The sequence below is a fragment of the Rhizobium sp. NZLR1b genome, from assembly GCF_019685155.1.
Taxonomy (GTDB): Bacteria; Pseudomonadota; Alphaproteobacteria; order Rhizobiales; family Rhizobiaceae; genus Rhizobium.
Genome location: NZ_JABDWC010000024.1, coordinates 57,672 through 99,528, shown reverse-complemented (window position 1 = coordinate 99,528; position 41,857 = coordinate 57,672). Strand labels below are relative to the sequence as shown.

The 41,857-nt window shown below is 54.7% G+C and carries 34 protein-coding genes and 2 pseudogenes (1 of these 36 running past the window's edge); 20 read left to right on the top strand and 16 right to left on the bottom strand.

Annotated elements, in window-relative coordinates; genetic code table 11:
- Nucleotides 1–388 precede the first annotated feature (388 nt).
- The 3 genes from HJB84_RS26985 to HJB84_RS26975 all read right to left on the bottom strand — a co-directional run bounded on the left by HJB84_RS26985 (nucleotide 389) and on the right by HJB84_RS26975 (nucleotide 4,938).
- Nucleotides 389–1,459 (bottom strand): ABC transporter ATP-binding protein, encoded by a 1,071-nt coding sequence (locus tag HJB84_RS26985; RefSeq protein WP_131702600.1) that lies wholly within the window; start codon nucleotides 1,457–1,459, stop codon nucleotides 389–391.
- 13 nt (nucleotides 1,460–1,472) lie between these two features.
- Nucleotides 1,473–3,308 carry an ABC transporter permease subunit gene (locus tag HJB84_RS26980; protein WP_168277087.1) on the bottom strand — a complete coding sequence of 612 codons (1,836 nt, stop codon included), beginning with the start codon at nucleotides 3,306–3,308 and terminating at the stop codon, nucleotides 1,473–1,475.
- A 640-nt stretch (nucleotides 3,309–3,948) separates the two neighbouring features.
- A complete protein-coding gene (locus HJB84_RS26975; protein ID WP_131702603.1) occupies nucleotides 3,949–4,938 on the bottom strand; it encodes a succinylglutamate desuccinylase/aspartoacylase family protein in 990 nt (329 codons plus the stop codon).
- Between the two features lie 228 nt (nucleotides 4,939–5,166).
- On the opposite strand from HJB84_RS26975, the gene HJB84_RS26970 reads away from it, so the two are divergent.
- The 5 genes from HJB84_RS26970 (at nucleotide 5,167) to HJB84_RS26950 (ending at nucleotide 10,800) form a co-directional block, all read left to right on the top strand.
- Nucleotides 5,167–6,009 (top strand): IclR family transcriptional regulator, encoded by an 843-nt coding sequence (locus tag HJB84_RS26970; protein ID WP_131702604.1) that lies wholly within the window; start codon nucleotides 5,167–5,169, stop codon nucleotides 6,007–6,009.
- 527 nt (nucleotides 6,010–6,536) lie between these two features.
- The gene (locus HJB84_RS26965; RefSeq protein ID WP_168277086.1) at nucleotides 6,537–7,307 is read left to right on the top strand and encodes an enoyl-CoA hydratase/isomerase family protein; all 771 of its coding nucleotides are present in this window, start codon (nucleotides 6,537–6,539) and stop codon (nucleotides 7,305–7,307) included.
- Nucleotides 7,308–7,314: 7 nt separating this feature from the next.
- The gene (locus HJB84_RS26960; RefSeq protein ID WP_168277085.1) at nucleotides 7,315–8,859 is read left to right on the top strand and encodes an AMP-binding protein; all 1,545 of its coding nucleotides are present in this window, start codon (nucleotides 7,315–7,317) and stop codon (nucleotides 8,857–8,859) included.
- A 109-nt stretch (nucleotides 8,860–8,968) separates the two neighbouring features.
- Nucleotides 8,969–9,835 carry a pyrroline-5-carboxylate reductase gene (proC, locus tag HJB84_RS26955; protein ID WP_168277084.1) on the top strand — a complete coding sequence of 289 codons (867 nt, stop codon included), beginning with the start codon at nucleotides 8,969–8,971 and terminating at the stop codon, nucleotides 9,833–9,835.
- Nucleotides 9,832–10,800, top strand: a complete 969-nt coding sequence (locus tag HJB84_RS26950) for an ornithine cyclodeaminase family protein (RefSeq protein ID WP_131702608.1) — start codon at nucleotides 9,832–9,834, stop codon at nucleotides 10,798–10,800. The genes proC and HJB84_RS26950 overlap by 4 nt, the downstream gene beginning before the upstream one ends.
- A 209-nt stretch (nucleotides 10,801–11,009) precedes the next feature.
- Here the strand turns inward: HJB84_RS26950 and HJB84_RS26945 are convergent, their stop codons facing one another.
- Nucleotides 11,010–11,714 carry a hypothetical protein gene (locus HJB84_RS26945; RefSeq protein ID WP_246622111.1) on the bottom strand — a complete coding sequence of 235 codons (705 nt, stop codon included), beginning with the start codon at nucleotides 11,712–11,714 and terminating at the stop codon, nucleotides 11,010–11,012.
- A 507-nt stretch (nucleotides 11,715–12,221) separates the two neighbouring features.
- Here HJB84_RS26945 and HJB84_RS26940 point away from each other — a divergent pair.
- From HJB84_RS26940 to HJB84_RS26930, 3 genes are all read left to right on the top strand, one after another.
- Nucleotides 12,222–13,322: an ABC transporter substrate-binding protein gene (locus HJB84_RS26940; protein WP_245515210.1), complete on the top strand. Its 1,101-nt coding sequence runs from the start codon at nucleotides 12,222–12,224 to the stop codon at nucleotides 13,320–13,322.
- Nucleotides 13,323–13,520: 198 nt separating this feature from the next.
- The gene (locus tag HJB84_RS26935) at nucleotides 13,521–14,981 is read left to right on the top strand and encodes a M81 family metallopeptidase (RefSeq protein WP_168277083.1); all 1,461 of its coding nucleotides are present in this window, start codon (nucleotides 13,521–13,523) and stop codon (nucleotides 14,979–14,981) included.
- Nucleotides 14,982–15,444: 463 nt separating this feature from the next.
- The gene (locus HJB84_RS26930) at nucleotides 15,445–16,872 is read left to right on the top strand and encodes an ISNCY family transposase (protein ID WP_221117396.1); all 1,428 of its coding nucleotides are present in this window, start codon (nucleotides 15,445–15,447) and stop codon (nucleotides 16,870–16,872) included.
- A gap of 472 nt (nucleotides 16,873–17,344) precedes the next feature.
- On the opposite strand, the gene HJB84_RS26925 is transcribed toward HJB84_RS26930, so the two are convergent.
- The 6 genes and pseudogenes from HJB84_RS26925 to HJB84_RS26900 all read right to left on the bottom strand — a co-directional run bounded on the left by HJB84_RS26925 (nucleotide 17,345) and on the right by HJB84_RS26900 (nucleotide 24,621).
- Complete coding sequence (locus HJB84_RS26925; RefSeq protein ID WP_131702611.1) at nucleotides 17,345–17,740, bottom strand: hypothetical protein; 396 nt, start codon at nucleotides 17,738–17,740, stop codon at nucleotides 17,345–17,347.
- Between the two features lie 126 nt (nucleotides 17,741–17,866).
- Entirely contained in the window at nucleotides 17,867–18,988 is a 1,122-nt protein-coding gene (locus HJB84_RS26920; protein WP_131702612.1) for a KamA family radical SAM protein, read from the bottom strand.
- A gap of 226 nt (nucleotides 18,989–19,214) precedes the next feature.
- Complete coding sequence (locus tag HJB84_RS26915) at nucleotides 19,215–20,471, bottom strand: ATP-grasp domain-containing protein (protein ID WP_168277481.1); 1,257 nt, start codon at nucleotides 20,469–20,471, stop codon at nucleotides 19,215–19,217.
- A 154-nt stretch (nucleotides 20,472–20,625) separates the two neighbouring features.
- Nucleotides 20,626–21,564, bottom strand: coding sequence for a hypothetical protein (locus tag HJB84_RS26910; RefSeq protein WP_168277480.1), 939 nt, complete (start codon nucleotides 21,562–21,564; stop codon nucleotides 20,626–20,628).
- Nucleotides 21,565–21,723: 159 nt separating this feature from the next.
- Nucleotides 21,724–22,971 carry a Glu/Leu/Phe/Val dehydrogenase gene (locus tag HJB84_RS26905; RefSeq protein ID WP_205917676.1) on the bottom strand — a complete coding sequence of 416 codons (1,248 nt, stop codon included), beginning with the start codon at nucleotides 22,969–22,971 and terminating at the stop codon, nucleotides 21,724–21,726.
- A gap of 556 nt (nucleotides 22,972–23,527) precedes the next feature.
- Nucleotides 23,528–24,621, bottom strand: a pseudogene (locus tag HJB84_RS26900) (IS3 family transposase).
- A 1,114-nt stretch (nucleotides 24,622–25,735) separates the two neighbouring features.
- Between HJB84_RS26900 and HJB84_RS26895 the strand changes: the two are divergent.
- The 10 genes from HJB84_RS26895 to HJB84_RS26850 all read left to right on the top strand — a co-directional run bounded on the left by HJB84_RS26895 (nucleotide 25,736) and on the right by HJB84_RS26850 (nucleotide 35,044).
- A complete protein-coding gene (locus HJB84_RS26895) occupies nucleotides 25,736–25,981 on the top strand; it encodes a hypothetical protein (protein ID WP_168277479.1) in 246 nt (81 codons plus the stop codon).
- 176 nt (nucleotides 25,982–26,157) lie between these two features.
- On the top strand, nucleotides 26,158–27,009 hold the full coding sequence (locus tag HJB84_RS26890) for an electron transfer flavoprotein subunit beta/FixA family protein (protein ID WP_127431403.1): 852 nt from the start codon (nucleotides 26,158–26,160) through the stop codon (nucleotides 27,007–27,009).
- Nucleotides 27,010–27,026: 17 nt separating this feature from the next.
- Entirely contained in the window at nucleotides 27,027–28,163 is a 1,137-nt protein-coding gene (locus HJB84_RS26885; protein WP_168257389.1) for an electron transfer flavoprotein subunit alpha/FixB family protein, read from the top strand.
- Entirely contained in the window at nucleotides 28,150–29,457 is a 1,308-nt protein-coding gene (locus HJB84_RS26880) for an NAD(P)-binding protein (protein ID WP_168257388.1), read from the top strand. Before HJB84_RS26885 ends, HJB84_RS26880 begins: the two co-directional genes overlap by 14 nt.
- Before the next feature lie 11 nt (nucleotides 29,458–29,468).
- Complete coding sequence (locus HJB84_RS26875; RefSeq protein ID WP_127431406.1) at nucleotides 29,469–29,765, top strand: ferredoxin family protein; 297 nt, start codon at nucleotides 29,469–29,471, stop codon at nucleotides 29,763–29,765.
- Between the two features lie 195 nt (nucleotides 29,766–29,960).
- Nucleotides 29,961–31,520 (top strand): nif-specific transcriptional activator NifA, encoded by a 1,560-nt coding sequence (nifA, locus tag HJB84_RS26870; RefSeq protein ID WP_168257417.1) that lies wholly within the window; start codon nucleotides 29,961–29,963, stop codon nucleotides 31,518–31,520.
- Between the two features lie 210 nt (nucleotides 31,521–31,730).
- Nucleotides 31,731–33,218, top strand: a complete 1,488-nt coding sequence (nifB, locus tag HJB84_RS26865) for a nitrogenase cofactor biosynthesis protein NifB (protein WP_168312672.1) — start codon at nucleotides 31,731–31,733, stop codon at nucleotides 33,216–33,218.
- Nucleotides 33,219–33,237: 19 nt separating this feature from the next.
- Nucleotides 33,238–33,432: a 4Fe-4S binding protein gene (locus tag HJB84_RS26860; protein ID WP_127431408.1), complete on the top strand. Its 195-nt coding sequence runs from the start codon at nucleotides 33,238–33,240 to the stop codon at nucleotides 33,430–33,432.
- A 217-nt stretch (nucleotides 33,433–33,649) separates the two neighbouring features.
- A complete protein-coding gene (gene nifT / locus HJB84_RS26855; RefSeq protein WP_127431409.1) occupies nucleotides 33,650–33,856 on the top strand; it encodes a putative nitrogen fixation protein NifT in 207 nt (68 codons plus the stop codon).
- Nucleotides 33,857–33,991: 135 nt separating this feature from the next.
- Nucleotides 33,992–35,044 (top strand): class I SAM-dependent methyltransferase, encoded by a 1,053-nt coding sequence (locus HJB84_RS26850; RefSeq protein ID WP_168277476.1) that lies wholly within the window; start codon nucleotides 33,992–33,994, stop codon nucleotides 35,042–35,044.
- Between the two features lie 92 nt (nucleotides 35,045–35,136).
- On the opposite strand, the pseudogene HJB84_RS34195 reads toward HJB84_RS26850, so the two are convergent.
- From HJB84_RS34195 to HJB84_RS26825, 6 genes and pseudogenes are all read right to left on the bottom strand, one after another.
- Nucleotides 35,137–35,217, bottom strand: a pseudogene (locus HJB84_RS34195) (DUF982 domain-containing protein); the annotation flags it as partial.
- 169 nt (nucleotides 35,218–35,386) lie between these two features.
- Nucleotides 35,387–36,166, bottom strand: coding sequence for an ABC transporter permease (locus tag HJB84_RS26845; protein ID WP_221117395.1), 780 nt, complete (start codon nucleotides 36,164–36,166; stop codon nucleotides 35,387–35,389).
- A gap of 1 nt (nucleotide 36,167) precedes the next feature.
- Nucleotides 36,168–37,202: a nodulation factor ABC transporter ATP-binding protein NodI gene (gene nodI / locus HJB84_RS26840; RefSeq protein ID WP_127431513.1), complete on the bottom strand. Its 1,035-nt coding sequence runs from the start codon at nucleotides 37,200–37,202 to the stop codon at nucleotides 36,168–36,170.
- Between the two features lie 37 nt (nucleotides 37,203–37,239).
- A complete protein-coding gene (gene nodC, locus HJB84_RS26835) occupies nucleotides 37,240–38,517 on the bottom strand; it encodes a chitooligosaccharide synthase NodC (RefSeq protein ID WP_127431412.1) in 1,278 nt (425 codons plus the stop codon).
- A 22-nt stretch (nucleotides 38,518–38,539) separates the two neighbouring features.
- The gene (nodB, locus tag HJB84_RS26830) at nucleotides 38,540–39,190 is read right to left on the bottom strand and encodes a chitooligosaccharide deacetylase NodB (protein ID WP_127431413.1); all 651 of its coding nucleotides are present in this window, start codon (nucleotides 39,188–39,190) and stop codon (nucleotides 38,540–38,542) included.
- Nucleotides 39,187–39,777 carry a NodA family N-acyltransferase gene (locus tag HJB84_RS26825; protein ID WP_003551805.1) on the bottom strand — a complete coding sequence of 197 codons (591 nt, stop codon included), beginning with the start codon at nucleotides 39,775–39,777 and terminating at the stop codon, nucleotides 39,187–39,189. Before HJB84_RS26825 ends, nodB begins: the two co-directional genes overlap by 4 nt.
- 258 nt (nucleotides 39,778–40,035) lie before the next feature.
- Between HJB84_RS26825 and HJB84_RS26820 the strand changes: the two genes are divergently transcribed.
- The gene (locus HJB84_RS26820) at nucleotides 40,036–40,968 is read left to right on the top strand and encodes a LysR family transcriptional regulator (RefSeq protein WP_168260033.1); all 933 of its coding nucleotides are present in this window, start codon (nucleotides 40,036–40,038) and stop codon (nucleotides 40,966–40,968) included.
- Nucleotides 40,969–41,594: 626 nt separating this feature from the next.
- On the top strand, nucleotides 41,595–41,857 hold the 5' portion of the coding sequence (locus HJB84_RS26815; protein ID WP_168260025.1) for an acyl carrier protein. Its footprint extends 16 nt past the window's final position; 263 of the gene's 279 nt are visible here — the first part of the coding sequence; its start codon is at nucleotides 41,595–41,597; its stop codon lies beyond the right edge, outside the window.

Below are 41,857 nucleotides of genomic sequence, written 5' to 3'. Positions count from 1 at the left end.
CCGCCGACCAAGCTCGATGATGTCTAACCGGCTCACATCTGGCCGGCAATTGTCCTTATATACGTCCATAAGGACAATCGGCCACATTCAAATCAAACCGACAAGGCGGCCCACGCCGGATGCGTACCCCGAATTCGCCTAAATTTGTCGTGTTTGTTACGAATATGTTTGAAATCCCAGGATCCCAGGCGGGAGTCTGCGCAATCTAATCCTGATCCTGTGCTTGAGCCTTCCTGCTTATGCTGAGTGTCCGGCCGAAGTGGGGGCGCTTCACATCAATAGAGCCAAATACGCTGACCGGGAAGCGACTTCGGTGGGGCATTGCCAAAGCGATTGAATTCGTCGTCGCCCATATAGTGAGATTGAAGCGATTTCGCACAATGTATGGCTAGTCCAAGACCTTGCAATCTTCTGCTTTCCACGAAACCGTCACCGGTGTTCCGCCGGAAAAGTGAGCCTGCCCCCGGTTCTGCCGCTTCACGGTAATTGTCTCATCACCACAGCGGACCAGGTACCGCGTCATTTCGCCGAGGAACAGTGCGTTTTCGACCACGCCGTCGAGCGCGTTGGGCAAATCCGCTCCCACCGAACGGAAGTCGATCTCGACGTGTTCCGGACGAACAAACATCCAGCCGTGATCGCCGTCAATCTGCCCAGACAACTGCGCCGCCCCGGGTGTGTTGCCTGCCAGGGTAACCCTGCCTGCTCCGTTTTCGATCACGTCGACGCGACACGGAATCATGTTGGATTCGCCGACGAACGATGCGACGAACCGGTTCCTCGGCCTGCCGTAGAGCGTCTTGCTATCGTCCACCTGAACGAGTCGGCCTTCGTTGATAACTGCGATTCGATCCGACATGGTCAGCGCTTCATCCTGATCATGGGTCACGAAGACAACTGTCATATTCAGTTCCTTCTGAATACGCATGATCTCAATCTTCATGTGCTCCCGGAGATTGCGATCAAGCGCGCCGAGAGGCTCGTCCATCAACAGAATGCTTGGATTGAATACGATGGCTCGGGCCAGTGCGATGCGCTGCTGCTGGCCACCAGAAAGTTGGTTGGGATAGCGGCCGCTATACTGTTCCATTTTCACGAGTCGCAAGGCGCGCGCAACGCTGCTCTCAATTTGAGCTCGGGTCGACTTGCGAACCGTGAGGGGAAACGCCACATTCTCCGCGACAGTCATGTGAGGAAATAGTGCATAGTTTTGAAACACCATGCCGATACCGCGCTCATAGGCGGGAAGCTCTACGATGGAACGGCTTCCCAGAAAGATATCGCCTGACGTCGGCGTTTCGAACCCTGCTATCATCTTCAACGCAGTCGACTTTCCGGAACCGGACGGTCCGAGGAAGGTCACAAACTCACCTGGCTGAATTTGGAGATTAAAGTCCTTCACAACCTGAAGCGGGCCGTAGAACTTTTGGATGTTTTTCATTTCAAGGCTTGTAGACATTTTTCGCCTCCAGTCATTCGGCAATATTGTTAGAGATGCGCGTGTTATGACGCTCCCGGATGAACTGCACTGCAATGATTGATGCCGTCACAAGGACAACGATCAAGGTCGATGCCGTGCTCAGCAACGGATCAACCTGGTAGGCAATGTCGCCCCAGAACTTGATGGGCAATGTTGGTGTTTGCCGTCCCAGCAGAAAAATGCCGACAAGGAGTTCGTCGAAGGATGTCAGGAAAGCCAACAGTCCCGCCGTAAGGAGAGCAGGTTTGAGAATGGGTAGCGTGACAAGTCGAAGTGTTTGTAATGGACGAGCTCCGTGCACTGCAGCTGCTGGCTCTAGGGACTGGTCAAAATTTCTCAGCGCGGCAGCCATGACCACGATGACGTAGGGCACGGCGAGCAGGACATGCCCCATAACCAGCCCGCCGAAGGTGCCGAGTATGTGTAGCTTTGCTTCGAAGACGTATAGCGAGGTTGCGATAATGACCACTGGCACCATCAAGGGGGAAAGCGCAAACAGGAATAGCGCTTTCTTGAATAGAAACTTTGTCCGCACCAGCCAAAACGCGCCCATCGTGCCTATGATCGTCGCAACGCAGGCGGCGGCGATACCCAATTGAACCGAAAAGAAGAACGACTGGTGCCATTCTGTAGCACTCGCCAGCTTTTCCCACCAACGAAGCGAAAATCCTGGGGGCGGAAAGACGACGAATGAAGACGAACTGAAAGACAGCACCACGACGACAATCAACGGCGCCGTCAAGAAAAAGAGTATGAGGATAGTGTATACCCACAACCAACGGGAATTGCGGGTGAGGATGGGTTTTGTGAGAAAATGCACCGATGCCTCGACAGTGTAGAGAAGAGGACCGATCGATCGTTTCACTTTCTTGAGCAGCCGTGCCGCTGCGCGTGGTTCTTCATCGGTGAGGGTGACTGTTGACGATGACCATATCATTTCCAGCGGGATAAACAGGCTCGCAACGAATAGAATGGCGATTGTCACCATAAGCAGCACGATGGACGAAGCATATCCGAGTTCGAAGTTCAACAGCGTTGTCATCTGCGCGACAATCAGTTGTGAGATCATTGTGTCACTCGGGCCGCCCAACAGGGCAGGGGTGATGTAGAATCCGATGGCGGAAATGAAAATCAGGACACCTGCAGAAAAGATACCCGGTAGTGTCAGTGGGAAATAAACGCGCAGGAATGCCTGTACCGGCTTTGCCCCCAGTATCTGGGCGGCTCTGGCAACATCATGGTCAATGCGCACCATTGACGAATACATTGTGAAAATGGCGGTCGGGATGAAGACATGGGCCATACCAACGACCACAGCAAAAGTGGTGTTGAGCAGGGTCAAGGGTTCATTGATTAAACCCGCCCAAACCAGAGCGTTGTTTATGATACCTTCGCGACCAAGTATGATCATCCAGGCGTAGGTTCTAATTAGGAAGGCAGTGAAAAGCGGAATCAGCAGGAAAATACTGACGGTGGACAATGAACGTGACTTAAGCTTGGTCAGTAGATAAGCGACCGGGTATCCGGCAGCGAGGGATACGACTGTCACGATCAACCCGATCCGAAGGGTATAAAACAGTATGTTCAAGTTCGTCTCGCTCGAAAAAACGCGAGCGTAGTGACTGAAGTTGAATTTCGCTCCTTCGAAACTGCCCCAAACGATATAGGACAGCGGAACCGCCAGAAAGCCGATCAGGAGGATGAGGAGCGGACCCGAAACCAGAGCCCCTCTAATCCAGCGATTTTCTAACAGCGAGTTCATGACGGTTAGCCTCTTTGCCGGGCGCTTTATACCAGTGCCGCTCGCGCTTTCCTGTACCAAATTCATAACTTTCACTCCGTCGCTGCTCCGAATGCAGCGCTAATGATTCCCGCTCGGGGCATATTTCACCCGCAATAGGTTTCTCGACTGCGGCCAGCCACAACGAGCAGAAAACGGCTTGGAAGGAGCACTATTACGCGTTGGCCTCATAAGCCTCTTCTTCTGACGGCATCTAATTCAAGAAATCTTCAGAAGTTGGAGGGTTTCCACGCAGCTCGCGATGTCCCAAACATCAGCTTCATTCCTGTTCCCGTTTTTTTGCGGTATATTGTTATGCAATATCTTATATTGGAAAAACGGGAACGTCAAGGCGTTTTTGATTTTGCCGTCTGTGGTAGATTGTCGGAGGCAAGGGCCAGCTTAAATCAAAGATCCTCACCCTTGCGCCCAACCATTCGCCCGCGATAGGCTCGGGCTTTCTGGATCGATGCGGCAGGACGATCGTGTGAGGATGAAAGCGTTCTGCGGCTCTACGCCCGGACGCGTTTGCAACCATTTGCGGCTCTTTCGCCATTTTTTTTAAGAATTCCGGTACCGGCAGCCACACGGACCCAATCCTGTCGCTAGCAAACTGGGTGTTGAGGATCGTCGTGGCGAGGCTAAGCGTATTCGGACTGGCCCTAGAAATAGCCAATCTTGCGGAACACTATTTTGCCTGCGCCTCTTCAACAATGGTCAACAGCGCTTCACCTTTGCGGATGGAAGGGTGAGTAATACGCCAAAGGACGAATCCCGTCGCGGGAGCAAACACCTCGTCCAGGACATCTCCAAATACGTCGCGCACTGAGCCGAGACGCTGCCCTTGCCTCACGATGGATCCCGGCTCGACTTCTGCATGAAAATCCCCATCGCTAGGACATTCAACCCAGATGTAGCTGTCGCATAATGAGCGTCCATTGGTGGCCGATGACGGTTGGGAATCTATAATTCCGAGCAACCGGGCTACGTTCAATACTCCCTCGACATGAAAGGAAATATCGGCTTCGCTCAAAAGACCATTCGACCCGGCCTCGGTCATTATGGCGATCTGCTTGCGCAAAGCGCACGCTGTCGGAGGTCGACCCGGTTTCTTCATATATTCCGGGCCAAGGGCAAGCACGATCTCACTGTTGAAGCACATTGCAACGTTGCATGCCGCGGCGTCGAATTCATCATCACCCGTGCGCTGGAAAATGGTGAACCAGGATACCTTCTCTTTCAGATCCCCTCCATGCATGTCGATGTAGCAGTCTGCGCCCTTGACCCACTCGTTGAGGACTGCGTCGCAGAGGACTTCGGAAAAGGTCCCGTCGGTTCGACCGGGGAACATATGGTTGATGTTCTTGCCGTCGGCGGGGCACACGTACTCACTATATTTGTGGATGGCTGGCTGATTGATGACGGGTACAATTGACACTGACCCCTTCATCTTTTCGGGCTCGAAAAGCCTCTGAAGCCGTATGGACGCCTCGATGCTAGATACTTCATTGACATGCACTCCGGCAGACACACAAAGCCGGGGGCCAGGTTGCGTTCCTCGGATTTCGCATAACGGCCAAGTATAATCCCCCAAGACCTCGTTGTCGAAGCGGAATGTTCCTCGGAATACGCCTTCTTCACCGTATCTGCAGCTATTCTCTTGAGCGGTTATCTTCATTTTATGATCTCAACGTGATTTTCGGAACCGCCGCCATAGGCCATGTTCACCCGTCAATTCTATTGCATAATAATATCCTATATTGTAGCTTGGCCATGTCAAGGGACGCTGCATGGCTCCCGTTCACAGTGACGATTATGCCGGGGATCAGCGCGGGGCTTCAGCCTTTACACGCGCATTGAATAGCAATATGCACTACCGCATTCCATTTTTAGTTTGAGAGGCACGATGCTTGATCGCGGCGGTAAGGGCAAGAGCGGAGTCAATCCACCTGCTTCGTTCGAAAAGACCAACGTGGATGAGCGTCTTTATCTTGGCACCATCGAAAAGGGGATGCTCGTACTAGACACGTTTTGCTCAAATCCGCGCCCAATGACATTGGCTGAAGTCTCCGAGGCTTCCGGCTTGAACAAAAGTGCGACCCAGCGCGTGCTCTACACTTTGCGGGCGCTCCGGTATCTGACCCATAGTGAAACTACTCGCCAGTATTCACTTTCTGTCAGAGCCATGGACATTGGCAACGCGTATTTGCGAAGCAATCCGATCGTGGAAGCGACGTTTCCTTATTTGCTGGAGGCGAACAAGCGTTCACAGGAGACGGCCAATCTGACGGAACTCGATGGTTCTGACATCGTGTTCATCTCACGTGTGCCGAGTAGAAGCGTGATGAGTTCATATGTCACGATTGGGACGCGTCTTCCTGCTTTTGCGACCGCGCCAGGTCGTGCAATCCTCGCAAACCTGGACCCGAGCGTAGCAAGCGAGATCCTCAAAGCACCTTCCTTCGACGCTCTAACTCCCTTTACGATCCAAGACCGCCAGAAGTTGCTCGATGAGCTGGATAATGTGCGCAAGAAGGGGTTTGCCATCGCAAACCAAGAGGCAATGCTCGGCGACATTTCAGTCGCTGCACCGATTTTCGGGTATGATAACAGAGTGGTCGCAGCGGTTAACATCGCAGTTTCCACCGCTAACTGGACCATTGAACGAGTCGAAGCTGAACTCAGTCCGATTACCGTCGAGATTGCTAGGCAGATGTCTAAGGTAGCGTCGCAGTACCGGAGAGCCTGAAGCCGCCACCCTGAGGGGGGGTGGCGCGAGCACACTTTCCGGCGAGTTGTCATGCTTGGAATCTTCTGCGGAGGAGCATATCTCAGGCGTCGTTACGTCCATACTGTAATCGGTTTTTTGAGGACGTATTGGATAACGTTTGCGACAATAGACGGTTTGACCGTTAGAGCCAGCGGATTGGTGATCGAATTCGCAAGTGACCGCAGGGCCAATCCTCGATGACGTTCAAACACTGAGAATTTGTGCCTGCCATCTACCCACCTCCGGGAAATTCGCGCCTACCACCAGCTAGCACCATACGTGTCGGGTTGGCGTAACCGCGCTCCCGCTCCTGCAAAATCCTTTCTTATATCGATTCCGAGCGACCTATGCACCGGATGATCGTTGCCCGCTCTCGTTTCCCGGTCGCTGAAACGCGAGGAATGACCGGGTCACATTCCACCGACCTGCTTAAACGCGCTTGACTTCACGAACCGGTTCGTCACATTATGCGATATATAATATTGCATTCCAATGAATGGTGGATCATGGATCGCTACATAATCGTTGAAAGAAGAGACGAGGTCGCAGTGGTCACACTGAATCGGCCCGAAATTCTGAACGCCTGGCACAAGCCAATGCGGAGCCAGTTTGTTGAAGCACTCGTCGACCTCGAGGAGGACAGCACTGTCCGTGCGATTGTACTGACCGGGGCAGGGGACAGGGCATTCTGTGCCGGCCAGGACCTCAACGAAGCCAAGTCCTTTGACGGAGAGACAGGCTCCGAATGGATCGCTGAGTGGGAGCGGCTGTACGGGGCAATTCGCTCGCTCTCCAAACCTCTCGTTGCGGCTTTGAATGGTGTGGCCGCCGGCTCCGCATTTCAGGTTGCGCTGCTATGCGACTTTCGCATCGGTCATGCCGGAGTACGCATGGGTCAGCCTGAGATCAATTCCGGGATCGCCAGCGTAACCGGGCCGTGGATCATGCGCGAGATGCTTGGATTGGCTCGAACAACCGATCTGACGCTTAGCGGCCGACTGATGGGTGCCGACGAATGTCACTCCGTCGGGATCATCAACAAGATTGTTCCGCAGTCAGACGTCCTGACAGCTTCGCTTTCACTCGCCCGTGAGCTTGGCGTCAAGCCTCCAGTCGCCATGCGCCTCGATAAGCAATGGCTGCGCGAAATGACCGAGCTTGGGTTCCGCCAGTGCCTGGATGCGGCAGTCCGGATCCACCGGGAAGCCTACGCGTCGGGTGAAACAGCTCAAATGATGGAGAAATTTTTGGCGGAACGGGCATCTCGAAAGGCGTGACTTTTTCATGATGGACAATCTCAAGGGCTTCATTGCCGACTTCAATGCAAAAGCCGACCGAAGCCCTGATCAGGTTTTTGCGATTTTCAACGGTCAGCCGATCACTTTTGCTATGCTGAAAATGGAATCAAGCGCGTTCGCCTCGACACTGCGACGCAAAGGCGTGCAACCGGGCGACCGTGTCGCAGTAATGATGCGGAACTCCCGTCTATCGCTTCCTGTCCTTTTCGGCATTGCAAAGGCTGGAGCCGTCTGGGTGCCGATCAATGCGCAGCAAAAGGGCGACGGGCTTTGCTTCATGCTCGAGCATAGCGAACCCAAGCTCATCTTATGTGACCCAGATTTCCGATCAACGATCTCAGGGTGCGGTGCTCAACTACGCTCCGAAAACATCATGTTGGTCGGCGATCAAGATCATTCGGTACCGGAGGCAATCCTGCTCCGCGAAAGCAGTTTTGCTGATGCCGTCCCAGATGCGCACGATTTGTTTGCGATCATGTATACGTCGGGAACAACTGGTCGGCCGAAGGGTGTGCTGGTTACCCACGGGATGCTGCGGCTCGCGGGGGAAGCGGTACGGACCCTAACCTCAATGGGTCCAGCAGACGTGTTTTTTGTCTGGGAGCCACTCTTCCATATTGGCGGGGCCCAGCTTTTAGTTCTGCCGATCATCGAAGATGTGACGTTGGCCATGGTCGACCGCTTCAGCGCGAGCCGCTTCTGGGATCAAGTTAGGAACTCATGCGCAACTCATATCCATTATCTCGGGGGCATCCTTCAGATTTTGCTGAAGCAGCCGGGGAGCCTGCTTGATCGTGAACATTCGGTTCGGATCGCGTGGGGAGGCGGGTGCCCGAAAGACGTTTGGCCGGAATTCCGCGATCGCTTCGGCGTTGAGATCCGGGAATGCTATGGGATGACCGAAGCAGCGAGCATTACGACCTGCAACACCAAAGGTGTCGTTGGCTCCGTCGGAAAGCCGACGCCTTGGTTTTCGGTTTCGATCGAGGATGAGGTGGGCAACCCCGTTGCGAGCGGAAATCGAGGAGAGATCGTCGTCAGATCCTCGCTCGATGGTGCTCTTTTCAAGGGTTATCTCCGCAACCAGGAAGCAACGGGAAAAGCGCTCGTAAACGGGGCGCTCCACACTGGAGACGCAGGCACTTTAGACGGTGACGGAAACCTGTGGTTCCATGGCCGGTTGACAGACAGCGTCCGGTGTAAGGGAGAGAATGTCTCTGCTTGGGAAGTGGAGCGTGTCGTTGGTACTCATCCGGCCGTTGAAGACTGCGCGATGATCGGAGTAGCTGCCGATGTGGGTGAGCAGGACATCAAATTGTTCGTGAAAGCGAAGACCGGAAAAGTTATCGAGCCTGAGCATCTATCTCACTGGCTTTCTGACCGCCTCGCCTCCTACCAGAACCCTCGCTACATCACAGTGGTGAAGGAATTTGAGCGCACGCCAAGTCAGAGGATCATGAAGCATTTGCTTCCCAAAGATTTAAACGATTGCTGGGATCGGCTGGCAGCAAAAGAGCAAGCTCGGGCTTAGGCTGGGGTCACAGGTATGCAGGCCCACCGCGCGGAACGCAAATTGGCTACCTTGTTGAAGCGTACGGAGTACAGCGCAGCGGCAACGCAGAGCGGGACGGGATGGTGAAATGAACCGCACATCAATCAAACTAGATGAACCCTTGATCCTCGTCGGTTGCGGCAATATGGGCTATGCACTGCTTCGTGGATGGATCGACACGTCTACTGTCGATCCCGCCGCTGTCCACGTCGTCGAGCCAGTCAGAGTTCTGCGGGAGAGAGCCGTGGCGCTCGGCGTGAATACCCATGAGACCTGTGAGACGCTACCAAGAAAAGCAGGGATCATCGTCTTCGCACTTAAGCCTCAAGCCGTCCAAAATGAGCTGCCTTCCTATCAGCGCTTTTCAGATGGCACCGTTTTCGTGAGCATCGCGGCGGGCGTTCCCGCTGGGAAGTTGAAACTACTGCTTGAATCTCCACGCATCGTGCGTGCGATGCCGAACACCCCGACCTCTATAGGAAAAGGCTCAACGATTATTTTTACCGGCAGCGCTGTAGAAGACGGCGAGCTTGAGAACGTCTTATCGTTGTTCAAAGCCGGTGGTGCGGTTCATCAAGTCACACGAGAAGACCTTATAGACGCGGCCACAGCGATAAGCGGCTCAGGGCCGGCGTACATCTTCTACCTCATCGAGTGCCTAGGTGATGCGGCTCGTGAACTAGGTCTGCCGGCGGAAGTAGCGAGCAAATTGGCCAAAGAGACTGTTCACGGTGCGGCGGCGCTAGCTTTTGCATCCAATGACCACCCAGCAGAGCTTCGGCGACAAGTCACAAGCCCGAATGGAACCACCGCAGCGGCTATGTCGGTCCTTGCGACAGAAAGCGCACTTTCTGCACTCATACTGCGCGCCACTAAGGCAGCTTTTCAACGATCATTGGAACTTGGTGGAGCAGAGGAACTTGGATTAACGTCAAGCGGCCAGGGGACCAAATGACAGAAGACATCTTATACCTGAATGCATCAGACATAGATCAATTGAACATATCGCCATCTGAACTGCGGGCGGTGCTTCGAAAGGCATTTGGAGCCTATAGTTCAAGTGAACTTCGGATCCCTTCCAAGCAGACTGTGAGAGCCGCACCAGATCGATATTTTCAGACGATGGCCGCGGTTTGCAACGAACCTCCATTGGCGGCTGTAAAGTGGGTGAGTGTCGTAGGAACGAACTCTCAGCGAGGACTGCCAAATGTTAATGGCCTGATCATCCTCGGCGACGGTGAAACCGGACTGCCGCTCGCCGTTGTGGACGGAAATCGCCTCACAGTCATGAGGACCGCAGCCATGTCGGCACTAGCGTCTGAGTACCTCGCATCACCGGCTAGCACATCGCTAGGCTTCGTAGGATGTGGGGCACAGGCGTACGGCCATCTGACGGCGCTGCGAGACGTGCTTCCGGGCTTAGCTGACATCGTATGCTTCGACCGCCGTATCGAGTCTGCGGTATCACTCGCTGCGCACGCCGACGCAGACGGCGCCAACGGTCGAACCACCACCAGCCCGGATGATGTCCTTCGATGCGACATCGTTGTCTCCACCGTTCCGAATGTCGCAGGCATGGAGCCGTTCCTCGATGCTCGGAAGCTGACGGCGGGTAGCCTGGCTATCGCAATCGATATGGGGCGATCGTGGTTGCCTGATAGTTTTGGAGCATTTAGCTCGTTCATCGTCGATGACAAGGTGCAAGCCGAGGATCCTGATAGCCGATCAAAGCTAGCCTATTCTGGCCCATTTAATGCGGACTTGGCTGATCTCGCAAGCGGCGTTTCGAGGGGCCGTACAAGCGGATTGGATCGTATCCTATTCATCTATCCTGGTTTTGCGTTGGCGGATCTTGCTGTGGCGGGTGAACTCTACATTAGGGCTCGGCGGGAAAATGTCGGGACAAAATTGCGCCGCTAATAGGATCCAGTTCCGGGTTCTCCAATGTGATCGTTTTCCAACTTAGATGAACGCCAAGTCTGAATTTTGGCGTCACACACCCTCAACCTCTCCCGGCTGCGCTGCAAGTACAGCTTCGTATGCAGGCGATCGGCCGATCACGCACACTGCAAACCAGTGTGCCGGGAACATACGGTGACTTATCCTTAGATTTGCTGAACAGGGCAGCTTTAGTGGAGTGCGCCCATCGTTAAACGACAGAGATCCGTAATGCCGTAGACTGGTAAGCCAATTTTCTTTCGCAGTGCCGGAGCAACGCAAGGGAAAGCGGTGCAGGTCAGTAGAATGTTTGCAATGTCTGGGTGAGACGCTCGCAAGCGTGTTGCACCCGCAATCACATCTGCCTCAAGGCCCGCCATCTTTTCAGAGATAGTCACCTCCGCTGGATAGCGCGTCTTCACGCTTTGCTCATACGCACCTTCGCAACCGCCGAAAACTACCCTGCTCCGATCAGCCGAATTCTCAATGCCGAGGGCTGCGTCATCGTAGGGGGACGGCAAGGAGACACTCAATAGTCCAATTTTCGCCGCACGGCTCGCCTGACGCAGCAAGAGAGGCAACAAAAGCAGACTCGATAAAATCACCGGAACGCCCACCGCTGCTGCCACCGCAGGCTGATGCCAAGAAAAAAGGCCACAATCTGAAGCAACTGCGACAGCACCCCTTTTTACCAGACGTTCGGCAGCGACGATAAGGGCGGGCTCAATCGAAGAATCGCGGGCCCAGAGCCGATCCATATAGGCCCCTTCGACTTTTTCCGCGATGATCGGAAAATCAAATGTCTCAGGGTTAGCGACATAGCCGCGCGGCAACACGGAGTCGCCCTCGGTCGTCAGAACGCCCAGCGCGCGTCCAATCATTCCATTGCTGATCATTCTATTTCCTCCTCTGGAAACTGTCACAATCCAGTATCATCCCGCGTAAATTATTATGCAATGTGCAATATTGAATTTTCATTTTGGAGAAGGATTGCGCAAAGGTCTTCGGGCACGAGTTGTGATTGAGGTGCCCAAGCTCGGAATTCCACATAGGGTACAAGATCTTGCACCTTCAAAGCGTTCAGTTCGTAGATCCCGAAAACTGTGGTTGGTTTGATTGCAGGCAGCCTTGCCTCATCGCTGCCGGGCGTCAACTCGGTATCACGTCGGCTTCAACGCATTATTTGGTTCAAGATGCGTACGGTGTCGGGCGCACTGAAGCAGCGTCAAGCCGTTCCTATGCCGGAAATATTCTCCTTGACGAAAATAAATTAAATTATACAATATGTCGTATTGCTATGCGATATAACCGTATGATGCAGTTGCTAAGCATGTCTGGAGATGCGCTCGAGTCTTTATGACGTTGGAATCCACTTCGAGCTTTGCACAAAAGGGGAACAGAGGATGAGCAACAGAATAGCAAGCGACGCTCTCGCGGTCTGTGCGGCGATATTGCTTTCCGGATTGCCGACCGCAACTCGCGCGGAGGAGATCCCGGAAAATCTTAAGGGAACTGGGGAGGTGGTCGTTGCCACCGCCGGCGGCGCTTTTGAAGAAGCGCAAAAAAAGGCTTGGTTCGAACCGTTTGAGCGCGATACTGGCATCAAAGTGATTACCATCCCTTCAAGCGCTAAACTGCTTGCCTCGGCAAAGCTCGGCCAACCAGAGGCCGATATCAGCAATATCAATGGCGGTGAGGTACCGACATGGGTTGACAACGATGCTCTGGAAAAGATCGACTACACCTTTTTTGCCAAGGAAACTCTGGCAGGGCTTCCGGAATTCATGAAGGGTGAATATGGCCTCGGCTCTTTCTATTACTCAGTTGTGGTCGCATACAACACAGCCAAATTTCCCAATGAGCGTCCGAAGAATTGGACTGACTTCTACGATGTGAAGGCATTTCCAGGCAAGCGAAGCCTCCCAAATTGCGACCTGATGCTGTATGGCGCACTCCTGGAAGGGGCACTGATCGGTGATGGCGTCCCAAAAGACAAGCTTTATCCTCTCGATATGGATCGAGCCTTCGCGAAGCTTAAGGAAATAAAGCCCAATGTTGGTCGCTGGTGGGCAACGGGCGCAGACGCGCCGCAAAGCCTTATCGGCGGTGAAGTTGATATGGCCGCTGCATGGAACGGCCGCATCGTCACTGCCAAGAAACAAGGTGCGCCACTGGAACTGTCATGGGATCAGTCCATGCTGCAGTATGATGATTGGATCATTCTGAAGGGCGCGTCCAATAAGGAAAACGCTTCGAAGCTTCTTGCCTACATTTCGCGGGCAGAGGCACAGGCAGCGTTCGCAGAAGCAATCCCGTACGGCCCGGTCAACAAGGATGCATTCAAGCTTTTGCCGAAGGAACTGGCGGAAACCATACCTGGCGCACCCGGAATCATGGAACAGCAGATCGTACAGAATTACGATTGGTGGGTTCAACGGGGTTCGGACGGCCGCACCAACTATGATGTGGCCATAGAGCGCTGCACCACTTTTCTGTCACAGTGAGGTTTTGCAGCTGCGGTCCATAGGTCCGCAGCTGCTTTATAAAGGCGAGCCTCGCCCTTTACTAAGCAGCACGATATCCTAGGGCAATTTACTGGCACCGACAAACCCGCTTAGAGAAGTACCTTTTTGACCCTAACGCGGCCGGGTCCCCGCTCTTCCGAGTTCATGCGGTTCGCCATCTGGAGAATGGAGAAACTGATGAGAATTGCCGTAGGTGGTATCCTTCACGAGACGAATACGTTTCGCAGGCAAGATGCACAGCTTTTAGATTTTGAGATCGTACGTGAGAAAAGTCTGATCGAGGCTCACAGCGGAGTTCGCTCCTATATAGGCGGAATGCTAGACGCCGCGGAGAAGGCAGGGGCAGTCGTTCAACCGACGATGTTTGCATCCGCTGAAGCCGGCGGCGTCATTGAGGAAGAAGCCTATGCCAGTATGCTTGGCGATCTGCTTGCGAGTATCGAACGCGCTCTCCCGGTCGATGCGGTGGCGCTGGCTCTCCACGGCGCGGGCATTGCGAAGGCGATAGGCAATATAGAGATCGACATATGCCGAAAAGTTCGCGACCTCGTTGGTCCAAATGTGAAGATCGTGCTAACCCTTGATCTTCACGGGAACCTCGATGCGTCTCTTTCCGTAATTGTTGATGCAATTTTTGGAACAAATTTCCATCCTCATACCGACATGTTTGAAAGAGGGCAGGATGCGATAAATATCCTCCCTGAATTGCTTTCTGGGCGCATCATCCCGAAGCTGCACATTGAGAAGCTTCCCATCCTGCTGGTCACCGCGACTACCATGTATGGCCCGATGGCTACGGTTAACGAACTATGTCGCTCCATCGAACAAGAGCCTGACATTATCGCATGCACTTTCTTTCATGGATTTGTATGGACCGATACCGCTGACACTGGGCCGTCGGTGCTAGTAATCGCGAACGGAGATGCACAAAAGGCTCGTGAGGCTGCCCAGCGCGTCGCTCGGTTCGTCTGGGAAAGACGGGATAAGTTTCGGTCAAACGCTCTTTCGCCGGAGACGGCGATCGAGTCCGCGCTAAGCTCTGGCGCCTGGCCAGTCGCTCTGTTGGATGGGGGAGACGATCCCGGCGGCGGCTGCCCTGGCGATGGGACATATTTGCTACGCGCCATGCTCGACGCGAACCTGACCAATACGTGTTTTGCGGCAATGTTTGACCCTTCAGTCGTAGCGAAGGCTCTCGCAGCGGGCGTCGGTGCCACTATCGAGGTTGAACTTGGTGGCAAAACGGATGTTCGGCACGGAAGTCCTATCGCTGCGACGGCGTACGTTAAGATTCTGACCGATGGGCAGTTCCTTTGCCAGTCTCCGATGGGCAAGGGAAGCCAAGTCATTGTTGGCCGCACCGCAAGGTTGCAAATTGGTGGGATCGACGTCATTGTTGTCTCCGAACGTCATCAGCCAATCGACACCGAAATCTTTCTGATTCATGGTATCGACGTGACACGCTACCGCATAATTGCGCTGAAGTGCACGAACCACTGGCGCGCTGGCTTTGCGAAAGTCGTAAAGCGTGACTTCCTCGCCGATAGCCCCGGGATCATGAGCAGGAATCTCTCCGACCATTCTTATACCCATCTCAGCCGGCCGATCTGGCCGTTAGATCAATCGGCGGTGTATTAACAAGAATGGATATCGGCATCCTAGCTGTTTGACGTGTAATATTCATTGGAGGACTTCACACACGAAACACCGAGCTCCGCGCAAGGTATTCGTAGCCCAATAGCGTTCTTTGAAAAGCTCCACGGGGTTCGACTACAGTATCTTCGCTCTCAATGTGTTCGGAAAATTTTCAGCATAGCTAGGGTTAGCGTTCGCTGGAAATTGCCGGGACTTGGTCGCCGTTGTCGTAGCACAATGACCTTTTCTGCCGTCGACACGCGCGCCTGATTGATGATGAAGAGTTCGCCGAAGTTCCATAAGGTTTGTTACGCCGCAAATGTGTGTAGGGGCTATTTAGTAATGCGACAGTTGGGCCAGTTAGAGATGCGACAGTCTCGCCTCTCGACGCACTGGTCAAAGCCAATGTTGGGAGCAAGGATGACGATCTTCAGCCTGGTCGAGACCATGAGCGGTCGGAGTCGTCATGTCCTTTATGATCACCATGTCGCAGAAAGAGTTGCATCGCCTCGAAGTCATCCAGAAGATCCGTGACGAACGCCTGAGCGTTGTCCAGGCTGCCGAACTGCTCGACCTCAGTCGAAGTCAGGTCCATCGGCTGCTGCAGGCTTATGACCGGAATGGTCCAGCCGGCCTTGTTTCCAAGAAGCGATCACAACCGAGCAACCGGCGCCACAGCGAGGAGTTTCGCAATGCGGCGCTGGATCTCATCCGGGAGCGCTATCTGGATTTCGGTCCGACGCTGGCTCGCGAGAAGCTGATCGAACTGCATCATATTTCGGTCGCCAAGGAGACGCTGCGGCAATGGATGACCGGGGCCGGCATCTGGATCTCGCGTCGCGAGCGCAAAAAGCGGGTTTTCCAGCCACGCGGCCGGCGCGACTGCTTTGGCGAACTGGTGCAGATCGATGGTTCGCATCACTGGTGGTTCGAGAACCGCGGCCCCAAATGCGCCCTGCTCGTCTATATCGATGACGCCACTGGCAAGCTGTTACATCTTCGCTTTGCCGGATCGGAGAACACGTTCGATTATCTGCATGCGACGAAAGCCTATCTGCAGCAATGGGGCAAACCGCTGGCTTTCTATAGCGACAAGCATGGTGTTTTTCGTTCGACCCATGCGTCGGAGAAGGACCGGACGAGCGGCCTGACGCAGTTTGGTCGTGCGCTTTATGAGCTGAACATCGACATTATCTGTGCCAACACTCCGCAAGCCAAGGGCCGTGTGGAACGCGCCAACCAGACATTGCAGGATCGGCTGGTCAAGGAGATGCGGCTTCGCGGCATCGATACGATCGAAGCTGCCAATGCCTATGCGCCTGAGTTCATTGCGGATTTCAATTCGCGGTTCGGCAAGCAACCGCGCAATCCGAAGGACATGCACCGACCGCTGGCCGACCATGAGAATCTCGATGGCGCCATGTGCCGGAAGGAAGTCCGCACACTGTCGCAGTCGCTGACGCTCCGTTACGACAAGGTCTTGTTCATTCTCGATCCGACCGAGATTTCCAGGCCATTGGCGGGTAAGAAGGTCGTTGTCTGCGACTACCCGGACGGCCGCCTCGAGATCATGCACGAGAGCTTCACCCTGCCCTACAGAACCTTCGATACATTGCGGTCGGTCCACCGGGCAGAGGTTGTCGAGAACAAGCGTCTCGACGACATGCTTTCCATCGTCGCCGAGCTGCAGGCTGGGCGGGAACAGCAACGCAGCAAGAGCGGCCCTCGCCGCACCGGCCAGACGGATCATATGTTCGGTATTCCCGATGGCAGCCAGGGCAATGGTTATCAGAAGCGTGGCCGCAAGCCTGGCCGGCGGACGGACTTCATGAATGATCCGGAGGTCATCGCAAAAAGGCAGAAGGCGCTGGCACGGCTGGAGGCAGCGGAATAAATCGGGCACTCATAGTCTCAAAGCTAAAGCCGAAGGGGTGCTCCTCACCCGCCCCCTCCCTTCCCTTGCAACCCGGCCCAGCCGGTCCGGTCGGGGGCTTGCCTCAGCGCAAGTGGACATGCCGAGTGTCGCATTTCTAAATGGCTGACAGCGTTGCGCATCTAATCAGCTTTGACAATGTGTGTAGGGGGGTGGGTTCAAGGATGAAGTGCGACTTGCAATAGATAACAACGGTTTATCCTTGCAAGGAACGAGACATGAAGCGCACCTACTCCCAGATCGATATCGATGAACGCCGCAAGATTGCCCGCTGGCGCACGGCTGGGGTCAGCGTTGATGTGATCGCCTATGGCACGCCGCCCGCGTGATGCGGTGCTGCGCAACCGAAGTGGTGGCTCAGCACCGCAACCCGCAGTCAGCGCGCAACTGCAGCAACCAAAAACCGTCGGAGCGAGCTCGAATTGGTTAATACTCAAGTTTGTGAAGCGAGTTCCGGTTGCACGACCTCGAAACGAATCGTCGCGCCCACCCGCAAGCTGATCTCGTTTACAGAGTTTGCTACCAATTCTACGAGGCTCTCGAGCGAATGGATTCGTTGCTTGTCTCCAGCGAGTGTGAATTTTCCCAGGAACAACAAGGCGCACACTTTGTCGGGCCGAGCGCAGAAGACCAATTTACTGCCCTCGGCTTCTAGCACCAGGAATGCGTCATCGGATGCCATTCCGGGGAACATTTCGTAAGCTCGAGACAGTCTGGATCGGATTACATCATAATCCTCTAATGTTTCAATGGCACCGACCAGGGACAGGTAGGGCAATCTGGTCGAACTCCGCAACCACACTTCAGTTCCGTCGGCTTTTAGAAACATACGTATCTCCACCGTACCTTAGAAGGTACCAGGTAGTACCAGGTCTTGAAGCACTCCGTGCTTCAGATCGAGAAGAACATGTTTGAGTATATGACTTTACCTCAAAGCATATTCGGCTACATGTCCTCATGTTGTTTCGTGCCTGTCCGGGTCCTTCCAGGTTCTCCATTCGTAGTTACGAAGGACGATATAGCCGGGGCCAGTTCCTATTACATAGTTTGGGTTTAGCGGTGTTTTGCCGAGCGGGGTGCAGATCACGTATTGCGGTACGGCAAAGCCGGTAGTGTGCCCACGCAGGCTTTCAATAATATGCATGCCAACATTGATTGAAGTTCGGAAGTGCTCAGCGCCCCGCACTAGGTCGGCGTGGTATAAATAGTATGGCCGCACGCGCGCAATAAGGAGTTTGTGGACCAACTCTTTCATAACCTCGACAGAGTCGTTAATTCCTTTCAAGAGCACCGACTGATTACCCACTGGCACTCCCGCTTCTAGCAGCCGTTCGATCGCCAATTTCGCTTCAGACGTGATTTCATTGGGGTGGTTAAAGTGTGTATTGATCCAGATGGGGTGATACTTTTTGATCATCTGGCAGAACTCGGGCGTGATCCGCTGCGGCAATGTCACAGGTATTCGTGTGCCGATGCGAATAATCTGAACGTGAGGAATTTGCCTGAGGCGTGACAGTACATACTCTAGCTTACTATCAGAGACGGTCAGCGGATCGCCTCCGCTTAGCAGTACGTCCCGAATCTCTGGACGCTCGGCAATGTACGCTATACCTCTGTCAATTAGCGCTTGGTCACTGACCATTGACTCTCGGCCCGCGCGGATTTTTCGTGAACAGTGCCTGCAAAAGGTGGGGCATAAATTCGTAAGATAAAAGAGAACGCGGTCCGGGTACCTGTGAACGATGCAAGCGACGTCAGTCTTTCCCTCCTTCCAAAGAGGATTTTCGGAATCAACGCCGGACTTGTGGAACGAAGGAAGTTGGTCAATATGGAAGATGTCGTCGAGTTCCTTGATGCTCGGAATTGCCTGTAGGCGGATGGGATCGTTCGGATTGTCCTTTTCTATCAGCGATAGGTAGTAGGGTGTTGCCCGGAAAGAATATCGCTCACCCACTTTTTGGAAAGCTTCTACTTCATCGGGAGTGATGTTTAGCTGCTCCTTGAGCGCCTCCAACGTGGTGGCGCTGTTTGCAAGCTGCCAACGCCAATCATCCCAAGCCGTCGGGTCCGTCGTCATATGATATCTCCGGTTTGAGTTTCCGTTGGCGGTATTGAGCATCCAGTACGAAGGGTCCCGTCCGCAGTGAGGTCTGGAGCAAACCTAACATTTTCCTTCGTTCCTCAGTTCAAAGTTGCGGCGCACCTGGACCTACTCAGCCGCATCTCGTGCGGCATCTAGTCGAACGACCACAATCGTTTTTTCAGTCACGTCGCTCGACGGAGAAGAGATTGTTACACGACCGTCAAGTTCCAAGCAGCCTCCCGTTAGCCTGTTCACCCGGGGATGGCGCGACTGCCCAATCAACTAGGTTCAACGCGCGGTGAAGTATCGCCTCGGCTTCTGCGGGGTCGGTCGAAGCGGCAATAACATGTCCGATTATGTCTAGGTAATCACCTTTCCGGACAAGAGAGACTCCCGGGTCAACATAGAATCTAACCTCAGCAATACCTGGTACAATCTCCGCCAGATCGGTACCTCTGATGTGAGCCAGTGTGCCGTCCCGATCAGGTACGAAAAAATGGGCTGCCGCGACGCGGGATCGGCTTTTATGCAGGTCGCACTCTTCCCCGATAACAAGGCTGATGTGTTGTTCGATGACATCTAGACCGTAGGCCAACTGGACCAGCCGAGAAGTGGTCCAACCCGGAAGCCGTGGGTTAACTTCCATCACGACCGGGCCTCTTTTTGTCCAGCGGAGTTCAACATTTGCTGGGCCCCAGCCGAGGCCGAGTGCTTGCAAGCACCTCAACGAGACATCCGTGATACCCTCGTGCTCCTCATCAGTTAGCTGGGCTGGAAACATGCTTCTACGAGGAACGAAATGAGGCGGGGGCCCAAATTCGGCTGAACCAATCGCAATGACTGCGTTCCCCATTGTAACAACGTCATAAAAAGGCCCTTCTACGAACTCCTCGACAAGTATTGTCGGCGAAGACCGCCAGGGGAAAGCCCCTCCCAGCAGATAGGTTGTGTGTTCGGCTAACTCAGCGGCATCGCGACATAATCGGACACCGCTGCTTCCGTTTCCAACTGCGGGCTTAACAATAACCGGGAACCCGATGTTAGCGGCAGCCCTATCCACAGTCATTGCACTAGCTGCCCATCGAAAGGTCGGTACTGGCAGGCCATTTTGCGTCAGGAGCTGACGTTGATTAAATTTGTCGCAGCAACGTTCGATCAAAAGGGGGTCCGGACCTGGTCGGTCGAAGCACCGGCATAGCTTTCCGACCGTCACGTTAACCGACTCGCCGCGGGTCGCAAAACCGACAAACCCGGCAATATCACAGGTCGTAGCCAGATTGAGGCACTCACGCTTCACCGCATCGAAATCGTCAGTATCGACCATTATCGCCTTACCGCCTTCCGCCATAAGGTAGTCATACTGCGTTGGATCAGCCGCCAGGGTAATCGGTTGTAGTCCACGACGTCGGGCGGCCTGGACGTACAGCAGACCATTACTTCTCGATCCTTCAATGAGTACGAGTGCTTTTGTTCGCATTGGGTGTTGACCCTCCATCCGTCCGAGGCTGTATCCGAGGGCAAATTCGCACTGAATTGTCTCTAGAGGTTCCCATTTTTCCAAGGTTCGCGTATTGCATCGCAATTTACTGGCCACAAGAGTGTCCCCTGCGTGAGTCAATAGATGACGTAGTCTAGAAGACCTCAGCCGTCGGTAGCGTTCTCTCAATATCGGAAAGAAGTAGGGGCAGTTTAGACACCAAATGCTGATTGTTCAGATCTATAAGCCTGAGAAAATCTTGGTCGTACATAGTCACATAGTTGAGCTTCGGGACCGCGCATTTCGACAGCACCGGAATTGACGAAAGGTCCACTATGATGCGTGGCTCCAGTCGCAGAAGGGCGCCCTTTAGAGCCGCTTTGTAATCTTCACTTAAATCGGCGGTTGCGATAGCAGCGCATGAACGCAGCTCTCGAACGCCCCCAATCTCTTCTGGACGCATTATCGCGATTTCCCTGTCAGAGGAGCCCCGGAGGCGCCTGCGAAGTTTTTTGGGATTCCGCGTTACGACTACAGTGGAACGGAATCGATCTGCCCCTCTAGTGCTGATTAGGTCGCGCCCCAGCATACCTGCCCCAATCATGTAAAGACGGCCGGGTTCCTCTATCCCCTTAAATTGCTCGGCTATTAAGTCGTAAACAATTCGATCATAGTTGAACGGTGCGATGAAGTGCAGTCGCTCTCGCGATGCGCGACCCACACCTAGTGCCAGCCGTGCGATCCGAGAAATTGGAAGCGCCGGATCAAGGAGCGCAACAGCATTCGAAACTTGATCGTTAACGTAGGGCTCCCCAAGGATCTGGGATTTAGCACCGGAAGAGATCTCCGCGAGACGCTTAGCAACAGCCCTCGCACCTTTGACAAGCGCGCGCGGAAAACCAGAGAACAAAAGATCTATATTTCCGAGCGCAGACTCTTCTCCATAGACTTCAACGCGCAGGCAGGTTGTGATTAAAAGGATCCCGCGTTTCGCTAAATCGATCGCCATCGGTTTGATCTTCGCTGAATGCTGCGCCATTTGAAATGGCGACGTCATTTCGTGATCAACGTAGTGCCCAACGATATCGGTCATCATTTCACTCCTGATCTTGGCTGAAGGCCTAAGGATGTCAGAGGCGCTCGACTTCGAAACTCCAATGAACCGCGCCTCGGACGTAGATGTTTTAGCTGTCACTCCGCACAGCGGTGGTTCGTACTGGTCTCCTTTCGGCCATTAGCTTGCAAAGAATTGCTAAGTCCCCTTCGCCTCAATAGCGTCTACAAGTCGTGAGAGCGCGTGGACGTAGGCGGCGCTTCGCAGGGTGATGTTCTTGTCCTTCGCACACGCCCATATTGCGGCTCCTTCCTCTTCCATCTTCGTCTTCAGCCGGGCATGTATGTCCTCAATGAGCCAACGGTCGCCTTGGCGGTTCTGCACCCATTCGAAATGCGAGACAGCGACCCCACCCGCATTCGCGAGGATATCCGGAAGAATGGCAACGCCCCTGTTCTTGAGGATCTCATCAGCCTCCAGCGTGATCGGGCCGTTGGCGAGTTCAAGAATGATCGGAGCCTTTACGTTGGCAGCGTTACCCGCGTGGACCATGTCCTCCAGGGCTGCCAAAACGAGCAGGTCGCAATCCACCGAAACCAGTTCGTCGGCAGCAATTCTCGAGACACCGTCTGAACTCGCGAAGCTGGTAACGCCTCCGTTGCGCTCTTTAGCAGCATTCAGCTTTTTGATATCGAGGCCCGCCGGGCAACGAATTGCACCCTTTGAGTCGGAAACCGCCACGACCTTGTATCCGGCCGATTCGAGCAGCTGCGCCATGTGAGATCCGGCGTTGCCGAAGCCTTGGATCGCGGCTCGTGCACCCGGAGTAAAGCCGAGGTCCTTCGCCAGGAATTGGAGGAGATAATAGCCGCCACGGGCCGTCGCATCATCACGGCCAAGCGAGCCACCAAGGCTGATTGGCTTACCGGTGAAGACCGCCGGCGTCCACTCGCCAACGATAGAAGCGTATTCGTCCGCCATCCATGCCATGGTCATCGCGTTGGTGTTGACGTCGGGCGCCGGGATGTCGCGGTTGGGGCCGATGACATTGGCAAAGCGGCGGACATAGCCACGCGCAAGACGCTCCAGTTCATTCTTGGAAAGAGAGTGAGGATCAATCTGGACGCCGCCTTTGCCGCCACCAAACGGCAGGTTCACCACTGCGCACTTGATAGTCATCAGGAAGGCGAGCGTCTCTACTTCATCTGCCGTTACACTAGGGTGATATCTGATGCCGCCCTTGGTTGGGCCGCGGGTATCGTCATAGCGGCAGCGCAAGGCCGGTAGGTGTTTGTGTGAACCGTCGTCCATTTGGATCGTCAGACGGGCGTGCGTGGTCTCTTTCGGGGACGCCCATCTTTCAAGAATTATCGGGTCGATGTTGAGGTGCTTGGCCGCGTCAACAAGACGTGTCAGGGCCCGATGCAACATGGTGTCATGGCTCATTGAGCGTTCCCCCAATTCGGATGATCACAGGTATCCGTGGTACGTGATTGTCCACAAAGACCGCTAGCGTGTTTTGGGACGTAGTGGACTTGCCAAACCCGCCCTTTCCATAAAATCTGACGCAGAGCTGCCATGCTTGGCGTTCCTTCATGATGCGGTTATCTCGCAACGCGGATGCAGAAGCCGATCCGCTGCCTCGCAATAGCTCTCAAGATTCGTGCCAAGAAGGCCGATTGAGCTGACGAACAATAATTCCCTGCTATTCCAGTTATGTGGGCGGAAAAGGCGCGCGATGCGAGGAGGTAGCCTTTGTCGCTGATCTGACAAAGGTGACGACAATGCCGGATTGTTGTCATGCGTCTGAAGGATGGCGCTGGCTCAATGTAGCAAGTCGCGTCAGATCAAGTGGCTTCGGCTTGTTCATCTGATCATACGGTAGCTCGCCCAGCCGATCAGAACGGCGTTGATGTAACGATTGAGGCGGAGAAAGAGCTCGACAGGCTGCAGCAGCGTCTATGGACGGTGAATAGCCCCGAGTTTCGTAGATACCCTCGGGTTACGTTCTCTGCTGCTTTTCGAACTCGACGGGCGACAGCATCCCGTTTCTGACATGTTTGCGCTTCGGGTTGTAGAACATCTCGATGTAGTCGAACACGTCTTGTCTGGCTTCGTCTCTTGAGCGATAGACCTTTCGGCGTATCCGCTCCCGCTTCAACAGATTAAAGAAGCTCTCAGCCACGGCATTGTCATGGCAGTTGCCCCGTCGGCTCATCGAATGAACCAGATTGTGGTGATTCAGGAACGCTGCCCAGTCCATGCTGGTGAATTGCGATCCCTGATCTGAATGCACCAGAACTTTTTCCTTTGGCTTTCGCCGCCAGACAGCCATCAGTAATGCTTGGAGCACGACATCCGTTGTCTGACGGCTCTGCATCGACCAGCCAAATGACCCGGCGGTAATAGAGATCGATGACGACGGCCAGATAGGCAAAACCCTCGTTGGTACGGATGTAGGTGATGTCAGTGACCCAAGCTTTGTCTGGAGCCTCGACGTCGAATTGCCGATCCAGCGTGTTGTCGATGACAACGGACGGTCTGCCGCCATAGATGCCGGGACGGCGTTTGTAGGCGAGCAACCCGGTTGGGGCAGCATGTCTCACCGTGATCGAGCAGGTCGTCATGGAGCTTCTGATACCCGTAGACCTTGCCGCTCTCTTCCCAAGCCGTCTGGAGCAGATCCATCTGCCGCTTGTCCTCACTGGCACGCTTGCTCAGCGGCATCCGAAGCCAGGCATAAAATCCGCTGGGATGGATGCGCAACAGGCGGCACATCGTCCGTACCGAAAACAGCTCCTGATGCTTTGCAACGAACGCGTACTTCACTTTGCATCCCTGGCGAAATACGCGGTCGCTTTTTTTAGTATGTCGCGCTCCTCGGTGACGCGCGCCAATTCCTTTTTGAGCTGCTTGATCTCCTCGGCCTGGTCGCTGCCCTGGTTGTCAGACGTGGAGGAAAACTTCTCTTCCACTCATAGAGCGAGTGCGGGCTCACACCCAGCCGCTGCGAGACCTCCGCAACCGGATAGCCCGTTCAGTGATCTGACGCACAGCGTCCCGCTTAAACTCTTCGCTGAAATTCGATTTGCTCATGATGATCTTCTTGCCTCAACTTAGGAAAGAAGGCGTCTACAAATCTCGGGGCTATTCACGGCTTTTGATTGATATTTCCAGCAAGGATTTCTCCACGCATCTGGCAATGATCCTACTCACGCCGCAACGTCCAGTTAAACCGCTTGTCCAACCTCACTAGGCGCCCGCAGTGTTATTCTCTCGATCGCTGTGCTTCTGATCGCGCATACGGTGTCACTAGTCAGACGATCAACGGTAAACCGAATCTCGATACACGCCCACCGCACCAGAACTTCAGTCTCCTTGCTATCTCCGGCGTCTTATTCGGCGTTGAAATCTTCCGCCTCGTTGCGCAGCTATCATGGAGTTGTCCGACCTGAAGCCTATCGAACCGCCCCTCCGTTCGCGGCGGTGATCGGGGCGGATTGCGACACGACATGTCGGCGACCCTACAAAACCCCTCCGCATAGCGACAACGAAAGACTCGCAATCTCAAAGACCTACCGGCGCAACCTGATTGGCACGAGTAGTGCTCAGAGTAAGCCGGGTCCCTAAAGCCCAAATCCGATTGGGAGCTTAAACGGCTATGCACATCGTGGTCTGTATCAAACAAGTGCCGGGCTTCGGACGCCTGGTATCCACTTCATCGGGAAGCAGACAACTGACGGCGACACGGCCCCGGTCTGACCGGCATCGGAAGGAGGCTGACCCTCCAGCAATCGACTTACATGGCGAGGAGCTCTGGAATGGCCAGCTGCTCCATCTGCATTAGACCTCGGCACCTTCCCGTCACGACGGTGAATATCATCACGCTCTCAGAAGAAGGAATTTGCAATGTCACGCCGCAACCGCAGAAGCCATTTCAGAAGACGGGATCACAAACGTTCAATGTCCAACCTATGGAACGATCGCCGCGATGCCCCTTCAATATCAAAACAAATCGACCTGATACTTCGCCGGAAGGGCCCTGGCGCGCGAAACGCCGGATAAAACACTGTGGGAAACATGAAATGTCTTCTAATTTAAACCTCAATTCTCCGGCCCCGCCAGCAAGTGAGGAAGCTGCAACGGCTGACGACGTCCGAGCCCAGGTGGACGCGTCTATAACCAAATCGCTCCGAATACGAGCATTCGGATGGGGTTCGACCGCTCAGGCGAAATGGACGAGGATTGGCTCAAAGCCAGCCTGTCGTTCCACGTTCCAAAGGCGTTCATTGTCGACCGAGACGGAAGCATCGCCTTTATAGGTGATCTGGTTATGCTCGAGGATGTATTGCCAAAAGTGTTTGACGGCAGCTGGCGCGCCAGCGCGGAAGCAAAAAATGCCGAAGAGGAGCGGATTGCTGAAGGCGAGACTTATGCTGCGCAGATAGTTTCATGATCGAGTCTGGGCGGCGGTAGAGATTAAGAATGGCAAGACGGCGCTCTCGGCGATTGAGGAGGGCATCAACCTGAACCCGGACAGCGCCTTCTTGCGGCGCAACTTTATTGCACGAGCAGTGCTCAGTGTTAGTCGGGTCCCTAAAGCCCGAATCCGATTGGGGAGCTTAAACGACTATGCACATCGTGGTCTGTATCAAACAAGTGCCGGACTCTGCGCAGATACGCGTCCACCCGGTGACAAATACGATCATGCGCCAAGGCGTACCGACCATCATTAACCCTTACGACCTGTTTGCTCTCGAAGAGGCACTTCAAGTTCGTGACCGCTATGGGGGCGAGGTGACCGTTCTGACGATGGGACCGCCCATGGCTGAGCAAGCGCTACGCAAAGCCCTTACCCACGGCGCAGACCGCGCAGTGCTTCTGACCGACCGCCACTTTGCTGGATCTGACACGCTGGCGACCTCGTATGCTCTTTCTCAAGCAGTAGCGAAGATTGGCGAGAGCTATGGGGCGCCTGATATCGTCTTTACGGGAAAGCAGACAATTGACGGCGACACGGCCCAGGTCGGACCCGGAATTGCAAAGAGGTTGAACCTCCAGCAACTGACTTACGTAACGAAGATTGTCTCCATTGATCCCACTTCGCGCGAGCTCATGGTTGAACGGCACGCGGAGAGCGGCACGCAGATGCTGAAGAGCACGTTGCCATGTCTCATCACCGTGCTGGAAGGTGTCAATGCTATCCGCCGGGGTTCTCTCGATGACGCCTTCCGTGCAGCGCGAAGCCCGGTTCTTAAATGGGGGGCCGCTGACGCCGGCATTGGGGAGTTGACCAAATGCGGCCTGCGGGGATCGCCGACGGTCGTGAAGCGAGTATTCGCTCCTGGTCCGCGCGCCGAAAAAGCTATGCAAATGGAGATTAACGACAAAACGTTGGCCGAGGTCGCCGCGGAGACGGTCGCTGCAATTTTTGCCCGCCAGCCTGTTTTGGAACGCAAGCTCACGTCCCATGGCAATCGGTGAGCAGCGAGGAGTAGATTTTGGTCGCTAGAAAAAATGAAACGACGGAAAACGCGGTCGGCCGCGCCAGCTTAGGGAAAAAGCTGCTTAAGTGCTTCGAAGATCACCGGCACGTCTGGGTCTTCATGGAACTTGAGCGCGGCAATGTTCATCCCGTATCGATTGAACTCCTCGGCGAAGGCCGCAGACTAGCTGACAAACTGGGTGTCCAACTGGCCGGGGTAATCCTCGGTTCGTCTGAAGGCGTGGGCACCAAGCCTGCGATCGAAGAGGCCTTCGCTTACGGAGCTGATGTCGCCTATCTGGTAGAATCGCCCCTCCTCGCCAACTATCGAAACGCACCCTTCACCAAGGCTTTGACGGATCTGGTCACTACTCACAAACCAGAAATTCTCCTTCTCGGCGCGACCACGCTCGGCCGCGACCTAGCCGGTGCTGTAGCAACGACCTTACAAACAGGGCTTACGGCTGATTGCACCGAGCTGGATGTGGATGGAGATGGTTCACTCGCAGCAACGCGGCCAACTTTCGGCGGGTCCTTGTTGTGCACGATCTACACGCTGAACAGCCGGCCGCAAATGGCAACGGTGCGGTCCAGGGTCATGGCGACGCCGCAACGTGTGGATAAGCCAATCGGACGCGTTATCCAACATCAACTCCTGATGGTTGAGGAGGAGATCGTCACCAAAGTCCTCGCGTTCCTTTGCAACAGTGGGTCTGAGCAATCCGATCTGGCCAACTCCGACATTGTGGTTGGCGGCGGTCTCGGCCTCGGCACTGCAGGAAACCTGCAATACTTGAGAAACCTGGCAACGACGATCGGCGGGGGAGTCGGGTGCTCGCGCCCACTGGTCCAAAAAGGCTGGATGCCTGCTGATCGACAAATTGGTCAGTCCGGCCATACCATTAGACCCAAGCTCTACATCGCGGCGGGAATATCTGGCGCGGTCCAGCATCGCGTTGGCGTCGAAGGAGCCGATCTGATTGTCGCTATCAACCTCGACCAGAACGCTCCGATCTTTGACTTCGCCCACATCGGCGTTGTCGCTTGCGCGCTGGAGTTCTTGCCGGCGTTGACAGAAGCTTTCGCCAAGCGAATGCCACCGCACAACTCTATCAAGGTTATGGACCGAGGAAGGCTAGATGACCAAGAGTAAGTTCGACGCGATCGTCATTGGTGCCGGGATGTCCGGTAACGCCGCAGCGTATTCGATGGCTAGTCGCGGTCTAAAAGTGCTGCAGCTGGAGCGCGGAGAACATTCGGGCTCTAAGAATGTTCAAGGGGCTATATTGTACGCCAACATGTTGGAGGCGATTATCCCAGAATTCCGCGATGACGCCCCTCTTGAACGGCATCTGGTCGAGCAACGATTCTGGCTAATGGATGACTCGTCGCACACGGGCGTGCACTATCGCTCTGATGACTTCAATGAACTGAAGCCAAACCGTTATACGATCATCCGCGCCCAGTTTGACAAATGGTTCTCACGCAAGGTGCGCGAGGCGGGAGGCACAGTCCTTTGTGAAACGACAGCGACCAGACTCGCTTGGGACCTGAACGGTAAAGTAATAGGCGTTCACACAGACCGAGAGGGCGGTGTGATCCTCGCGGACGTAGTCGTCCTTGCTGAGGGCGTGAACGGACTGCTTGGAACACGAGCCGGGTTACGCGATATGCCGAAGCCGGAAAACGTGGCACTCGCTGTCAAGGAAATGCATTTCATGCCGGAAGAGGTCATCGCAGAGCGCTTCGGCCTCAACGGTAGCGAAGGCTGTGTGATCGAAGCCGGCGGCACGATCTCACGCGGAATGGCCGGACTGGGCTTCCTTTATACCAACAAGGAGTCGATCTCGGTGGGGATCGGCTGCCTCGTCTCCGGTTTAGCGGAAGGCATGGAAAATCCGTACCGCCTTCTTGACGCCTTCAAGCGACATCCCTCGATCCGACCATTACTGGCCGGATCAGAGATAAAAGAATACGCCGCGCATCTTATTCCCGAAGGGGGCTTCAAGGCAATCCCGCAACTCTTTGGCGACGGGTGGGTGGTCGTGGGCGATGCGGCGCAACTAAACAATGCCGTGCATAGGGAGGGATCAAACCTCGCGATGACATCAGGCCTCATGGCCGGCGAAGCGATCTCTCAGATAAAGAGCCGTGGCGGCTTGATGACGAAGCGCAATCTCTCTCTCTATAAGGGCATGCTGGATAAGTCGTTCGTCATGAAAGACCTGATCAAACACAAAGATCTTCCAAGCCTCCTCCACACCGACAGTCACAATTTTTTCATGACCTATCCAACGCTTATATCACAGGCAGCGCAAAATTTTGTGCGTGTCGACGGTGCACCTAAAATCAACAGGGAGAAGGCTACAGCTGCCTCCTTTGTCAAGGCACGATCCCATTGGGGGTTGATCAGCGACGCGGTCCGCTCCGCCGCATCTTGGCGTTAAAGGAAAATTCGATGAAGGCGACCATCATTGAGCGCATTGAGGACAAGCTGTACCAAAACCGATATCTCGTCGACACTGGACGTCCGCATATCACAGTGCGACCGCACCGGTCGCCAAGCCCGAACCTGCTCGCCTTGACGCAAGTCTGTCCGGCCAAATGCTACGAAGTGAACGAAATTGGTCAGGTGGCGATTGTTTCGGATGGCTGTTTGGAATGCGGCACATGCAGAGTGCTATGCGAAGCGAGTGGCGACATCAAATGGAATTATCCCCGGGGCGGGTTCGGGGTCCTCTTCAAATTTGGATGAGGAGTCCCTACCTCCGCCGGAATAGCAGCGACCGATCCAGCTGCATTAGCGACGGCGATTGAATGCGCATCCACTCAACCCTTCGAAAGGCTAATTTTTGCGCCGTCGATAACAGGTATTTTTAACTTAGGAATATGCGTTAGCATATTTCGCGCACCAGGGTAAAAAACAGTGCACCCTCCCCTGTTTGTAGGCATGATTAAACCAGAGGCGCGGCTCCATATACTCTACGACATATCGAAAGAGCTTATCTCTTCTTTTCCTCTAGACAACGTGCTGAAAGCTGCGATGAACGCCCTCGTCGAGCATCTGCGATTGCGCGATGGCGGAATCGTGATTCACGGCGCCGGAGGAGAGCCCTGGATAAACGTGCGGGCTCCCATTGGGCACGACGTTCGCTCACGTTCTCTTACGATTGAACAGGCGGACGCGATAAATCGTGTCATCACTAGCGGTGAGAAGCACTTTGGGAAAAATTCTGCCGTTCTCCCCGTTAAAGTAAACCGGAAAGCAATTGGCGCATTGTGGATTGATTTCGCGCAGAAAAGCGGAGATCAGGACGAAACCCTTCTGGCAATGATTGCCGTCCTGATCGGCTTAACCTGCCAGCGCTATCGCGAATTGTGCAGCGATGGCGGCGCAGTCGCCGGGGAACAACAAGCAGGACAGATTCCGAAAATCAAACCGAAGCCTCAACCCACCCAGCTCGGTAAAATCGATTGGATCGTTGGGGAGAGCCCCGCGCTCAAGAGGGTATTAGCTACCACCAATATCGTGGCTGCGACGAACTCCGCGGTGCTCTTGAGAGGAGAGAGCGGCACTGGCAAGGAATGCTTTGCAAGAGCAATACACGCGTTATCGATACGGAAAAGCAAGGCGTTTATTAAGTTGAATTGCGCCGCGCTGTCGGAAACCGTTCTGGAATCCGAATTGTTTGGCCATGAGAAGGGCGCTTTCACTGGCGCTCTCCTTCAACGAGCTGGACGCTTCGAACTGGCCAATGGCGGAACGCTGTTGCTTGATGAAATTGGCGATGTATCACCACAATTCCAGGCGAAGTTATTGCGCGTGTTACAGGAAGGCGAATTCGAACGTCTCGGCGGAACGAAGACATTGAAAGTAGACGTTCGAGTTATATGCGCCACCAACAAAAACCTTGAAGTGGCCGTCCTTCGAGGGGAGTTCAGAGCCGACCTCTATTACCGGATCAATGTGGTGCCCATCATTTTGCCGCCGCTTCGGCAGCGCGACGGAGACATTTCGCTTCTAGCGCAAGTGTTCCTCGAGCAATTCAACAAGGCAAATGATCGAGATCTCGACTTCGCGCCGTCGGCAATAGACATTTTGTCGAAATGCGCCTTTCCCGGCAATGTTCGTGAGCTGGACAATTGCGTACAAAGGACCGCTACTCTCGCCAGTTCAAATACGATCGCTTCATCAGATTTTGCCTGTCAGCAAGACCAGTGTTCTTCGGCGCTCCTCTGGAAAGACGCCCACGACGGTATTGGCAACGACGCGGTGCATCGTCTCAACCCACGAGATGCAACGTTAGGCGGACTGGGGGCCAACGCAGGTACTCTCACGGGTTCCGCAGCCACAGTGGAGGCACCCGGTCTCACTGAGCGTGATCGGCTGATCAATGCAATGGTGAAGGCTGGTTGGGTACAGGCCAAAGCGGCTCGTATACTAGGGAAAACGCCGCGGCAGGTGGGCTATGCGCTGCGCCGGTTTGGTATCGATGTGATCAAAGAGTGAAGGTGAGCGATGTCAAGAGCATCGTAAGCTTTGGTTGCCGGAGAAGCGACTTCGGGCGCAATCCTGCCTTGATTGCTACAAAACATCTCCGACAGCGAGCGCGGAAACGGGCGGTAAAGGCGACATAAGCGCTTAAACAGCAATGTCTCGTCGACCGGAATCTATCTTGCTTTTGGAGGTTTAACCTTTCCTAGCCAATGGAACAATGCGATGTCGGAACCGGAAATAGAGGTCGGGATGACCAGCAGCGCCCCCTTCGACCGGGCGCCGATGGCGCCCGCTATGCGCGGCGGCCGCGCATCTTCGTCCTATGACCTTTCGGTGACGGATGACATGGATGCGCGGATCTGGGAGAGAATCAAAGACCATCCCTGCTTTTCAGAGCAAGCCCATCACTATTTTGCTCGCATGCATGTCGCGGTCGCACCTGCCTGCAACATCCAGTGCAACTACTGCAATCGCAAATATGACTGCACCAACGAAAGCCGTCCCGGGGTCGCATCAGTCAAGCTAACTCCCGACCAGGCACTACGCAAGGTGATTGCCGTCGCCAGCAAAGTGCCGGAGCTTTCCGTAATCGGCATTGCCGGACCGGGCGACGCTTGTTACGACTGGAAGAAAACAGTAGCGACGTTTGAAGGCGTTGCCAGAGAAATACCTGACATCAAACTATGCATTTCTACGAATGGATTGGCGCTTCCGGACCATGTCGATGAGCTAGCTGACATGAACGTCGATCACGTGACGATCACCATCAACATGGTGGATCCGGAAGTCGGGGCGAAGATCTATCCATGGATACTTCACGGTCATCGTCGATACACTGGGATAGAAGGTGCCAGGATCCTTCACGAGCGCCAAATGTTGGGTTTGGAAATGCTGACCGAACGCGGCATCCTCACCAAAATCAATTCGGTTATGATTCCAGGCGTCAATGACACGCACCTCGTGGAAGTTAACCAATGGATCAGAGACCGCGGGGCATTCATGCACAATGTTGTGCCCCTGATTTCAAAGCCTTCGCATGGTACTTATTACGGTCTCACGGGTCAGCGTTGCCCGGAGCAGTTCGAACTAAAGGCACTTCAAGACTGTCTCGATGGTAACGTTAAGCTTATGCGCCACTGCCAACAGTGCCGGGCCGACGCCATCGGTTTGCTGGGCGATGATCGTGAGCGAGAGTTTGCCCTCGACCAAATCTCCACCAAAGCTGGATACGATGCCAACAAGCGCGAGGTATATCGGAAGCTGGTCGAGCATGAGCGAGAGGATCAATTTGCAGCAAAATTGGACGCGAACAAAGCAGTCAAGTCACTGGGTTCGTCGGGAACTCTTGTCGTTGCCGTGGCGACTAAAGGTGGCGGCCGGATCAACGAACATTTCGGTCAGGTAAGAGAACTCCAATTGTATGCCGTCTCTCGAAAAGGGATCAACTTGGTGGGACACCGTAAGGTTCTGCCATATTGCTTGGGTGGCGTAGGCAAGGAGAGCGCTCTGGATCAAATCATCGTTGCACTCGACGGTATCGATATTCTGCTCTCTGCCAAAATTGGCGATGGACCAAAGAAGCGGTTGGCAAAAGCTGGCGTGCGAGCAACGGACGCATTTGCCTATGCTTACATCGAGACTGCGATCGGCGCGCTGTACATCGCCGAGTTTGGCCGCAAGCCGTCGATGCCGACGGCGTTACCCCTCTGACTGAGTCAGGAGTTGAAACATGGCTTATAAGATCATTGCATCCCAGTGCACCCAGTGCGGCTCTTGCGAATTTGCATGTCCCTCAGATGCGATCAGTTTCAAAGGTGAAGGATATGTTGTGGATTCAAAAAAATGTACCGAGTGCAAGGGTGAGTTTGACACGCAACAATGCGCTTCGGTGTGTCCGATGCCAAAGACCTGCGTCCCTGCTTGATCGCCACCGACTAAAGCGCGAAAAATGAGACGAGCGGGCGAACATGCGGTAGAAAATTGCGTACTACCGGTATCACATCCAGTGAGCGGATTCGGCCCAAATCTGATGTAGAGCCATAACGGAGGTATCGGCCTGGGGATATTTCCAACCAGAATAATGGGCTTTGATAACGCTCGACTTTGAAAGCTCCCAAAGCAGCCAGCGAGAAGGAACATGCATGAGAGTGACAATCAGCAGAACTGACGTCGGCTTATCGGCCTATATTCACAAGAAAGACCTCGAGGAACCGATCATCTCGGTTGAGCACAAAAGCCTATGGGGCGGCTTTATTCTGCTGAAAAACGGATGGCAGATTGCTCTTCCCGACCTGTCGCAGAACAGGCGCCTGCCCGTCACTGTCGATGCGAGGAGGCTATCCAGTTAGAGTGCGTGCGCCGGTCGATAGACGAAGTGCAAAGCGCAAGCAGTTCATACGCCCCATCGAGAGCATCCATCCTTTGCCGGTCCGTTGAAGACGACGATTGGCAAAAGATTGCCCGTATATCAGGAGGAATCCGACATGACCCAACTCAACGAAACAACGCTTAAGGAGCTCGTGGACCGCATCTTTGGCGACCTTGGTGGTGCATTCAGCGTGCCGCTGGTGCGGATCGGCAATGACCTTGGCCTCTACAAGACGCTGAAGGCGATCGGACCCGCGACGGCCGAGGAGGTTGCCGTGGCCGCGGGATGCACGCCTCGCTATGTGCGCGAGTGGTTGGCAGCGCAGGCGGCTTCGGGCTATGTGCATTACGAGAATGGCCGGTTCTCGCTCACGCCCGAGCAGGCCTACGTGTTTGCTGAACCCGACAGCCCGGTCAACCTGATTGGCGCCTTCGATACGGCTGCCGCCATGGTCGGAAATCAGGCGAAGGTGCAGTCTGCCTTCAAGACAGGTGAAGGCGTTGCCTGGGGTGACCAGGCTGGCTGCATGTTCTGCGCTGTCGCGCGGCTGTTCCGCCCTGGTTACGTCAATGCGCTGGTCCAGGAGTGGCTGCCGGCGCTCGATGGCGTGAACGCCAAGTTGAAATCGGGTGCAACGGTCGCCGACGTCGGATGCGGGCACGGGGTATCAACGGTTCTGATGGCGCAGGCCTTTCCCAAATCCCAGTTCACGGGTTACGACTTTCATTTGGGCTCGATCGCGGCTGCGAAAGCGCACGCTGAAGCGCACGGTTTGACGAACGTGCAGTTTGAGGCGGGCCGCGCGCAGGACTTCGACGGTAGCGACTTCGATCTGATCACCTGCTTCGACTGCCTACACGACATGGGCGACCCGGAAGCGGCGGCGTCTCATATCAAAAAAGCGCTGAAGGAAGGCGGCACCTGGATGGTCGTCGAGCCTTTGGCGGGAGACACGCTTGAGGAGAATATCAACCCGGTCGGGCGGCTCTACTACTCCGCCTCGACGATGATCTGCGTTCCCACCTCCCTGGCGCAGGAGACGGGATTAGCACTTGGCGCTCAGGCGGGAGAGAAGCGATTGACGGAGGTGATCCGGTCAGGCGGGTTCACACATGTCAGACGAGCAGCCCAGACGCCGCTGAACATGGTGCTCGAAGCAACTTGGTGAGAAGGAGTGGTGCATCCGGGACATGCCAGATGGGGCAGGCTCTCGGCGCACACGTGACGTTGAAGGCGGCTAGCACTTGAATTTGGACCGTTTGCGCTTGAGGGCAGATCCGGTCGCCGCTCTTCAACTCCCTGCTGCACGAGCGAGACAGCGGCGATACCCGCACTGACCGCACGCAATGTGTCGGCACCCTTGACGGCAGCCTTTCCTCACCGTCATCACAAGGCCAGTCGTTTACCAGGAGACGCGCCGTCGCCTGGCCTCCATACGACTTGCGAGATGCCGGGCCAAGCAAAGCAAACCGACCGGATTGATTCTGATGATGATGTGAAGCAGCATCCGTCACCGCATTAGTCGCCGCCGAAGCAATGCGGTCGACACGAGGAATGGTACGACTATGTAGATGCAGAGAACGCCGATATGCAGGGAGACATTGGCGATTGGTTGGCCCAGCATCGTCGGGCGGATAACATCTATCGAATGTGCCAAGGGCAAGAAGGCGGCTGTCTGTTGGAATGCTACGGGCAACTGGTCTACGGGAAAGACTGCGCCTGACAAAAACAACATCGGTGTGATGACCAGCGTTTGATAAAATATGAAATAATCGTAGCTGGGCGCGAGGGCCGTGACGACCATTCCAAGGCTCGCAAAGGCTAAGCCCGTGATGGCGATGACCGGAAGAGCGTAGAGAAGAGCCAGCCAGTGAGTGTATCCCAACATGGCGGCGACGATACCAATACCGGTGCCTGCGAGCGACGCCTTGGTTGCCGCCCACGCCATTTCCCCAACGACGATATCCCCCAGCCTGAGCTGCGTGTATAACATTGCTTCCCAGGTGCGCTGGCCCTCCATTCGGCCAAAGGCCGCATAGATAGTCTCGAAGGTTGCAGCAGTCATCGCGCTTGTCGCGATCATTCCAGCCGCCAAAAAAGCAGTGTACGATACGCCGTCAACGCGCCCCACCATCACTCCCAATCCAGCGCCGAGCCCGAATAGATATATAATGGGATCGGCTAGATTTCCCAGAATGGATGCCAACGCCGCTTTTTTCCAAGCCAAATAGTTCCGGCGCCAAACTGCGAGCCAATTTAAACCGCCGGCGGATAATGCTGCTACGCTCATTCTACTTCTCCATCTCGCGTCCGGTTAACCGCAAGAAGACATCTTCTAGATTTGGTGGACGCTCCAGCAAGCGCAGGCCCGTATATCTACGCAGCTGCGCGCGCACCTGCTCTGGATCAGGCGTGTAGCAGAACAGGGTCTCTCCGCTGATCTCCAGTCGCCTAGCATTCGGCCTGATCAAGAGACTAAGCTCCTGCGGATCGCCGCCATAAATTTCGATCACAGGACAGCCAATCTGCTCCTCGATCAGGGCATGCGGTCGGCCCTCGGCGATCTTTCGCCCAGCTTCAAGCACGCACAGCCGGTCGCACAACCGCTCAGCCTCTTCCATGATATGGGTCGTCAGAAGAATTGTCTTGCCGCATGCCAACAGCGATCGAAGTCGTTCCCAGATCAAGTGGCGCGCGTGTGGGTCGAGGCCAGTGGTCGGCTCGTCCAAAATGAGTAGCTGCGGGTCATTAATGAGCGCACGCGCCAAAGTGAGGCGTCGCTTCATCCCTCCCGATAGGTCTGCCACACGCGTATTCGCCTTGCTTTCAAGTCGCGCAAATTCAAGCAGCGATGGGATCACCGTTTCGATTTCTCGGGTGCTCATGCGGAAGTAGCGGCCGTATACCAAAAGGTTCTCGCGGACCGTGAATTCCAGGTCGAGATTATCGAACTGAGACACGATCCCGATTTTCGCGCGCGCCAAGCGAACCTGGCCCGGCTCCTGCGCTCCGAGTACAGTGATCTTGCCTGCATTCGGCGACGTCATTCCTAGGATCATACGGGTGATCGTGCTTTTACCTGCGCCGTTCGGTCCTAAAAGACCAAAACATTCTCCTGCGGCGATAGTAAACGACAAGTCATTGACGACGATTTTACCACCATATGATTTCGAAACGCCGGCCAGGTCGATTGCGACTGGGGACAATGAGCCAGAAGGCGAATCCATTGCCTTAAATTTCGATTGGTGCTGCCGCTCCGATAGGATGAGATGATCCTGGTGCGGATCAGCGATCGTCGTCTTCAAATTCGTTAATTGCCCGTTCATTTCTTGTCCCAGATTTTGAGCTGCAGTGACGCGTTCATCACTCGCCACTATAGGCAATTTCAGATGTCGCCCGCCCTGGCATTTTGGTAGCGCCCTGCTGCCCAACCGTGGGCGCAATCGCGACTGATCCGCGCGACAGCCAGTCGCTATTGGATAGGGTACAAAGGGCATAGGCCTTCAAGGGAATTAAGAGAAAGATGTTCACAAGCGTGTGGAGAGCAAAACCCAGAAACCTCAGTTCGCGGGCGCGATAGGCAGCCACGCTACAGCGGACAAGAGTCATGGATCCAATGACCAGGATCGTCCACCAGGGTAGTGTGGCGGTCAGCGCAAACTGGCCAATTCCTGTCAATACCGACAGCGCAAGAAGTAGCAGGCCGACATTTTGCCCGATTGCGTCCAGCGTGAGATATCGATCGAGACCAGGCAGTACAGGAAGCGCAAGCAAAGTATCCCGAAAGGTGCTGCGTGCCCACCGTAGTTGTTGGCGTAGATAAACACCCATCGTGTCTGGAACGACTGTCGCCGCGATGGCACTCGGAACATACTCAGTTCGAAAGCCTGCGCTCAGCATGAGAATCGTCAAATGGCGATCTTCGCCGAAGTCACTCGGCTTGCCGCGATAAAGCTGCGTCTCGTACTGATCGAGCAGCGAAAGCATAGCAGACCGACGGTACATCGCACATGGGCCGCAGCAACACATAACTGCACCGAAGCGAGCTTGTGCCGCGCGCTCCTCGTTGCAGGCAAGCCAGTACTCCATGTCAATCAAGCGAGTTAGCCAGGTGTCCGCCTGGTTGCTGGCTTTCATTTGGCCCATCGCCGCACCGACTGCTGGATCCCGCATTTTGTGGGCAAGCTTAGATACGACGTCGGGGGCGATCGTGGTGTCTGAGTCCACATTCAAAATGAGATCCCCAGAGGACTGGGTTATAGCGGCGATTTGCGCTTTGCGCTTTCCAACATTTTTAGGGAGAATTGTGAAGTTGAATCTCTCATCGTCTGCATAGACAGCGCGCTGAGCCACAACCGCGTCGCGATTTTTGGAACCGTCGTCGACTACATAGATGCGCAATTTTCCGGCATAATCTTGCTCCGCAAGCGACGCGAGGCATTCCGAAAGAACGATTGGGTCCTCGTTGAAGCACGGCACGATGACATCAACGCTTGGCACGGGGTTGGTTTCAATGTCTTTCGCAGGTGTTGTTGAGATCGTTGTCCGCCTAGCATGAAAGACCTGCGCGCTCTTGTAAACGGTGGAGAGCATTGCATAAAGCGAGATGGCGGCGATGCTGGTTGTTGCGAGCAGGGTCATGGTTTCTCGTTTGTCCAGTGTTTCAGGGAAGTGAACGAATCTCGAATCCGCGGCTATGCAGTGCCGGAATAATTCGAGAGAGTGCTATGAGCGTCTGGTCACGGAGTCCGGCAAGCGAGCATTGCTCAACCTCATCGGGAGGACACCCGTCGTGCAAAAGCACGATTGCCCCAGGCCGAGCAGCAGCAAGCACCTCATCAACGATCACGTCGACGCCCGGGCAAGACCAGTCTCTAGGGTCGGCCGACCAGTGAACGGCTCCAAGTCCAGCCCTCACCGATGCTGAAAGGACGTCTTCAGTCCAAACCCCGTAAGGCGCTCGTAAGTGCCGGACCAAGGCTTGGGGACAGGCCGAGACAATAGCTTGATGCGCCTCGTCTATTTCACGTTTCACATCCTTGGGATCGCAGGTGGCGAGGTCGGGATGCGTCATGGTATGATTGGCGACATCATGACCTTCCGCCACAAGACGCCGAATGAGTTCGGGGTGATCCTTCACGTATGAGCCGATAGCAAAAAATGTCGCCGGAACGCGGTGCTCAGCTAGAACATCCAGGATTTGCGGCGTGCAGAATGGATTAGGACCGTCGTCGAACGTCAAGTAAACGCAGCGAGCTTCGTGGCCGCTTGTGTGATTGACCGGTACTTCGCTCATATATGCAGGCCGCTTCATAGTTCCGACCCGTTTCGTTCAATCAACGAGCCCGCGGGCCACTCAGTCATTGGACGGTCGACGGGAACCACCAATACGAGGACATCTTCAGTGCGCGTGGCTGGCAGGTCGGAATGCGCGTCTGGAAGCGTCGAGCGCACACGCAGCCCGGTCATGATATTTGCGGTACCGTCTCGGCAGTATCTTTCCATATGATTCCGCATGGCGTGGCGAACTGTTCCGAAAGCAAATGGAACGCTCAACTCGCGCAGAATCGGAAACATAGCGCGGACCGAGTGAGCGATGCCTAATCCTTCTAGATCCGGTCGCACTCCGTACAGGCCTAGCTCGGCCACAAGCAAATCAGTCGTACCGACTTTTATGAAGCGGCGTAACAAGCCCATGTGGCTAGCGACGCCGTGCGAGTCATATGCGATTGCGCGGCGTTCGGGCCTCGCACCACCCCAGCTTCGGCCAGTCTCGAACGGCTTGGCATTGAACGCTCCCGTCGGCCCATAGGTCTTGCAAAAAAAATCGGCGAGTTCCGCGTGGTCGGAAGCTTCCAGCTCATTTTCCCAGCAGATTTTCCATCGCACTTCAGAAGACATGCAAAAGCTCCAAGTTGTTTCTTCGCCCAACCACGATCAGAGCTGCGCGATATTGTTGCGCATACTTGTTGGATTGCCGGTTAGGCAATCGAGCGGTTAAGAGATGTAAGAGTCTCAAATCGGGCCCCTGCCCGGCGCTTCGTTTTTTAGTTCCTGGCCCTGATATTGATCAAGTTCCGGGTTTTCTATAAGTGATCCGATAGATTGGTAAAATTGATTGTTTGGATGGCAATCATCTATGGAATGGATATTCAACCCATGCGTTTTAAAGGCCTAGATCTAAACCTTCTTGTAGCACTCGACGCTCTAATGACCGAGCGCAAGCTCACAGCAGCGGCGCGCAGCATCAACCTCAGCCAACCCGCCATGAGCGCCGCCATCTCTAGGTTGCGCGACTATTTCCGCGACGACCTTTTTATCATGCAGAGACGGGAGCTAGTTCCGACCCCGCGTGCAGAGGCACTTGCCCCCGCTGTCCGCGAAGCCCTCTTGCATATCCAGCTCTCCGTTATCGCTTGGGATCCAATAAACCCAGCGGAGTCCGACCGCCGATTCAGAATTATCCTCTCAGACTTCATGGCACTGGTCTTCTTCGACAAGATAATACTGCGCTTAGCTCGGGAGGCGCCAGGGGTCAGCTTCGAGTTGCTGCCACTTGACGACGATCCGGAGGAGCTTCTACGCCGTGGTGATGTCGATTTTCTGATCCTCCCGGATTTATTCATGTCCGGCGCCCATCCGAAGGCAAGGCTTTTCGAAGAGAGACTGGTGTGCGTCGGCTGCCCTACGAACGAGCAGTTACAAGGGCAGCTCTCCTTGGAGCAATATATGTCCATGGGACATGTTGCGGCTAAGTTCGGACGTGGTCTTAAGCCTTCCGTAGAGCAATGGTTATTGATGCAGCACGGCCTCAAGAGGCGTATTGAGCTCGTCGTCCCCGGGTTTAACTTGATCCCGCCATTGCTGTCTGGCACTAATCGAATAGCAACCATCCCCCTGCGGCTGGTCAAACATTACGAACGAACTATCCCACTAAGAATCATTGAGCATCCTTTGCCGCTTCTTTCGTTCACTGAGGCTGTCCAATGGCCGGCTCTTCACAACACTGATCCTGGAAACATCTGGATGCGCGAGATTATGATCCAAGAGGCTTCGCGCATGGAATCTGAGATGGAAAGTTGTACGTCGTAAGCGGCACCGCCGGCTCATTTCACAGCGCGTTGGCTGTGTTCCCAAAGGAGGCATTACGTTACAGGCGGCCCCCGCCGCCTCAGCTCAGCTAGCAATCGAAGCTATTGCCGAGAGCGATCGTTTCTACCTGAGAAGGTACGATTCGTATGCTTTCCCTGGCCTCATGCAAAAGTGATTCAAAACTTTATTCCTGTAACTTATGTTCGGCCCATCGCGGAAACCAGCATCCAGCTGCGGTGACTTCCCCGACCTTCCGCACATGCGCTTCTGCGCGAAAATGACCAACGCGCCGACCCGGGATAGTAGCCGAAGCTCTACTTTCGATCCCGCAATAAATCTTGTTCTTGAGGGTTTGAAACGGCGCCGGCGCGAGAAGTTAGCCGCGGCAATATGTCGAGCCACAATCCATAGCGTGGATGCTTTTGATCCACACAATCAATTTTACCAATGATCCCATATGATCCATAGCAGGGCAGCCGCGCGGTGAGATTCCGGTAAGTTTTATTGGTTTCTGTCGTCACTTCGCAGACGAGCCGGAACATCTTCCGATGTTAGCAGCAATTAGATCGAGCCTTCTCGCAAGGCCGTCGGCTCGTCGAAATTAGGCATGATGGAGAGGAATACAAATGGCTGATCAACTCACACTGGAAATTATCAGTGCTATCAATAAGCTCGTCAAAGCTGAAAACGGCGAAAGAACGACCGTAGCCCTCGGCGAAATAACGACTGACACTGAGTTGACTTCACTTGGCATCGATTCGCTGGGTTTGGCCGATGTCCTTTGGGATCTGGAGCAGCTCTACGGCATTAAGATCGAGATGAATACGGCCGATGCCTGGTCGAACCTCAACAATATCGGCGACGTGGTGGAAGCCGTCCGTGGCTTGCT

Excerpts from the sequence above, each read along its gene's own strand:
- HJB84_RS26935 (WP_168277083.1), top strand. The coding sequence starts at position 13,521 with ATGAGAATTGCCGTAGGTGGTATCCTTCACGAGACGAATACGTTTCGC.
- nifB (WP_168312672.1), top strand. The coding sequence starts at position 31,731 with ATGTCGGAACCGGAAATAGAGGTCGGGATGACCAGCAGCGCCCCCTTC.
- HJB84_RS26825 (WP_003551805.1), bottom strand. The coding sequence starts at position 39,777 with ATGTCTTCTGAAGTGCGATGGAAAATCTGCTGGGAAAATGAGCTGGAA.
- HJB84_RS26940 (WP_245515210.1), top strand. The coding sequence starts at position 12,222 with ATGAGCAACAGAATAGCAAGCGACGCTCTCGCGGTCTGTGCGGCGATA.
- HJB84_RS26950 (WP_131702608.1), top strand. The coding sequence starts at position 9,832 with ATGACAGAAGACATCTTATACCTGAATGCATCAGACATAGATCAATTG.
- HJB84_RS26820 (WP_168260033.1), top strand. The coding sequence starts at position 40,036 with ATGCGTTTTAAAGGCCTAGATCTAAACCTTCTTGTAGCACTCGACGCT.
- HJB84_RS26980 (WP_168277087.1), bottom strand. The coding sequence starts at position 3,308 with ATGAATTTGGTACAGGAAAGCGCGAGCGGCACTGGTATAAAGCGCCCG.
- HJB84_RS26895 (WP_168277479.1), top strand. The coding sequence starts at position 25,736 with ATGGGGTTCGACCGCTCAGGCGAAATGGACGAGGATTGGCTCAAAGCC.
- HJB84_RS26920 (WP_131702612.1), bottom strand. The coding sequence starts at position 18,988 with ATGACGACGGACCCGACGGCTTGGGATGATTGGCGTTGGCAGCTTGCA.
- HJB84_RS26975 (WP_131702603.1), bottom strand. The coding sequence starts at position 4,938 with ATGAAGATAACCGCTCAAGAGAATAGCTGCAGATACGGTGAAGAAGGC.
- HJB84_RS26915 (WP_168277481.1), bottom strand. The coding sequence starts at position 20,471 with ATGCGAACAAAAGCACTCGTACTCATTGAAGGATCGAGAAGTAATGGT.
- nifT (WP_127431409.1), top strand. The coding sequence starts at position 33,650 with ATGAGAGTGACAATCAGCAGAACTGACGTCGGCTTATCGGCCTATATT.
- HJB84_RS26985 (WP_131702600.1), bottom strand. The coding sequence starts at position 1,459 with ATGTCTACAAGCCTTGAAATGAAAAACATCCAAAAGTTCTACGGCCCG.
- HJB84_RS26905 (WP_205917676.1), bottom strand. The coding sequence starts at position 22,971 with ATGAGCCATGACACCATGTTGCATCGGGCCCTGACACGTCTTGTTGAC.
- HJB84_RS26845 (WP_221117395.1), bottom strand. The coding sequence starts at position 36,166 with ATGAGCGTAGCAGCATTATCCGCCGGCGGTTTAAATTGGCTCGCAGTT.
- HJB84_RS26860 (WP_127431408.1), top strand. The coding sequence starts at position 33,238 with ATGGCTTATAAGATCATTGCATCCCAGTGCACCCAGTGCGGCTCTTGC.
- HJB84_RS26910 (WP_168277480.1), bottom strand. The coding sequence starts at position 21,564 with ATGACCGATATCGTTGGGCACTACGTTGATCACGAAATGACGTCGCCA.
- HJB84_RS26970 (WP_131702604.1), top strand. The coding sequence starts at position 5,167 with ATGCTTGATCGCGGCGGTAAGGGCAAGAGCGGAGTCAATCCACCTGCT.
- HJB84_RS26965 (WP_168277086.1), top strand. The coding sequence starts at position 6,537 with ATGGATCGCTACATAATCGTTGAAAGAAGAGACGAGGTCGCAGTGGTC.
- nodI (WP_127431513.1), bottom strand. The coding sequence starts at position 37,202 with ATGAACGGGCAATTAACGAATTTGAAGACGACGATCGCTGATCCGCAC.
- proC (WP_168277084.1), top strand. The coding sequence starts at position 8,969 with ATGAACCGCACATCAATCAAACTAGATGAACCCTTGATCCTCGTCGGT.
- nodC (WP_127431412.1), bottom strand. The coding sequence starts at position 38,517 with ATGACCCTGCTCGCAACAACCAGCATCGCCGCCATCTCGCTTTATGCA.
- HJB84_RS26930 (WP_221117396.1), top strand. The coding sequence starts at position 15,445 with ATGTCCTTTATGATCACCATGTCGCAGAAAGAGTTGCATCGCCTCGAA.
- HJB84_RS26925 (WP_131702611.1), bottom strand. The coding sequence starts at position 17,740 with ATGTTTCTAAAAGCCGACGGAACTGAAGTGTGGTTGCGGAGTTCGACC.
- nifA (WP_168257417.1), top strand. The coding sequence starts at position 29,961 with ATGATTAAACCAGAGGCGCGGCTCCATATACTCTACGACATATCGAAA.
- HJB84_RS26880 (WP_168257388.1), top strand. The coding sequence starts at position 28,150 with ATGACCAAGAGTAAGTTCGACGCGATCGTCATTGGTGCCGGGATGTCC.
- HJB84_RS26960 (WP_168277085.1), top strand. The coding sequence starts at position 7,315 with ATGATGGACAATCTCAAGGGCTTCATTGCCGACTTCAATGCAAAAGCC.
- HJB84_RS26890 (WP_127431403.1), top strand. The coding sequence starts at position 26,158 with ATGCACATCGTGGTCTGTATCAAACAAGTGCCGGACTCTGCGCAGATA.
- HJB84_RS26945 (WP_246622111.1), bottom strand. The coding sequence starts at position 11,714 with ATGATCAGCAATGGAATGATTGGACGCGCGCTGGGCGTTCTGACGACC.
- nodB (WP_127431413.1), bottom strand. The coding sequence starts at position 39,190 with ATGAAGCGGCCTGCATATATGAGCGAAGTACCGGTCAATCACACAAGC.
- HJB84_RS26850 (WP_168277476.1), top strand. The coding sequence starts at position 33,992 with ATGACCCAACTCAACGAAACAACGCTTAAGGAGCTCGTGGACCGCATC.
- HJB84_RS26875 (WP_127431406.1), top strand. The coding sequence starts at position 29,469 with ATGAAGGCGACCATCATTGAGCGCATTGAGGACAAGCTGTACCAAAAC.